Here is a 56,284-nt window from a genome sequence, read left to right as displayed (position 1 = left end):
TAGTGCCGCCTTTAATTTTTCAGGAAACGGCAGATCTAAGCCTAGCTCAATCAGTTCCGGACCTGCAGAAAAAATCTCTGCTGGTGTCCCTTCGCGGACGAGCTCTCCTTGACGCATCACCAGCACCCGATTGGCGTTAGCTGCTTCATCAATATCATGGGTGATCGATAGCACGGTCAAATTGTTTTTCTCTTTGATTTTTTTGATCGTTGCGATCACTTCTTCACGGCCTTCTGGATCTAGCATACTAGTGGCTTCATCAAGAATGATGATATCCGGGCGCAGTGCAACGACACCGGCAATGGCTACCCGTTGTTTTTGACCACCAGAAAGGCGCGCGGGTTCCCGCGTCGCAAACTCGCTCATCCGTACTTGTTCCAGAGCGTCTTTGACACGAACCAGCATTTCTTCTCGCGGGATTCCTTGATTTTCTAAACCGAAAGCCACATCATCTTCCACCGTCGAACCAACGAATTGATTGTCAGGGTTTTGAAAGACCATACCGACCATTTTTCGAATATTCCAGATATTTTCTTCATTCAAAGGCAATTCGCCGACAGAAACACTGCCTTCTTGCGGCAAGATCAAGCCATTGATGGTTTTTGCTAAAGTTGATTTTCCAGAGCCGTTATGGCCGATCAACGCCACCCATTCCCCTTTGTTGATGGAAAAGGATACGTTATTTAACGCGGCACGCTCTTCTTCGCTATAACGCACAGTAATAGCATTCAATTCAATGATTGGCTTCATGATAGACTCCTTCATTTGCGATTAATTCTTTCTAACACTACCAAAAAAGCGCACGTTTTTCAATGATTCGCGCACGATTTGTCTCCAGATCTTTTTTTCACTTGCCATCACCTGTCTTGACAGGTAATCGAAAGTAAAAAAAAAGCACTTTATGATGAGTGCGTACACCTCGAAATACATCGAGGTGTAGGCGCTGAGCTAGACTCGGAAAGTTTCTTCCAACATCATAACACTCTTAGTAAACATCTATAAAGTGATGATAAGTGTGATTTTAAACAAGTTCTAGGATAACCATTGGTGCAGCATCTCCGCGTCTTGGTTCTGTTTTCAAGATACGAGTATATCCACCTTGGCGATCTGTGTAACGAGGAGCGATATCATTGAATAATTTTTGTAATGCTGATTCAATAACTACTTCTTCGTTTTCTTCACGTACACTTGCAACTTCATTACGAACGAATGCTGCTGCTTGACGACGTGCATGCAAATCACCACGTTTACCTAAAGTGATCATTTTTTCTGCAGTTGAACGAACTTCTTTCGCACGAGCTTCAGTCGTAACGATACGTTCGTTAATGAATAAATCAGTTGTCAAATCACGCAACATCGCTTTACGTTGGCTAGATGTGCGTCCTAGTTTACGATAACTCACGTGGTTTCCCTCCTTCACTTTCGAATGTTGTATCGGTCAGACGAACCGAACTAACGTAATCGAAAACGGTTTAATCGTCTTTACGTAGTCCTAAACCTAAATCATGTAATTTCACTTTGACCTCTTCAAGAGATTTACGGCCTAAGTTTCTTACTTTGATCATTTCTGGTTCAGATTTGTTTGTCAATTCTTGTACAGTATTGATTCCTGCACGTTTTAGACAGTTGTATGAACGAACAGATAAGTCTAATTCTTCGATCGTCATTTCCAACATTTTTTCTTTTTGTGTTTCTTCTTTTTCAACCATGATTTCAGCGTTTTTCGCTTCATCAGTTAGGTTAACAAAGATGTCTAAATGTTCAGTCATGATTTTCGCAGACAAACTCATTGCTTCCAATGGTTCGATTGAGCCATCAGTCCATATTTCCATCGTTAATTTGTCGAAATCATCTCGACGACCGACACGTGTGTTTTCTACTTGATAGTTGACACGACGTACTGGTGTATAGATTGAATCGACTGGAAGAACGCCGATTGGCATGTCTTCTTTTTTGTTTTCGTCCGCTTGAACGTAGCCGCGGCCAGGTTTCACTGTTAAGCGAGCATGGAACGTAGCACCTTCAGAAACGGTACAGATATACATATCTTTGTTAAGGATTTCTACATCACTATCAACGATGATATCGCCAGCAGTTACTGTAGCAGGTCCTGAAATATCAATTTCAAGGGTCTTTTCTTCATCCCCGTACATTTTCAATGCAAGACCTTTAATATTCAAGATGATTTGAGCAACGTCTTCCCGAACACCCTTAACAGTTGAGAATTCGTGTAAAACTCCATCGATTTGAATATTGGTGATTGCCGCACCAGGTAAAGAAGATAATAAAATACGACGTAGGGAATTTCCTAGTGTAGTTCCGTAGCCTCTTTCAAGAGGTTCCACGATGAACTTGCCATAATCTTTGTCTTCATCAATCTTTGCGATTCTTGGTTTTTCGAATTCAATCATTCTTATCTATTACCCCTTTCAAAACGAAAAGTGTCTTGTTCAATGACGTATTTGTTACACTCAAAATGAGCAGCACTCATTAAACACGACGGCGTTTTGGAGGGCGGCATCCATTATGAGGGACTGGAGTCACGTCACGGATCGCACTCACTTCCAAACCTGCTGCTTGTAATGAACGAATTGCTGCTTCACGTCCAGAACCAGGTCCTTTAACTGTTACTTCAACAGTTCTTAATCCGTGTTCCATTGCTGCTTTGGTAGCTGTTTCTGCTGCCATTTGAGCGGCAAAAGGAGTAGATTTTTTGCTTCCTTTGAAACCTAATGAACCAGCTGATGACCATGCTAATGCATTACCATGAGTATCAGTGATCATTACGATTGTATTATTGAATGTTGAGTGAATATGTGCAATACCCGCTTCAATATTCTTTTTCACACGGCGTTTACGACTCACTTTTTTTGCTGCCATGAAGTTTTAACCTCCTTCACTTAGGAATTATTTTTTCTTGCCTGCGACTGTTTTAGACGGGCCTTTACGAGTACGTGCATTGTTTTTCGTGTTTTGTCCACGAACTGGCAATCCACGGCGATGACGGATCCCACGGTAAGAACCGATTTCCATCAATCGTTTGATGTTTAAGTTCACTTCACGACGAAGGTCACCTTCAACTTTTAATTTATCAACTTCTGCACGGATAGCATCTGTTTGTTCATTCGTTAAATCACGAACACGAACTTCTTCAGACACGCCAGCGTCAGCTAAAATTTGTTTTGCAGTCGTGTTACCAATACCATAGATATAAGTAAGTGAAACGACCACACGTTTATCACGAGGAATATCTACTCCTGCAATACGAGCCATATTTGTTACACCTCCGATTATCCTTGACGTTGTTTATGTTTTGGATTTGCTGGGCAAATCACCATAACGCGTCCTTTACGACGAATTACTTTACAATGTTCGCACATTGGTTTTACTGATGGTCTTACTTTCATGATAATACCTCCTGTGGTTTTACGGAGTACAATTATTTAAAGCGATAAGTAATGCGGCCACGGTTCAGATCATACGGGGATAATTCCACCGTTACTTTGTCTCCAGGTAAAATACGAATGTAGTGCATCCGGATCTTACCAGAAACGGTCGCTAGAACTTGGTGTCCGTTTTCCAATTCTACTTTAAACATTGCATTCGGCAAAGTTTCGACGACTGTACCTTCGACTTCAATCATATCTTCTTTTGCCACGCACAGTACCTCCTTGTACTTGTGATTTTCACACGATAAAATGGCGGAAACTCGGTTCCCACCTGATATTCTCAAACTATGCTCCTACTTAATAAAAAGTAGAAGTCGGACTGACATATTCTATCATATCCTGTCAAAGATTTCAAGAGAAAGTTTTAAGCTGCAAGTTGGACTCGGGCAATCTATGATTAGTCAATGATCTTTTGAACATCTTCGAATACAGCGTCGATGTCGCGATCCCCATCAATCGATTGCAATAACCCTTTGTCTTTGTAATAAGTCAAAATTGGTTCACTGCTTTTGATATTGACAGCTAGACGATTTTTGACCGTCTCAGGCTTATCATCTTCACGCTGGTAGAAGTCATGACTTCCACAACGATCACATGTTCCTTCCTCTTTGGGAGGATTGAACAATTTATGATAAGTTGCCCCACAATTGCGGCACATGAAGCGGCCGGCTAAACGTTCTACAAGAACTTCTTCAGGAACATGAATATCAATAACGGCATCAAGTTTTTTGTTAAGGTCAGCTAGCATCTCATCTAACGCTTTTGCTTGATCCAAAGTACGAGGAAAACCATCTAATAAGAAACCTTTCTCGGTATCAGGTTCAGCTAAACGTTCTTTAACGATCCCATTTGTAACCTCATCAGGAACTAATGCGCCTTGATCCATGTATGATTTTGCTTTAAGGCCTAGTTCTGTTTCGTTCGCCATCGCAGCCCGAAACATATCGCCTGTTGAAATATGAGGAAGACCGTATTCAGCAACGATACGTTCTGCCTGAGTACCTTTTCCAGCACCAGGTAATCCCATTAAAATGAAGTTCATTCTAATTCCTCCTGTAAGTTTTTGAATAGTGTTGAGGAAATCCTCAACACTTCAATAACTTTAATTGATGAAACCAGTATATTTCCGTTTCAGCATAAGCCCTTCTAACTGCTTGGCAGTATCAAGTGCCACACCGATAATGATCAATAGACTCGTTCCACCTAGTCCGATCGATTGCGGTAAATTCCAAGCCATCTGAGCGATGATTGGAAGTAAAGCAACCAATCCTAAAAAGATCGATCCCACCGTGCTTAATCGCATCAACAAACGCGATACATATTCTTCTGTTCCTTTACCAGGACGCACACTCGGAATGTAACTTCCTTGTTTTTGCAAGTTTTCCGCTAATTTCTCAGGGTTCACTTGAACAAATGCGTAGAAGAAGGTAAACGCAACAATCAAGACAGTGTAGATGATCGCACCCGGTACAGTGTTGTAACTAAAGATCGTTTGCACCACTTCGTACCAAGTTTCTCCTCTATATGAACTACCTAATGCTTGAATGATCGCATTTGGTGTTGTAATAAAAGAACTGGCAAAGATAACTGGGATAACCCCGGCAGCATTTACTTTCAAAGGAAGGTAACTGCTGGTAGGCGCTCCTGCTACCCGTTTTGTATATTGGATCGGAATCTTGCGTTCTGCCTGTTGAACATACGTTACTAAAGTAATGACGATCAACACAGCGATCACAAGCAGCGCCATAAAGATAGCATTTAGCCAGATATCCGATTGATCCACGTTAATGAAGTAATCTTCAATCAATTCTTTGATGCTTGCTGGTAAGCGTGAAATGATCCCCGCAAAGATGATCATTGACACACCGTTTCCGATACCACGCTCGGTGATCTGCTCTCCTAACCAAGTGACTAACATCGTTCCGGCTGTTAAAATCAGTCCGATCACGATATAGGTTGCCATATTAGGATTGTTTACAAACCCGAGTTGAGTGTAATAGTTAAATCCAGCCGTTAATGTCATGGATTGGACAAAGCCTAATACCAACGTCAAGTAACGTGTTGCCTGATTTAATTTCTTACGACCCACTTCACCTTGTTTCGACCATTCAACAAATTTAGGGACGATATCCATCTGCAACAACTGAATGACAATTGAGGCAGTGATGTAAGGCGAAACCCCCATCGAGAAAATCGAAAATTGTTGCATGGCGCCACCACTTACCAAATTCAACATGTTTAAAAATGGTAGATCCGCGATGGTATTTAGGCGACTTGCGTCTACGCCTGGCACAGTAATATGTGTTCCCAGACGAAAGACAAACAAGATTAAGACGGTGAACAATATTCTGGATCTAATATCCTTAACCTTAAAGGCATCCTTCAATAGTCTGATCATTAGATCACCTCGATTGATCCACCAGCAGCAACGATTGCTTCTTCAGCTGCTTTTGAGAATTTAGCTGCTTTCACAGTCAATTTCTTCGTTAATTCTCCGTTAGCTAATACTTTGATTCCAGCTTTTTCGTCTTTGACGATTCCAGCTTCGTGTAAAGCAACAGGTGTTACTTCAGCACCGTCTTCAAAGCGGTTCAAGACATCAAGATTGATGACTGCATATTCTTTGCGGTTCACATTTGTAAAGCCACGTTTTGGTAAACGACGGAACAATGGTGTTTGTCCACCTTCGAATCCTAGACGTACTCCGCCGCCTGAACGAGCTTTTTGACCTTTTTGTCCACGTCCAGCTGTTTTACCGTTACCAGATGAAGTTCCTCGTCCGACACGGTTACGTACTTGGCGTGAGCCTTCTGATGGTTTTAATTCATGAAGTTTCATAGGTTTGGCACCTCCTTAATCAAACTAGATCTGCTGATCCTTAGACCTCTTCAACGTCCACTAAGTGAGAAACAGTGTTAACCATGCCTTTGATTGCATCATTAGCAGGTTTTACAACTGTTGAATTCAACTTTGTAAGACCTAACGCTTTTACAGTATCACGTTGGTTTTGGGGACGTCCGATAATACTGCGTTTTAAAGTAATTTTCAATTCAGCCATTATAGTGTCCTCCTTAACCGATTAATTCTTCTACTGATTTGCCGCGAAGTGCTGCCACTTCTTCAGCGCGTTTTAATTGTTTTAAACCTTCAACTGTTGCGCGAACAACGTTGATTGGTGTGTTAGAACCTAAAGATTTAGATGTGATATCAGCTACCCCAGCTAATTCCAATACGGCACGAACTGGTCCACCAGCAGCTACCCCAGAACCTTCTACAGCAGGTTTCATAAGGATGCGTCCGCCGCCGAATACACCGATAACTTCGTGAGGGATTGTAGAACCAACCATTGGTACTTCCACCAAGTTTTTCTTCGCGTCTTCGATTGCTTTACGGATTGCTTCTGGTACTTCTTGCGCTTTACCAGTACCGAAACCTACGTGTCCGTTTTTGTCACCGACAACAACTAATGCAGCAAAACGTAGACGACGTCCACCTTTAACAACTTTAGTTACACGGTTGATCGCAACAACGCGGTCTTCTAATTCCAAATGTTTTGGATCAATATAAACCATGAATGGTGTTCCTCCTTCTCTTAAAATTCCAGTCCATTTTCGCGAGCTGCTTCAGCTAAAGCTGCTACACGGCCATGGTAAAGGTATCCACCACGGTCAAAGACTACTACTTTAATACCTTTTGCTGCTGCACGTTCTGCGACTAATTTACCGACAGCTTGTGCTTGTTCAGTTTTTGTTGCACCTGAAACTTCTTTGTCTAAGGCAGAGGCACTTGCTAGCGTCACACCCGCTACGTCATCAATTACTTGTGCGTAGATGTTTTTGTTCGAACGGAACACGTTTAAGCGTGGGCACTCAGCAGTACCAGAGATTTTGTTACGTACACGACGATGTCTTTTCTGACGTGTCTTGTTTTTATCTGGTTTTGTAATCACAATTTGTCACCTCTTTTAATTTTGCTAGCCTAAGCTGCTAGTCGTAAAGAATTACGACTATTTACCAGTTTTACCTTCTTTACGGCGTACAAATTCGCCAACATAACGAATTCCTTTGCCTTTGTAAGGTTCTGGAGGACGAACGCCACGGATATTGGCAGCCAATTCGCCAACGACTTCTTTATCTGATCCTTTAACGATCACAGAAGTGTTTGAAGGAACTTCGATTTCGATTCCAGCTGGCGCTTCGATTTCAACTGGATGAGAGTAACCAACGTTCAATACAAGTTTTTTTCCTTGTAATTGAGCACGGTACCCAACCCCGATTAATTCTAACGCTTTTTGGAAACCTTCAGAAACACCAACAACCATGTTGTTGAAGTTTGCACGGGTAGTTCCGTGGATAGTTTTCATTTCTTTACTATCATTTGGACGAGTGAATGTTACTTCGTTTCCTTCGATATTCATTGTGATATCAGAAGAGAAAGTACGTGTTAATTCACCTTTAGGTCCTTTAACTGTAATGTCGTTTCCGTTTTGCTTGATTTCAACACCAGCAGGAAGAACGACGATCTTATTACCGATACGACTCACTTAGAGGCACCTCCTTGTGGAATATTTTAAATTACCATACATAAGCGACTACTTCGCCGCCAACATTTTTTGCTCTAGCTTCTTTGTCAGTGATTACACCGTCAGAAGTTGAGATAATCGCGATTCCTAGACCATTCAATACTTTTGGTACTTCGTCAGCTTTGACATAAGCACGCAAGCCTGGTTTAGAGATACGTTTTAAGTTTGTGATAACACGTTCACCGTTTTTACCGTATTTAAGAAATACGCGGATCACGCCTTGTTTGTCATCTTCAATGTATTCAACATCGCGGACGAAACCTTCACGTTTCAAGATTTCAGCGATATCACGTTTGATTTTTGAAGCAGGTACTTCTAGGCTTTCGTGTTTAACCATGTTTGCGTTACGCACGCGCGTTAGAAAATCTGCAATTGGATCTGTCATGACCATGGGATAATTTACCTCCTTTATGCGAGTATAGTTTACCAGCTAGCTTTCTTCACGCCGGGAATTTGTCCTTTATAGGCAAGTTCGCGGAAGCAAATACGGCAAAGATGAAATTTACGATAAACTGAATGTGGACGTCCGCAACGTTCACAACGAGTATATTCTTGCGTTGAGAATTTAGCAGGGCGTTTGTTTTTAGCAATCATTGATTTTTTAGCCACGTAGTTCGCCTCCTTTTTTTATTTTTGGAATGGCATGCCTAATTGTGTCAACAATTCACGAGATTCTTCATCTGTGTTTGCTGTTGTTACAATCACGATATCCATACCACGTACTTTGTCGATCAAATCATAATCTACTTCAGGGAAAATCAATTGTTCTTTGATACCTAAAGTGTAGTTTCCGCGTCCGTCGAACGCTTTTTTGCTCACACCGTGGAAGTCACGGACACGTGGCAATGACACACTTACTAGTTTATCTAAGAATTCATACATTCTTTCGCCGCGTAGAGTTACTTTCGCACCGATTGGCATTCCTTCACGTAAACGGAATCCTGCGATAGATTTTTTCGCTTTTGTGATCAATGGTTTTTGACCTGAGATCAATTGTAATTCTTCAACAGCTTTGTCTAAGTTTTTAGCATTAGAAACAGCGTCACCGACACCCATGTTGATAACGATTTTATCAACTTTTGGTGCTTCCATGATTGAGCTGTAGTTAAATTTGTCCATTAATGATGGGACAACTTCTTTTGAATATTTTTCTTTAAGGCGGTTCATCTGTTAGCCCCTCCTTCCTTCATCAGATTATTTATCAAGAACTTCTCCGGTTTTCTTAGAAACGCGGACTTTTTTGCCGTCAACTTCTTTGTAACCGACACGCGTAGCTTCACCGTTCGATGGATCAACCACCATCACGTTAGAAACATGAATTGGTGCTTCCATTTCAACGATTCCGCCTTGAGGAGCAGTTTGAGAAGGTTTTTGGTGTTTTTTGACAACATTGACACCTTCAACAACGACTTTGTCATTTTTAGGAAACGCTGCTAGCACAACGCCTTCTTTGTTTTTGTCTTTACCAGTGATAACTTTAACTTTATCGCCTTTTTTAACAAACATGTTTGTTTCGCACCTCCTTTAGATAAGAATCACTATTACAATACTTCTGGTGCTAGGGAAACGATCTTCATAAAGTTGCCTTCACGCAATTCGCGGGCAACTGGGCCAAAGATACGAGTTCCACGAGGGCTCTTATCGTCACGGATAATAACCGCAGCATTTTCATCGAATTTGATGTATGAACCGTCTGTACGACGAGCTCCTGATTTAGTACGAACGATAACGGCTTTAACGACGTCACCTTTTTTGACAACCCCACCTGGCGTTGCTTGTTTAACCGTAGCAACAATCACGTCACCAATATTGGCAGTTTTACGACCAGATCCGCCAAGGACTTTGATCGTTAGAATTTCACGGGCACCTGAGTTGTCCGCCACTCTTAATCGGCTTTCTGCTTGGATCACGATGTGTATCCTCCTTTCAGATTTTGCAATTCACAATCTATATAGGAAAATCTCGTGTGATTAGATAATCACTGCCTTTTCAACAATCTCTACTAGACGGAAACGTTTCGTAGCTGATAATGGACGAGTTTCCATAATTTTCACGATATCGCCAACTTTTGCTTCGTTGTTTTCATCGTGTGCTTTGTATTTCTTAGAATAGTTCAGACGTTTGCCGTAGATAGGGTGGTTTTTCTTTGTTTCAACGACAACAGAGATAGTTTTATCCATTTTGTCTGATACCACGCGACCTTGGTAAACTTTGCGTTGATTTCTTTCTTCAGTCATACGCTAAATGGCCTCCTTCCACTATTACTTAACTTGTTCACGCAATACTGTTTTAATGCGTGCAATCGATTTACGTACTTCTTTGATACGTGCAGTGTTTTCTAATTGACCTGTTGCTAATTGGAATCTAAGATTGAACAATTCTTCTTTCAATTGTTTTTCTTGATCTAGCATTTCGGCAGTGGTTAATTCTCTGATTTCTTTAACCTTCATTCGATTCACCACCCATTTCCTCACGTTTTACGATCTTTGTTTTCACTGGTAATTTGTGAGAAGCAAGACGTAGCGCTTCGCGCGCAACTTCTTCAGGTACACCGGCAATTTCAAACATGATTTTACCACGTTTAACTGGTGATACCCATCCTTCAGGAGCCCCTTTACCAGAACCCATACGTACCCCGATAGCTTTGGCAGTATAAGATTTGTGAGGGAAAATTTTGATCCATACTTTCCCGCCACGTTTCATATAACGAGTCATTGCGATACGGGCAGCTTCGATTTGACGGTTTGTGATCCAGTGTGATTCAACAGCTTGTAAGCCGTATTCACCGAATGCTACTTCTTTTCCGCCTTTCGCTTCGCCACGCATTTTTCCGCGGAACTCACGACGGTGTTTTACACGTTTAGGTACTAACATGTTTATTTCCCTCCTTTCTCAGTGTTCTTTTTAGTTGGAAGAACTTCTCCACGATAAATCCACACTTTAACTCCTAGTTTTCCGTATGTTGTATCTGCTTCTTCCCATGCGTAATCAATGTCCGCACGTAATGTATGAAGTGGAACTGTTCCTTCTGAGTAACCTTCTGAACGAGCGATATCCGCACCATTTAGACGGCCAGAAACTTGTGTTTTGATTCCTTTAGCGCCAGAACGCATTGTGCGTTGGATCGCTTGTTTTTGAGCACGACGGAAAGCAACACGGTTTTCTAATTGACGTGCGATTCCTTCGCCTACTAATTTAGCATCTAAATCTGGTTTTTTGATTTCAACGATGTTGATGTGAACTCGTTTGCCAGTTAGGCTATTTAATTCTTTTCTTAGGTTTTCGACTTCAGATCCGCCTTTACCGATAACCATACCTGGTTTAGCTGTGTGGATTGAAATATTCACGCGGTTTGCTGCACGCTCGATCTCAACTGTAGACACAGCGGCATCAGCAAGTTTAGATGCGATAAATTTACGGATTTTCAAATCTTCATGTAGAAATTCAGCATACTCTTTTTCAGCATACCATTTAGCATCCCAGTCACGGATGATGCCTACACGCATTCCAATTGGATGTACTTTTTGACCCACTGATTGTCCCTCCTTATTTTTCTGATACGACTACAGTAATATGACTTGTACGTTTGTTGATCGGTGAAGCTGAACCTTTCGCACGTGGACGGAAACGTTTCATCGTTGGTCCTTCGTTTACGAATGCTTCAGAAACAATCAAGTTTTCAACATCTAAGTCAAAATTATTTTCTGCATTGGCAATAGCTGACATCAAGACTTTCTCGATGATTCCAGCTGCTTTATTTGGTGTGAACTTTAAGATCGCGATTGCTTCAGCAACGCTTTTCCCTCTGATTAAGTCAATAACTAGACGAGATTTACGAGGAGAAACGCGGACTGTTTTAGCAGTTGCTTTCGCTGATGTGATTTGTTCTGCCATTTTTGGATATCCTCCCCTCAAAATTAGCGTCTTGTTTTCTTATCATCGGCAGCATGTCCGCGATAAGTTCTTGTTGGTGCAAATTCACCTAATTTGTGTCCTACCATGTCTTCTTGGATGTAAACTGGTACATGTTTCCGTCCATCATACACAGCAATTGTAAATCCGATAAAATTAGGGAAAATTGTAGAACGACGTGACCAAGTTTTGATCACTTTTTTCTTTTCAGCGCCTTCTTGTGCTTCGACCTTTTTCATCAAATGGTCATCGACAAAAGGTCCTTTTTTCAAACTACGACCCATGGTGTACCTCCTCTCAAAATGTGCGACACACGGTCAAGTATATTACTTAGTTTTACGACGACGAACGATAAGTTTGTCTGATTTTGCTTTTTTGTTACGTGTTTTGTAGCCAAGTGCTGGTTGTCCCCAAGGAGAAACTGGTGCTTTACGTCCGATTGGTGCTTTACCTTCACCACCACCGTGTGGGTGATCATTAGGGTTCATTACGCTACCACGTACAGTTGGGCGTTTGCGCATCCAACGAGAACGACCGGCTTTACCGATGTTGATCAATTCGTGTTGTTCATTACCAACAGAACCGATTGTTGCACGACATGATGCTAAGATCATCCGTACTTCACCAGAGTTCAAGCGGATCAATACGTATTTGCCTTCTTTACCAAGTACTTGAGCACTTGTTCCAGCTGAACGAATCAATTGTCCACCTTTACCAGGTTTCATTTCGATGTTGTGGATAACAGTACCGACTGGAATGTTTTCTAGTGGTAATGCATTCCCTACTTTAATATCTGCATCTGGACCAGAAACGACAGTCATGCCAACTTCTAATCCTTTAGGTGCTAAGATGTATGCTTTTACTCCATCCTCGTAATGTACTAACGCAATGTTAGCAGAACGGTTTGGATCATATTCAATCGTTTTAACCGTAGCAACGACGTTGTCTTTGTTACGTTTGAAATCGATCAAACGGTATTGACGTTTGTGACCGCCACCTTGATGACGAACCGTGATACGTCCGTTGTTGTTACGACCAGCATTGTTTTTCAAAGGAGCTAACAATGTTTTTTCTGGTGTTGAAGTTGTGATTTCAGCGAAATCAGAACTTGTCATATTACGACGGCCGTTCGTGGTAGGTTTGTACTTTTTAATCGCCACGTCTTTTTCCCTCCCATGTAAAATTTATGCGTGAGTTGCTTATTCAGCAGCTTCGAAAATTTGGATTTCTTTAGAATCTTCAGTTAAAGTCACAACAGCTTTGCGACGTTTTTTTGTATATCCTGCATATTTACCCATGCGTTTGAATTTAGGACGAACGTTGATGATGTTCACGTTTGCCACTTTCACTCCGTCAAAGGCAGCTTCTACAGCTTGTTTTACTAAAGTTTTGTTAGCTTTTGTGTCCACTTCAAAAGTGTATTTCTTGTCATCCATGGCAAGCATTGATTTTTCAGTGATCACTGGGCGTTTAATAACGTCTAGTAAGTTCATTATGCAAGCACCTCCTCGATCTGAGTAAGAGCAGTTTGTGTCACTAACATTTTGTCGTTAGAAACGATGTCTAGCACACTAATGTTATCAGCAGTAACTACAGAAACTTTTGGCAAGTTGCGCGCAGATAAAGCGGCAAAGTCGTTTTCAGATTCTAAAACTACCAATACTTTAGAGTCAATTGTCAAGTTAGCTAAAACTTGTTTGAATTCTTTTGTTTTTGGAGCATCAAAGCTTAATCCTTCTACTGCTACCAAGTTATTTGAAGCAACTTTTTCTGACAATACAGATTTCATTGCTAAGCGACGAACTTTTTTAGGAAGTTTGTAGCTGTATGAACGTGGTGTTGGTCCGAAGACTACGCCACCTCCACGCCATTGTGGTGAACGGATTGAACCTTGACGGGCACGTCCAGTTCCTTTTTGGCGCCATGGTTTACGGCCACCGCCACGAACGGCACTGCGGTTTTTCACAGCGTGTGTTCCTTGTCTTAATGAAGCGCGTTGCATGATGATTGCATCATAGACAACTGATTCATTTGGTTCGATTCCGAAGATTTCTTCGTTCAATGTAATTTCGCCATTTTGGCTTCCATCTTGTTTGAATAATGCTACATTCGGCATTCCTTAGTTCCTCCTTTCTTCCTATCTACTTATTTAGCTTTCACAGCTGATTTGATTGTAATCAATGATTTTTTCGCGCCAGGTACATTACCTTTGATCAAGATAACGTTGCGTTCTGCGTCTACGCGTACGATTTCCAAGTTTTGGATCGTGATGCGATTTCCGCCCATACGTCCAGCAAGACGTTTGTTTTTAAATACACGGTTAGGTGCAACTGGACCCATTGATCCAGGACGACGGTGGTAACGAGAACCGTGAGCCATTGGTCCGCGGCTTTGTCCGTGACGTTTGATAACGCCTTGGAATCCTTTACCTTTCGAAGTGCCGGTTACATCGATGATGTCTCCTGCTTCAAAAATATCAACTTTGATTTCTGATCCTACTTCTAAGCCCTCTAGCTCTACATTCTTGAATTCGCGAATGAAGCGCTTAGGAGCCGTGTTTGCTTTTGCAACATGACCTTTCGCAGGTTTGTTAGACAAAACTTCACGCATATCTTGGTAGCCGACTTGAATTGCTTCGTAGCCGTCATTTTCGATTGTTTTCACTTGTAGCACTACGTTTGGTGTAGCTTCTACTACAGTTACTGGAATCAATTCGCCAGATTCAGTGAAGATTTGAGTCATTCCCACTTTTTTCCCTAAGATTCCTTTGGTCATGATTACACCTCCATCTTAATTATTATAGTTTGATTTCGATATTAACACCGCTTGGCAAGTCTAGCTTCATTAAAGCATCAACAGTTTTTGGTGTTGGATTCACAATGTCGATTAGACGTTTGTGTGTACGCATTTCGAATTGTTCGCGTGAATCTTTGTATTTGTGCGTCGCACGGATGATCGTGTACAAGCTGCGTTCAGTTGGTAATGGAATTGGACCAGATACGCCAGCTCCAGTTCTCTTTGCAGTTTCTACGATTTTATCCGCTGATTGATCTAAAATACGATGTTCATACGCTTTTAAACGGATACGAATTTTTTGTTTTGCCATTGTTTTCCCTCCTTCGCCTATTTTGAAAAGTAGACATAGCTCCACGAAAATTTTCCGTCACGCTCGTCCATGGCAAAGCGTCCGGGCGTGTCGCAACCTCTCGTTTCGTAGCCGGCAGAAAATTTCTTTGCTGCCAGTGTGACTTACGTATTTACGTAAACAGCACCTTTATGATTATATTACGGATAAACATTGATTGCAAGCTTTTTTTATGGAAAAACCGGGATTCTTTTGCATTTCTTTCAGAAAATTTTCTTTTGTTTTCGAAACACAAAAAAAGAAGCGTTGCCCGCTTCTTTTAAGTGCTTCTTCAATTCCTATTTATATAGAAGAAAACCTGCTATTGCGGCGCTTCTTCCTTCATACGGTCTTGGGCGTGGGTATAGGCACCGTGCCACACATGACCCACATAAGGATTGATGACCACGCCTTCTTTGATTGCTGCTGTGACAAAGGCTTTTGCTAAGCGAATACTTTCCATGACGGGTTTGCCTTTTGCAAGACCCGCAGCGATCGCTGCTGAAAAGGTGCAGCCTGCTCCGTGATTAAAATCGGTAGCGATTTTGTCACTTTCCAACAGGAGGAAGGATTCTCCATCATAAACAAGGTCGATGGCTTTTGCTCCTGGCAAGCGATGACCGCCTTTGATCACGACGTATTTAGCACCTAATTGATGGATTTTTTCAGCAGCTTGCTTCATGGCTTCCACACTCGTCAAATCACCCAAACCTGAAAGAATCCCCGCTTCTACTAAATTAGGGGTGACAACATCTGCTAAAGGCAACAAATGCGTGATGATGGCATCGACACTTTTTGGCTGTAAGATTTCTGCAGTCCCTTTGCAAGCAATGACGGGATCGATCACCACATTTTTAACTTGCTGTTTTTGAATCATCTTCGCTGCTTGCACAATATTGTCTTCATTGCCTAACATCCCCGTTTTAAGGGCATCCATCGGATCACCTGCAAAGGCGGAGATCAATTGCTTTTCAACAAGCGCTGGTTCCATTGCCGTTACTTCATGGCTCCAACCCGCTTGTGGATCCATCGTGACGATCGAAGCAATCGTGGCAAAACCAAAGACACCATACTCCTGAAACGTTTTTAAATCTGCTTCGATACCGGCACCTCCGGTTGAATCAGACCCGGCAATTGATATTACTTTTTCCATCTTCCTCATCTCCTTGTGCTTTTTGCTAAGTATAGTCAATCTTCCCCTTGACGAAAAGAGCCATTTGGCTTATTTTTAAACCATCCAATTGAAAAAGGTGGTGCAGGATGGCTTCATCAAGTATCGACAAACAAAAGAAACAACCGATTTACCAGCAGATCGTGACCCATTTTATCGAAGAGATCCAAGCGGGAACCTATGGGCCTGGGGATCGTTTACCACCAGAGCGCAGCCTTGCTCAGACTTTTGACGTCAACCGTTCCACCGTCGTCAAAGCGTTAGATGAATTGAAGAGCTTAGGATGGATCGAACGAAAACAAGGCAGCGGCTCTCGCGTATTGGAAGGTCGTTGGGGGAACCGACAAACACCGCTTTCTTATTTGCGCTCGTCTTTAAGCAGCCCTTACTTGCAGCAAGACCCTTACGTTCAACAGATTCAGCACTTGCGCACCGAGAAGGATGTGCTGGATCTGTACACAGGTGATCTACCTACCGATCTGATTCCCGACTTCACGTTTCCCGCCTTTACATGGGAAGAGATCCGCAAAGAAAGCACCAAAGTATTACCGACTGGTTATGAGCCTTTGCAAGAAATCTTATTGCAGCACCTTGCTGATTCCTTCAATTTGCCTATCAGCGGTCAAAAACTAGTAATTACTGCCGGTTCGACGCAAGGAATCACCTTGCTGATGCAAGTCTTATTGCATGCGGGGGATTGTATTGCGACAGAGGACCCTTCTTTCTTGTTCTCTCTCCCCTTGTTTTCCACGATGAATGTCCAGCTGATTGGGATCAAGCAGGATAGTGAAGGGATGCGGCCTGCGGCATTGGAAAAAGTGTTGAAGGAAAAGAAGATCAAATTCGTCTATCTGAATCCCACCTTCCAAAACCCAACTGGCCACACCATGAGCGAGCATCGGCGCCAAGCGATCATCCGCCTTTGCCAGACCTACCAAGTACCGATCATAGAAGACGATGTTTTTAGCGAGTTGGCTTTTGATGAAGTACCGCCCAAGCTAAAATCCATGGCTCCCGAAACCGTCATTTATTTAGGCTCGCTTTCAAAATTACTTGGGTCATCAATCAAAATCGGCTGGCTTTTGGTGCCAGAAGCGTTAGCCGACCAATTTGCCCAAGCGAAAAAACGGATGGCGATCGATACCACGATTTTCCCGCAAGTCCTTGCCAACATCGCCTTACGCTCCTCTGATTACCACCAGCAGCAGCGGACACTGCTTACAGAAATGGCCCAGCGCCAGCAAGACCTACTCAAACTCTTGCAGGCATTTCAGGAGGACTGGCAATGGCAGCCGACGAAAGGCGGTCTTTACCTGTGGTTGACTTGGCGTCACCGCACATTGACTCGCAAAGATTGGTCGCTCTTTTTGGCGAACGATTGCTTAGTAGCACCTGCGTTTCTTTTCAGTAACGATACGAATGGCTTGCGTTTGAACTATACCCGCTTAGCCAAAGATGATTTACCACGATTTCAAGAACGATTCACAAAAATCACCCAACAGTTAAAGGAGCAAACCTATGAACGAAACCATTGAGCTTTTGCACAATCATCGCACTTACCGACAATTTGACCCTGACTACCGCTTGAGCCAAGAACAAGTAACCGCGATTTTGACTGCCGCTCGTCAAGCACCAAGCTGGATGAATGGGCAAGGCTATTCGATCCTGGTGATCGACGACCCGCAGATCCGCCAACAAATAGTCGAATGGAATCCCGGCAATCCTCATATCGCAGCAAGTTCGCTCTTTCTGCTGTTTCTCGCAGATTTAAACCGAACCAAAAAAGTTGCTGAGAAAAAACAGACCCCCTATCCAATCGATGAGGGCTATCAGCCATTATTGATCGCCACCACTGATGCCAGCATTGCTTTACAATCTGGTGCGATCGCTGCTGAATCGCTGGGCTTAGGTACCGTCATTTCCGGCAGTGTCCGCAAAGACAGCGCCAAAATCGCTGAATTGTTGCACTTACCGGAATATGTCTACCCTGTGGCTGGCTTGAGCATCGGTAAACCAATCGTAGAAATGAAGGTCAAGCCTCGCTTGCCAGAAGAAGCGGTCATTCATTACAACCATTATCACGACTATTCTTATGAGGCGATCGAAGCCTACGATCAAACAATGACTGATTTTGGAGAAGCTCGCGAGACCAAACCATGGTCAGAAAAATTTGCTGGGTTTTACCGCAATCGCCCTGACCAAGGATTTGACGCCTTCTTGAAGAAGCAAAAACTAATAAAATAAAAAGCACCGCTCTCTTTAGCTTCGATGAACCGCAGTGGATTCGTCAACGCTAGAGATGGCGGCTCTTTTTTGGTTCTACGAGTCAAAAAAAAAGAGCAAAAGCGCGTACGCTTTTGCTCTTCGATCAATCAAATTAAGCTTGGATTGAAGTTACAACGCCTGAACCAACAGTACGTCCGCCTTCACGAATTGAGAAACGAGTTCCGTCTTCGATAGCGATTGGGTGGATCAATTCAACGTCGATTGTTACGTTATCACCAGGCATAACCATTTCAGTTCCTTCTGGTAATTCAACAACACCAGTTACGTCAGTTGTACGGAAGTAGAACTGAGGACGGTAGTTAGTGAAGAATGGAGTGTGACGTCCACCTTCTTCTTTTGTTAAAACGTAAACTTCAGCTTTAAATTTTGTATGAGGTGTGATTGTACCAGCTTTAGCTAATACTTGTCCACGTTGGATGTCTTCACGAGCAACCCCACGTAGCAATGCACCAATGTTATCCCCTGCTTCAGCATAGTCTAACAATTTACGGAACATTTCAACACCAGTTACAGTTGTTTTAGCAGTTTCTTCAGCAATACCAACGATTTCAACTTCGTCACCAACGCGAACTTGTCCACGTTCAACACGGCCTGTAGCAACAGTACCACGTCCAGTGATTGAGAATACGTCTTCGACTGGCATCATGAATGGTTTGTCAGTGTCACGTTCTGGAGTTGGAACGTATTCGTCAACTGCAGCCATTAATTCCATGATTTTTTCTTCGTATGAAGCATCGCCTTCAAGAGCTTTCAAAGCAGAACCAGCGATTACAGGAACATCGTCGCCTGGGAAGTCATATTCTGACAATAAGTCACGAACTTCCATTTCAACTAATTCTAGTAATTCTTCGTCATCAACCATATCCATTTTGTTTAAGAAAACAACGATGTATGGTACACCAACGTTACGTGATAACAAGATGTGTTCACGTGTTTGAGGCATAGGACCATCAGCAGCAGATACTACTAAGATCGCGCCGTCCATTTGAGCAGCACCAGTGATCATGTTTTTAACGTAGTCCGCGTGTCCTGGGCAGTCAACGTGAGCATAGTGACGTGCTTCAGTTTCGTACTCAACGTGAGCAGTTGAGATAGTGATTCCGCGTTCGCGTTCTTCTGGAGCGCCATCGATTTGGTCGTAAGCTGAAGCTTGAGCCAAACCTTTTTTAGATAATACAGTTGTGATAGCAGCTGTAAGTGTAGTTTTACCATGGTCAACGTGTCCGATCGTACCAATGTTTACGTGGGGTTTAGAACGGTCAAATTTTTCTTTTGCCATTTTAAAATGTTCCTCCTAAAAATGCAGTTTATTTTTTATATTTGATAGGTAGGGAGCCGCAGCTCCCCATCCCTTATCATCGATAATATTGTACACGAAACTCAGAAAAAAATATAGCTTTTTACTTAATTTCCTATACTTCCATCAATTATTCAGCTTTGCCGCCGTTTTTCTTGATGATTTCTTCTTGAACAGATTTTGGTACATCTTCATAGTGATCAAATGTCATCATGAACGTACCGCGACCTTGTGTTGATGAACGAAGTGTCGTTGCGTAACCAAACATTTCAGCTAATGGCACGATTGCGTTCACGATTTGTGAGTTACCGTGTGCTTCCATTCCTTCTACGCGTCCACGACGAGCAGTTACGTGACCCATAACATCACCTAAGTAATCTTCTGGTACAGTGATAACTACTTTCATCATTGGTTCAAGAATTACTGGATTTGCTTTCTTCGCTGCAGCACGTAAAGCCATAGAAGCTGCAACACGGAAGGCAGTTTCACTTGAATCGACATCATGGTATGAACCATCATAAAGTTTTGCTTTGATGTCTACTAATGGGTAACCGGCTAAGACACCGTTCGCCATTGAGTCTTCAAGTCCTTTTTCAACTGCTGGGATGTATTCACGAGGAACCACACCACCGACAATCGCGTTTTCGAATTCGAAGCCTTTACCTTCTTCGTTTGGTGTAAATTCGACCCATACGTGACCGTATTGACCTTTACCACCAGACTGACGTACAAATTTACCTTCCGCTTGTGTTGCTGCACGGAATGTTTCACGATAAGAAACTTGAGGCGCACCTACGTTTGCTTCAACTTTAAATTCGCGACGCATACGGTCAACTAAGACGTCCAAGTGAAGTTCTCCCATACCAGCGATAACAGTTTCGCCTGTTTCAGCGTTTGTTTCCACACGGAATGATGGATCTTCTTCAGCAAGTTTTTGTAAAGCAACCCCCATTTTATCTTGGTCAGCTTTTGATTTAGGCTCAACAGCGACTTCGATAACTGGTTCTGGGAATTCGATTGATTCAAGGATTACTGGTGATTTTTCATCACATAGTGTATCCCCAGTTGTTGTGTCTTTCAAACCAACAGCAGCGGCGATATCGCCTGAGTATACTGTTTGGATTTCAGCACGTGTGTTGGCGTGCATTTGTAGGATACGACCGATACGTTCGCGTTTGCCTTTTGAAGCATTCAATACGTATGATCCAGAGTTCAAGATACCTGAATACACACGGAAGAATGTCAAACGACCTACGAATGGGTCAGTCATTACTTTAAATGCTAATGAAGCAAATGGTGCTTCATCGTCAGCCGGACGATCAGTTTCTTCGTCTGTTTTAGGATTGATCCCTTTAATCGCAGGAACATCAAGTGGTGAAGGCAAGTAGTCAATGACTGCATCCAACATCAATTGAACCCCTTTGTTTTTAAAAGCAGATCCACAAAGAACAGGGAAAAAGTCAACAGTCAATGTTGCTTGACGAATACCAGCTTTCAATTCTTCTTCAGTGATTTCTTCACCTTCCAAGAATTTCATCATTAGTTCTTCATCAGTATCAGCAACAGCTTCGATTAATTTTTCGCGCCATTCTTCAGCTAATTCTACGTATTCTTCAGGAATTTCAGTCTCTTGGATTTCAGTTCCTAAGTCATTTGTGTAGATTTCAGCTTTCATTTTTACTAAGTCGATAATACCAGTAAAGTCATCTTCCGCACCAATCGGTAATTGGATTGGGTGAGCATTTGCTTGTAAACGATCATGTAAAGTTGATACAGAGTATAAGAAGTCTGCACCAATTTTGTCCATTTTGTTACAGAATACAACACGTGGTACGCGGTAATCTGTCGCTTGACGCCAAACTGTTTCTGTTTGAGGTTCTACACCTGATTGTGAGTCCAACACAGTTACAGCACCATCAAGTACACGCAATGAACGTTGCACTTCGATTGTGAAGTCCACGTGTCCTGGTGTGTCGATGATATTTACGCGGTTTTCTTTCCATTGCGCAGTTGTCGCAGCAGAAGTGATTGTGATCCCACGTTCTTGTTCTTGTTCCATCCAGTCCATTTGAGAAGCACCTTCATGTGTTTCACCAATTTTATGGATTTTACCTGTGTAATAAAGGATACGTTCAGTTGTCGTTGTTTTACCAGCGTCAACGTGGGCCATGATCCCGATATTACGAGTTTTTTCTAGCGAAAATTCTCTTGCCATTCTAGGTTGTTCCCCTCTCATTCTTACTTAACTTAAGCTAAGGTTGTCTCAGTACCTTCCAATAAAAAGCAGTGAGGATCTTACCAACGATAGTGAGCAAATGCGCGGTTGGCTTCCGCCATTTTGTGTGTGTCTTCGCGTTTTTTCACAGAAGCACCAGTGTTGTTTGCTGCATCCATGATTTCTTTTGCAAGACGTTCTTCCATTGTGTGTTCGCCACGCAAACGAGCGTAGTTTACCACCCAACGAAGACCTAGAGTTGTACGACGTTCAGGACGTACTTCTACTGGTACTTGGTAGTTAGAACCACCGACACGGCGAGCTTTAACTTCCAATACAGGCATAATGTTTTTCATTGCTTGTTCGAAAACTTCCAATGGATCATTTCCTGTAGATTCTTTGATAATGCCAAAAGCATTGTAGATAATATTTGCAGCAACACCGCGTTTACCATCAACCATTACACGGTTGATCAAACGAGTTACTAATTTTGAGTTATAAATAGGATCTGGTAAAACATCACGTTTTGCAACAGGACCTTTACGAGGCATCCGTAACTCCTCCTTCCGAGATATCAGTTCTGATTTAAATAAGATTCATTTGATCTGTTTGTCTTAAAGATTAAGCTTTAGGACGTTTTGTACCATATTTAGAACGAGATTGTTTACGATCGTTAACACCGGCAGTATCCAATGCACCACGAACGATATGGTAACGTACCCCTGGTAAGTCTTTTACACGTCCACCACGTAACAAGACCACGCTGTGTTCTTGTAAGTTGTGTCCGATACCTGGAATATAAGCTGTCACTTCAATCAAGTTTGACAAACGAACACGCGCATATTTACGTAGAGCTGAGTTCGGTTTTTTCGGTGTCATAGTTCCCACACGAGTAGCTACCCCACGCTTTTGAGGTGAGTTAACATTCGTTTGAGCTTTCTTGAAACTGTTATATCCTTTGTTCAATGCTGGTGAATTTGATTTTTCAACCTTGGATTTACGAGGTTTACGTACTAATTGATTAATTGTAGGCATCCCTAGTTGTCCTCCTTCCTTGATTCGCTTTATAGTCCCACACATCCAGGTGGTTCTTTTTTTGCGATAAAAAATAATGCATTCTCTGCATTCATATCAACTATGCTTTGATAGACAGTCAGCACGTCTCCAACGAGAGACCTGTAGATAAAGCACCTTTGATAGAATATCATGCTTATTCTTACCTGTCAAGTATCCTCCCAAGCTTTTTTCAAAAGAAATCTGTTACGAAAAAATCCGCAAATTTTGCGCTTCTTCCTATATAATAGAGACAAAGCATTTATTTAAAAAAGGCGGGAAGAAAATGAACCTAAAAGAAATGGTCGGCATTGAAGCGGCTAGTTATGTAAAAGACGGCATGGTCGTTGGCTTGGGCACTGGCTCAACAGCCTACTACATGATTGAAGAACTGGGTCGACGTGTAAAAGAAGAAGGTCTATCGATCACTGGTGTCCCAACTTCTTGGGCATCGAAAAAACAAGCAGAAGGATTAGGTATCCCGATTCGCACCATCGATGAAGTGGACGCTGTGGATCTAACGATCGACGGTGCAGATGAGATCAGCAAGGATTATCATGGCATCAAAGGCGGCGGTGCAGCCCTTTTATTCGAAAAAATCGTGGCGTCTAACTCCAAAAAAGTTTTGTGGATCGTTGATGAATCGAAAATGGTCGAAACACTTGGTGCCTTCCCGTTGCCAGTGGAAGTGATCCCTTATGGCAGCCAACAGCTGTTGCGTCTGTTCGAGAAGAAAAACTACCATCCAAAACTGCGTCTGAATGAAGAAGGCGAACCGTTAAAAACCGATTGCAGCAATTACATCATCGATCTTCATCTAGAAACGATCACCGCTCCTACTGAGTTGGCACAGGAATTAGATGCTACAGTAGGCGTGGTTGAACACGGTCTGTTTTTGGATATGGTCCATACGATCATTGTTGGATTGCCTGAAGGCCCGAGTACCAAGCACGTTAGATAAAGGAAACAAAAAAGGAGAAGCAAAAATGCTTCTCTTTTTTTCGTTATTTTTCTTCAATCGACTTAATTTTTATTATTTTTTGTGCAAATTACCCTATCATTTAAGAAATAATTATGATACATTCAATAAAAAGGGAAAGGTAGGAGGGTTTATGAAAATCATAGGCTATGCTCGTTCAACGATCACCGATAACTCAACAAGTGAACAATTAAACAAGCTCGAAGAATTTGGGTGTCATGAATTTTTCCATGAGACATTTAGCGTGGAAGAAAGTGAAGAAAATCATTCATTGGAGTCAGTGGTGGCACAAATGCAGCCCGGTGACACCTTAGTCGTTACGGAACTGCATCGTTTAGGGAAGACGACCAGACAGCTGACCGATCTCACGGATCTATTAAAACAGCGAGAGCTTCATCTGGTTTCACTGGCAGAACAAATCGATACCCGCGGTCCGATGGGACAGGTTTACTTCAATTTGATGGAAGGACTTGCGATCATGGAACGCTCACTCATCAAAGAGCGCACGCTGGTCGGCTTAAATAAAGCCCGCAAAAAAGGCAAAATTGGCGGTCGTCCAAAGATCGATCCAAAAACGATCAAAAAAATCCGTCAATTGTACTACGAAAAAAAAGAAACGATTCAATATATTTCTGAAAAATGCGGTGTTTCTGTAGGTACATGCTATAAATACATAAAATTATCCGAAGAAGAATGGAACAAGTTACGTTCATAGTTGTCGACTCCCCCTAGAACAGCATGAAACAAAAGCGGTCCTCTTTTTAATGATCCCCTTTTGTTTTTCCTTAAGAATGGCGTTTTCCCCCAGCTTTTCCTCCAAAACCATGGAAATTCTTTGAGAAAGAGTGTACAATAAATACGGAATTGAAAATTTCAGAAAAATATCGAATATCTAAAGGAGAGTTTTACATGCCAAAATTAGTATTTTCTCGTCATGGACTAAGCGAATGGAACAAATTAAACCAGTTTACCGGTTGGGCTGATGTTGATCTAGCGCCAGAAGGTGTCGAAGAAGCAATCGAAGGCGGACGTAAAATCAAAGAAGCAGGCATCGAATTTGACGTTGCTTACACATCTGTTTTAACTCGTGCCATCAAAACTTGTAATTACATTTTAGAATATTCTGATCAACTTTGGGTACCAACGATCAAATCATGGCGCTTAAACGAACGTCATTACGGTAAATTACAAGGTTTAAATAAAAAAGAAACTGCTGAAAAATACGGTGACGAACAAGTACACATCTGGCGTCGTTCTTACGATGTTTTACCTCCATTGATGGAAGCTTCAGATGAAGGTTCTGCTGCAAACGACCGTCGTTATGCAATGCTTGACCCTCGCGACGTACCTGGTGGAGAAAACTTAAAAGTTACTTTAGAACGTGCATTGCCTTTCTGGCAAGATGAAATCGCCCCAGCATTAAAAGACGACAAAACTGTCTTAGTTGCGGCTCACGGAAACTCTCTACGTGCATTAGCAAAACATATCGAAGGTATTTCTGACGAAGATATCATGGATCTTGAGATCCCAACTGGTCAACCACTTGTTTATGAATTGAACGATGATTTGACTGTTGCGAAAAAATACTACTTATAAGCCTCGCTTATCGCTGCCCTTTTTAACCAAAGGGCAGTTTTTTTATTGGCATTTTCTCCCCCCTCTTTTATAATTGAGGGCATACTCGAAAGGAGCTTATTATGAAACTAGTCAAAAATGATACCGTTTTATTTTTAGGTGACAGCATCACAGATTGCGATCGTGATCGCCAAGACCCCCACGATTTAGGACATGGGTTTGCCCGTCTCGTTGCCGATCAGCTGGCAGAGAAATTCCCCACTGCGGGCTTTACCTTTTATAACCGCGGGATCGGCGGCAATAAAGCTGCCGATGTCTTAGCCCGTCTCCAAGAAGATTGCCTCCAATTAGCGCCTGACGTCTTGGTCTTTATGATTGGGATCAACGACACGTGGCACAATGCCGGTGGTCCCGATTTTGGTTCAGAAGCTGCGGCAACGTCCTTTGAGGCAACCTACCGTCAAATTCTGGAACAAGTGACCCAACAGGGGATCACGCGTATTTTCTTGCTGGAACCTTTTGTATTGCCATATCCTGAAGATCGCCAAACCTGGCGGATCGATCTTGATCCGAAAATCCAAATCGTTCGTCGCTTAGCTGCCGTCTTTCATTGTCAACTGCTGCCGCTGGATGGCTTGTTTGCCGAAGCATCCGTCGCTAGCTCCCCACAGGCACTGACAGGCGATGACGGTGTGCACCCCACTCCTGCAGGACACGCCTTGATTGCGAATCAGCTAATGGCCCGTTTGGCTTTTTCTTCTGAAGGGTAAATAAACAGACCGCTCCGCGACAACCAAGTCGCAGGAACGGTCTTTTTAATGATTAAAGATAGGTTGAAGGAGTCAAGGAATCTTGGTAGATTGCGATCACGTCTTCTTCTTGTAGCGGTACATACGCATTTGTTGCAATAGAGCTGAATTGAACTGCTTGAGCCGCCATTTCAGCAAAATGAGTGTCATCGGCGATTCCCACTTCTGGCAAAGTCATCGGAATATCGCAAGAAGCAAAAAAGTCATACAGTTTTTGAATCCCCATTCGGGCAGCTAATTCTGGCACTGCTTCTTGGACACCAAAGACTTCTCTGGCAAAACGCGCAAATTTCGGCACCGTTTCTTCATTCAATACATGAAGCATCCAGCGTGGGGTCAGGATCGCTAAGCCGATGCCATGGGTAATGTCATAAAACGCACTCAACTCATGCTCCATCGCATGACAAGACCATGCACCACCCTTGCCGCTTCCAGTCAAACCATTTAAGGCTAAGGTGCTCGCCCACATCAAATTCGCCCGTGCGTCATAGTCCGAGGGATCCTTTAATGCGATGGGCAGATTTTTAATGACTGCTTTTAGCAATCCTTCTGCTACACCGTCTTGGACATCTGTTCCTTCTGTTTTACTGAAATAATTTTCAATCAGATGGCTCATGATATCCGCTGAACCGGCAGCCGTTTGATAACGACTGACACTAAAGGTCGTTGTTGGATCTAAAAAGGATACTTTCGGTAAAAATTCGGGTCCGTGAACGCCAAGTTTTTGTTTCGTTTCTAGATTAGAGATCACTGCGCCGCGATTCATTTCACTGCCGGTAGCCGCAAGGGTCAAGATCGTTACTAATGGAATCGCTGGTCCTTGATAGCTTCTGGAAAGGACTAAGTCCCAAGGCTCTTGCTCACTGCAAGCCGCCCCAGCAATCACTTTGCTGCAATCAATTACAGAACCGCCGCCAACAGCTAAAATGACGTCGATCTTTTCTGAACGACAAAGAGCGGCTCCTTGACGAACGGTTTCGATTCGTGGATTTGGATCGACACCAGTCAATTCAGTGACTTGATTGCCGTTGGCAGTCAATTGCGCCATGACTGCATCGTACAAGCCGTTTTTCTTGATACTGCCGCCACCATAGACTAGCAAGACGTTTTTTCCAAATGTATTCAGTACTTCTGGCAATTCGTTCAGACGGTCTTTCCCAAAACGAATGTCCGTCGTTACATGAAACGTAAAATTATTCATTGTCTCGTCTCCTTTTTACACCTTTTCTTTTCATTAAACCATTTTCTGGCAAAAGTGCAACGCTTCTTCGTGGCTTTTTGCCAACAAAAAAAGATAACACATTCTCGGTTGCATGCAAACCAATACGATTTGGCTGCTTGCTCTATCAAAAGCAAGCAGCCCTCGCATCGTTCATGCACCGATCCTGTGGTATCTTTTTTACGCGATCGCTGTTTCTAAGCCAACTTTGATCATGTCGTTAAACGTCGTTTGTCTTTCTTCTGGCGTTGTTTCTTCTCCAGTGATGATGTGGTCGCTGACGGTACAGATCGCTAAGGTTTGAACGTGGAATTTCGCCCCTAAATAGTATAAGGCTGCGGCTTCCATCTCAACACCCATCACCCCAAGGTCTGCCAACTGTAACGTTTCCGTCATGTCATCTTTGTAGAAGGTATCTTCAGATAAGATGTTGCCGACGTGGGTCGTAAATCCTGATTCAATCGCTGTATCATAGGCTTTACGCAGCAGTGCAAAGTCAGCGATTGGTGGGAAATGGAAACTTTGGAAGTTTTTTGCCACCATCGAGGAACTTGTTGCTGCCGCTTGGGCAATCACAAGATCACGCACATGGACATCTTTTGAGATGGCACCACACGTACCGACCCGAATCAATTTCTTCACGCCGTAAGAGTTGATCAATTCATGGGCATAGATGCTCGCTGAAGGCATGCCCATGCCGGTTCCTTGGACAGAGACCCGCTCGCCCTTATAAACGCCTGTATAGCCCAACATTCCCCGAACATTGTTGTAACAGATCGGGTCTTCTAAAAATGTTTCAGCAATATATTTCGCCCGCAGTGGATCACCTGGTAACAAGATTTTGTCTGCGATCTCGCCTGCTTTTGCTTCGATATGAACGCTCATTCGTTTTTCTCCTTTGGTCTGCTTTTTATAGTACTGCTAACGTTTCTTTGATCAACGCTTTAAATTCTGCCTTGACCCGTTCCGTCGTTTCCACGACTTCTTCGTGATTCAAGCTCGCTTGCATACCAGCAGCCAAGTTTGTGATGCAAGAAACACCTAAGACTTTCAAGCCACTGTGAACAGCAACGATCACTTCTGGGACAGTCGACATACCGACAGCATCGGCACCGATCGTCCGAGCAAAGCGGATCTCTGCTGGCGTTTCATACGTAGGACCTGAGAAGCCCATATAGACGCCTTCTTTTAAGTGCAATCCTTTTGATGCGCCAACTTTTTGTGCCGCTTCCCGATAAGGCAAATGGTAAGCTTGGCTCATATCTGGGAAACGTGGACCCATTTCTTCTTCGTTTTCACCAATCAGTGGGTTGTCCCCCATAAAGTTGATTTGATCGGTGATCAACATCAAGTCTCCAGGCTGGAAGCTTTCGTTCACACCGCCACAGGCATTGGTCACGACTAAGGAATGAGCTTTCAATGCCGCCATCACACGGACGGGGTAAGTGACCGTCTGCATCGAATGGCCTTCATAATAATGGAATCGTCCTTGCATCGCTAAGACTTTTTTCCCAGCTAATATTCCATAGACCAATTGTCCGGCATGACCGACCACTGTCGAAACAGGAAAATGCGGGATATCGTTATAAGGCAACACGATTGGGTTTTCGATCTCATCGGCTAGTTCACCTAAGCCAGATCCTAAAATCAAGCCAAATTCCACTTCACCGACGCCGCTTCCTTTGATAAATGCCGTTGTTTCTTGTAATTTCTCATGTAACGTTGTCATTTCATCACCTCTAATTTAAATGTTTTAAAAAGCTTGTTCCGTTTTCTGTAGCTGAAACACCAAAGTTTTCAGCGATCGTTGCGGAAATATCCGCATAGTAGCCTTGTGGCAATTGGCCTTGGCCTTGAAATTTCTTGCTGTACGCTAGTAATGGCACATATTCTCTCGTGTGATCCGTTCCCGTAAAGGTTGGGTCATTGCCGTGGTCAGCTGTGATCAACAGCAGATCCTCGTCTCCCATTGCTTCTAAGAGTTCTGGAATACGCAAATCAAAATCTTCAATGGCGTGGGCATACCCTACGACATCGCGACGGTGACCATAAAGCGCATCGAAGTCAACCAAGTTCGTAAAGCTTAGACCCGTAAAGTCTTGTTTCATCACTTTCAGTAATTGATCCACACCGTCCATATTGCTCTTCGTCCGTACAGAATCGGTGATTCCTTGCCCGTTGAAGATATCATTGATTTTCCCAACGGCGATCACGTCTTTTCCAGCTTCTTTCAATGAATCTAACACTGTATGGCCAAATGGATCGAGTGCGTAGTCATGACGATTGCTCGTACGAGTAAAGTTTCCAGGCTCACCGACATAAGGACGCGCGATGATGCGGCCGATCATATACGGCTCATCTTTCGTGATGTCCCGAACGTACTGACAAATACGATACAATTCTTCTAATGGAATGATTTCCTCATGAGCGGCGATCTGCAACACTGGGTCAGCCGAAGTGTAAACGATCAGATCCCCGGTCTTCATTTGATGTTCGCCAAAGTCATCAATGACTGCTGTCCCAGAATACGGCGCATTGCAGACGATTTTGCGTCCAGAGAACGCTTCGATCTGTTGCAATAATTCATCGGGAAACCCATCTGGAAATACGCGGAAAGGCTTTTGGATATTCAAGCCCATAATCTCCCAGTGCCCCGTCATCGTATCTTTCCCAACAGAAACTTCTTCCAATTTGGTTGCATACCCATCATGGTCAGCTACCGCCTTCACGCCTTCTAAAGGACGGATCGTCCCTAGGCCTAATTGTTCCAAGTGAGGGATCGTCAAGCCTGCTTCTTTTGCAATATGGCCTAACGTATCTGAACCGACATCACCAAAAGCTGCCGCATCAGGTGCTTCACCAATTCCGACTGAATCCATCACGATCAAGTGTACACGTTTAAACATTCTATTCCCTACTTTCTTTATTTTATGCTTTTACAAGCGGATCTACTACCTCTATCATACTAAACTTAAGCAAAAATTGCGCTGGGTTGCTTTGGAAATTTCCTGATGCGTTCCTTTCACCCAGAGGATAGAAAAAGGGCAGGACACAGCAACACATTCATGTCCCATAGCCCCACCCTTTCATACTGAAAAAATTATTTAGATTTAATGTAGTTCTTCCCGTTAGCTTTCGGACCAGCGGCTTTTCCAAGGAAAAGAACGAGCACGATGATCGTCAAGGCATAAGGCGCAGCTTGTAAGTAAACCGCTGGAATGGAAGAGATGATTGGCAGTTGGCCACCTACGATACTGATGTTTTGCGCAAAACCGAAGAAAATCGCTGCTCCCATCGCACCAAGTGGATTCCATTTACCAAAGATCATCGCAGCCATCGAGATAAACCCTTGACCGGCGATCGTTGTCACGGCAAAGCGACCCGCGATCGATTGAGCAAACAAGGCACCGCCCATCCCGCCAAGGAAACCAGAGATCAAGACACCTGAGTAGCGCATCACGTAAACATTGATCCCTAAGGTATCCGCTGCTTGTGGATGCTCACCGACAGAACGAAGACGCAACCCAAAGCGTGTTTTGAAAATCACGAACCACGCGATCACTGAGATCAAAATAGCGAAGTACGCCGGTAAGAATGTTTGATTAAAGAAAATCGGGCCAATGATAGGAATATCTTTAAGAATCGGGAAATTGAAATACCCCAATGTTCGTTGGATGTTATCCGTTTGCCCTTTGTTGTAGATCGCTTTGACTAAGAACACGGCCAAAGCTGGTGCCATCAAGTTCATCACCGTACCACTGATGATATGGTCGGCACGGAAGTTGATGGTTGCCACCGCATGCAGCAAGGAGAAAACCACACCGACAAGTCCGCCGACGAGCATCCCTAACCACGGTGTCCACGCACCAAATTGTGACGCAAATTCAATATTGAAAACAATCGAGCTAAAAGCACCCATAACCATGATTCCTTCAAGACCCACGTTAACGATCCCGCTGCGCTCTGAGAACACGCCACCTAGCGCCGTCAAAATCAGAGGAGACGCATAAATCAATGTTTGAGTGACGATCGAAGAAATTAAACTAATATCCATTAGATGGTTCCTCCTTCCTGATCTTGATCGTTTGGTTGGGCTTCAATCTCCTGTACGACCAGCGCTTCTTTTTTGCCGTCAAAGATTTTTGCCAACAAGAAACGAATCACAAAACTGATCGCTACGAAGAAAATAATAATTGCGATATTAACATCAACTAATTCAGATGGAATACCTGCAAACTGCATGCCTTGTCCACCTAATTTCAAAATACTGAACAAGAGGGCTGAAAGCAAGATTCCGATCGATGAGCCGCTTCCTAACAAGGATACAGCCATACCGTCAAACCCGATGCTCAATGATGACCCTTGAACGAAGAAGTTTTCAAACGTTCCTAGTCCTTGAACGACTCCACCTAATCCAGCAAGCGTTCCAGAGATGATCATGGAGATAATGATCGTCCGTTTGCTGCTCATCCCCGCATATTCAGAAGCGCTTGGGTTCAAGCCCACCGCGCGGATTTCATAACCCAGAGTGGTTTTTTTCATCAAGAACCAAACCAAAACTAAGAAGATCAAGGCTAAGAAGATCCCTAAGTTCAAGCGAGAGTTGCTCGTGATGCTTGCTAGAAACGGCGTCTGCATGGAGGCATTTTCCCCCACCATTTTTGTGACCCCTTTTGTCGTGATCATGGATTCGCTCATCACATTATTGACTAAATGGTTCCCCGTATAAAGCAAGATATAGTTCATCATGATCGTCACGATGACTTCACTTGTTCCAAAGAATGCCCGTAGGAAACCAGGAATCGCAGCTGCGATCGCCCCGCATAAAGCCCCTACGATCACGGCTAATGGCAAGACCACCAACCGAGGCGCATCTGGCATCGCTAGTGCGACCCAGATACTGGCAACCCAACCTGCTAGCGCTTGACCAGAAAGACCGATATTGAAGAATCCCGCTGAGTTTGCAACGGCAAATCCAAGAGCGGTAAAGATCAATGGTCCTGCTGTAACAAAAATCTCACCAATGTTGCGGGCATTTAACCCACCTGTTTGTCCGTTGATAAAAACGGTCCGGAACATTTGTGTATACCCTGTGATCGGGCTGTAGCCGAAGGCCGCCATGATGATTCCGCCAAGGACGAATCCCAACAAGACAGCGATGATCGGCACTAATATATTGCGGATCTTTTCTTTGCGGTTATTCAACCGAACCACCTACTTCCTCCATTTGCAGCTCTCGTCTTGCTTCCTCCAAGGAGTACCCTGCCATCAACAAGCCAAGCTCTTTCTCTGATGTTTCTTTCGGATCAACGACCCCAACGATCTCACCAGCATGAATAACAGCAATGCGGTCTGATACATTCAAAATTTCATCTAATTCAAAGCTGACTAATAAAACAGCTTTGAACTTATCCCGTTGTTCAATCAAGCGTTTGTGGATAAATTCGATTGCTCCGACATCCAACCCACGGGTCGGATTGGCAACGATCAATAGATCAGGATCGCGGCTGATTTCTCGTGCGATAATCGCTTTTTGTTGATTCCCGCCGGACAATGCCCGTGCCGGTACGATCTCATTGACTGTTCGTACGTCAAATTCTTGAATCAAGTCACGAGCAAACTCGTTGATCTCTCCATAGTCCAAGACACCTGCATTACTCAAAGGTTTTTTGTAGTAGGTTTGTAAGGCGATGTTTTCTGATAACATCATATCCAAGACAAGCCCGTATTTATGGCGGTCTTCTGGCACATGACCAACGCCGGCTTCGGTGACTTTCCGAGGCTTGAAGTTGGTGATGTCATCGCCATTCAGCAAGACCTTGCCACTTTCGACTTTCCGTAAACCAGTGATGGCTTGTAACAGCTCTGATTGCCCATTGCCATCGATACCGGCAATCCCCAATACTTCACCTGCACGTACTTCTAAGCTTAAGTTTTTGACTGCTTCTAAGCCACGGTTTTCTTTTACAACTAAGTTTTCAACAGAAAGCACGACTTCTTTTGGTGACGCCTCTTTCTTCGGTGTCTTGAAGGACACAGAACGACCAACCATCATATCGGCCAACTGTTGGGAGCTGACGTCTTTGACATTGACAGTGCCGATCCCTTGCCCCCGACGGATAACTGTACAGCGGTCTGCCACCGCTTTGATCTCATCCAGTTTGTGGGTGATCAAGATGATCGATTTCCCTTCACGCACCAATCCGCGCATGATCTCGATCAGTTCTTCGATTTCTTGCGGTGTCAAAACTGCCGTTGGTTCATCAAAAATCAGTACATCTGCGCCGCGGTAAAGAGTCTTCAAGATCTCTACCCGTTGTTCCATCCCGACAGAGATGTCACGCACATAGGCATCTGGATCAACCGATAAACCATATTGTTCAGAAACTTTTTTGATTTCTTTGCGGGCTTTCTTGCGATCTAACACACCGAGATGATGGGGTTCGCTTCCCAAAATGATATTTTCTGTTACAGTAAAGGCGTCTACCAGCATGAAATGCTGATGCACCATACCGATCCCCAATTTGTTTGCTGCGGTCGGACTCGTGATATTCACTTTTTCACCATTCATCCAGATTTCACCAGATGTTGGTTCCAATAATCCTGACAGCATATTCATCAAGGTCGACTTGCCCGCTCCATTTTCACCAAGCAATGCGTGGATTTCTCCCGGCCTTACTTGCAAGTTGACATCGTCATTGGCTTTGAACGTTCCAAACTCTTTGGTGATATGACGCATTTCTACAACATATTTTTCCTCAGCCAAATTACTCACATCCTTACTTTCTAATTCGCTTATACAAACCATTCGTCATGTCAAAAAAATAATTGCTATTGCTTAGGATGATTACTATCCTCATGAAAACCCGTAGCTTTCATCAACATAGTAATCCAACAACGATCATCTTGCCCTAGGCTAGGGCAAGATAACCGAAAAGAACCACTTTATTTTTCAGGTGTTTCTGGTACTTCTACTTTGCCGTCGATCACGTCTTGTTTCGCTGTTTCGATCGCTGCTTTGGCATCATCTGAAAGGAACCCTTCAGTAATGTCTACACCGCCATCTTTCAAGCCGTAAACAATGTGTTCGCCGCCAGGGAAGTTATCTTCTAACGCACGAGTTGAGATATCTTGTACCGCTGCGCCAACACCTTTCAATGTTGAAGCCAATGTGAAGTTATCTTCTTTGCCGTCAGCAGTTGTAAAATTACCTTCGTCTTGTTGATCGCTATCTACACCGATGACCCAAACTTTTTTGTCTTCTAGGTCTGCTTCGTTCAATTGTTCGTTGATTGCTTTTGCTTCTTGGAAGACACCTGCACCAGTACCGCCAGATGCGTGGAAGATTACGTCAATGCCGCTTTGGTACATTGAAGCTGCCAATGCTTTCCCTTTGGCAGGATCACCAAATGATGCTGCATATTGAGGCTCAACTGTGATTTCTTTGCCTAATTTTTCAGCTGCGTCTTGAACGCCTTTCATGAAACCAGCTTCGAAACGGTCGATAACGACGCCTTCTTCACCACCGATGAAGCCGACTTTGTTTGTTTTGGTTGTATAAGCTGCAGCAAAACCAGCTAAGTAAGCTGCTTCGTTATCTTTAAATGTTGCCGAAACAACGTTGTCTTTGCCTTCGATCACATCATCGATGATCCCGAATTGTGTATCAGGGTTTTGGTCAGCTGCTGCTGCGATTGAATCTTTCAATAAGTAACCCACACCGAAAATCGTTTTGAAACCATTTTGAACGGCACCATTTACGTTTGTTGTGTATTCTGATGCTTCATTTGATTGCACGTAGTCATAACCACCAGCACCGCGAGCGATCCCGTGTTCCTCACCCCATGCTTCTAAGCCTTCCCACGCGGATTGGTTGAATGAACGGTCATCCACCCCACCGATATCGGTAACGATTGCGACACTATGCGCTGCATCAGTCGTACCGTCTGCAGAACCGCCACCAGTTGAATCAGTTGAACCTGAATTTCCTCCGCCACAAGCACCAAGTAAAGTCAACCCAGCTACTGCAACAATACCTAAACTAAATAATTTTGCTTTTTTCATTGCTGTAAAGCCCCCTAAAAATATAGTTTTTTTCAACAGCCGCATCGACTGAATGAACATGGTTTATAAATCTTTGTTCGTAAAGTAATAAGGCAATAGGCCTTCTACCGTGGTTTCTTTGATCACACCATCATCGCCGACTAAGGTCACCGGCATATCTGGCGCACAAAATTCCACCATGACCTGGCGGCAAGCACCGCAAGGAGAGATCGGTTCTGGCGTATGACCCGCCACAACCAAATGTTGAAACTCTTTTTCGCCTTCAGAAACGGCTTTGAAAAAAGCCGTTCGTTCTGCGCAATTTGTTAAGCCATATGAGGCATTTTCAATGTTGATCCCTTGATATATCGTCCCATTTTTGGCAACGAGACAAGCACCGACCGGAAACTTAGAGTACGGCACATACGCTTTATCTAAGGCGGAAACGGCGGTGTCGATCCACTCTTTTTTCGCTATTGTCATTGTCTTCCCCGCTCTTGTTTTTAATTTTTGCTACTTTACTTAATGCTAGGCTTAATAGCCAGCACCTGTTGAGCCAGTCACGATGGCAACACTTGCGCTTGTTCCTAAGCGGTTTGCGCCCGCTTCGACCATAGCTGCCGCTTCTGCTTCGTTGTGGATACCACCGGAAGCTTTGACACCCATTTCTGGTCCTACAGTTTCACGCATCAAGCGAACATCTTCAATGACTGCCCCACCAGTTGAAAAGCCAGTTGAGGTTTTCACGAAATCTGCACCGGCTGCTTTGGCTAATTCACAGGCTTTGACGATTTCTTCGTTGTCTAATAACGCTGTTTCAATGATTACTTTGACAAGCGCTTTGTCTTTGGCCGCTTCAACGACTGCTTCGATGTCTACTTGAACTTTTTTGTATTGTTTTGATTTCAAGGCACCTACGTTGATTACCATATCGACTTCATCTGCGCCATTTTTGATCGCATCTGTTGTTTCATAAGCTTTGACTTCAGATGTGTTTGCCCCTAAAGGAAAGCCGATCACGGTACAAACAGCCGTTGGTTCGCCTTGTAATTTTTCTGCCGCTAATGAAACCCACGTTGGATTGATGCAGACAGAATAAAAGTGATAGGTTTTTGCCTCTTCGATGATTCGTAAAACATCTTCCTCCGTTGCGTCTGCTTTCAAAATCGTGTGATCGATCATGCGATTCAATTCCATTTTTATTCGCTCCTTATTCTGTAATAATGTCATGGATCAATGGCGGTTCTGCGCCATCTTCCCCAATTTCAATATTTTGGTCGATCAATGCTTTGACATCCTCGATTGCTTCGGTATTGCTGTAGATCGTCAATAGCGATTCTCCTTCAGTTACGGATTCGCCAACTTTCTTATGCAATTTGATGCCCACTGCATGGTCGATGTCTTCGTCTTTGGTCTTACGACCTGCCCCTAACATCATCGCCGCGATCCCTAGCTCATTGGCAACTAATTTCGTCACCACGCCGCTAGTTTTCGCTGGGACTTCCACTTCATATTTCGCTGTCAAAATCTTGCTCGGGTCATCGATCACTGAAGCGTCTCCGCCTTGGTCTGTGATCATCTGTCTGAATTTTTCTAACGCTTTGCCTGAATGCAAGGCTTCTTCCAACAGTTGGCGTGCTTCTTCCAATGAATCAGCTTTTTTCGCTAAAACAACCATTTGGCTGCCCAGTGCATAGCACATTTCTTCCAAGTCTTTCGGTCCTTTTCCTTGCAGTGTCTCAATAGCTTCCACCACTTCCAAACTGTTCCCGATCGCTTCCCCTAGAGGTTGTGACATATCAGAAATGACTGCCATCGTTTGGCGATTTGCCAATTTTCCGATGCGGACCATCGTTTGGGCTAAGCGTTTGGCATCCTCCAAGTTTTTCATAAAGGCGCCATCGCCTGTGGTTACATCTAACACGATCGCATCGGCACCTGCCGCGATTTTTTTACTCATGATCGAGCTGGCGATCAATGGGATCGAACTAACCGTTGCCGTCACATCTCGTAAGGCATACAGTTTTTTGTCCGCAGGAGCTAAATCTCCTGATTGACCGATCACGGCCACTTTGCTTTCGTTGACTAATCGGATAAAGTCGGCTTCAGAAAGCTCGATTTTAAATCCAGGGATCGCTTCAAGCTTGTCTAACGTCCCTCCGGTATAGCCTAAGCCGCGGCCAGACATTTTCGCAACCGGTACGCCAACACTAGCCACTAATGGCGCTAGGATCAACGTGGTCGTATCACCAACACCACCAGTCGAATGCTTATCGACTTTGATTCCTTCAATTGAGGATAAGTCGATCACTTCACCAGAATTTGCCATTGCTAGCGTTAAGTTCGTGATCTCTTCATCTGTCATATCTACATAAAAAATAGCCATCAACAAGGCACTCATTTGATAATCTGGAATACTTCCTTCAGTATACGCAGTTACAATGTAGTCAATTTCTTCCTTCGTCAATGACTTGCCGTCACGTTTCTTTTCAATTAAATCCACCATTCGCATCGAAATGACCCTCGCTTCCTTTAACATTATACAATAATTTTTCGTAGGGTAAACCACTTTAGTAAAACAGTTTACTAAATATCACAAAACTATGAAAACACTTACAAGAAGAAATATACCGCATTATTTCTCGCTTGTCAATGTCTTCACGCTCTCACGAATAATTAATTTTGTATCAAAAATCTTATTTGGAATTCGCCGTGTCGGAAACTCAATGGCGTCCACTAAAAACTTCGCTGCGGTAAAACCGATTTCAAAGGTCGGCTGCATGACCGTGGTAAGCGGTGGTGTGATATATTCCGATAATTTCAAGGCATCAAAGCCGATCACCGAGTAGTCTTCTGGTACTTTTTTGCCAGCCTCATAAATCGCTTGATAACAGCCGATCGCCATGGCGTCGTTGCCGCAGAAAAACGCTGTGATCTCTTTGTACTTCAATAATTCCTTCGTTGCTTCGTACCCGCCGGTAACCGTTAATTCAGCATTTTCTACATATCGGCCTTTAAAAGGGATCTGATGGTCCTTCAAGGCATGGCGATAGCCATTGAACCGTTCCTCTAATTGATAGTAGCCGGTGATTTCTTTGAGCATCGCAATGTTGCGGTGACCGTTTTTGATCAAATAACTGACGGCTTGGTAGGCACCTTCGTATTCTTTCACGATTAAACGACCATTGTCCCGCTGATTGATCCCGCGATCGACTAAAATAATTGGTCGGTCATCAAAGAACCCGCTCTTCAAGGAATAATCCTCCGGCAGTAAATGCGGCGTCGCTAATAAGATACCATCTACCGAACGATGAGACAGTTCATTCAAATATTGAACCTCTTTTTCTTGGCTGTGGCGCGAATTGCATAACACTAGCATGTAACCTAGTGGATTGAAATAACTTTCCGCCCCTTCAATGACTTTAGAGAAAAAGAAATCCGTCACATCAGGCACGATCATTCCGATCGTTTTTGAATGGCGGTTGATAAGATTCGAAGCAAAAAAATCCGGCTTATAGTGATATTTATTTACGATATCTAAGACCCGCTTCCGGGTTTCTTCACTAAAACGGCTGCCTTTATTGTTTAGGATCTGCGACACGGTCGTGACAGAGACGCCAGCCATTTCAGCAATCTGTTTAATCGTCAATTTCATCTGCTTCTCTCCTCTCTTGCCTAAAGTGTAGCAAATTTTTCTCAAAAAAAATAGCACACTTTCAACAAGTGTACGACTTTCTTTTTCGTTGATCAAAAATAGCCCGATGATATAGACAGCTGATTAACCAACGCTGCAATTGCCCGAAAGGCTGCTGGCAATAGGCTTTTTGAGAAACCAACTGGTCCAGTTGCTGCTAACCAGCGCTTGCCTTGGCGATGCCTTTGATCTGCTGAGAATCAAAGAGCAGCTACGCTTCTTTTACGCTTTGAATGATGTAATAGCCTTTGTCTTTTTTGATGATTTCGGCATTGCCAAAGGTCTCTTGCATTTTCTTTTGAGCACTCGGCGCCCCTTGTTTCTTTTGGATCACGATCGTTAAAGTCCCCCCTGTTTTTAGTAGCGGAAACGCCCCTGTCAAAATCTCATGGACGACTTCTTTTCCTGCCCGAATCGGTGGATTGCTGAGGATCGCCGCATAAGCAGGTTGATTTAATTGGGCATAGATATTGGATTGATGGATATCTACCTGTTCAATGCCGTTACGCTGGGCATTGCCTTTTGCCAAATCCACTGCCCGTTGATTGATATCGATCATCTCGACAGGTCGCTGACTTGCATAAGCCAACGCTAAGCCAACAGGACCATAGCCACACCCAACGTCTAGCAGACTTCCTTCTGGCAGCTCCGCCCACTCAAACGCATCGATCAGCACCCGCGAGCCGTAGTCCACCGTGTCTCGGGAAAACACCCCGCTATCTGTCACAAAATGAAACTTCTTTCCTCTTAATTCAAACGACCACTGTTCAAAATCATGGGCCATATCAGGATTTTCTGTATAGTAATGATTACTCATGATTATGCTCCTTTCTTCTATTCCCTTTTCGCTTGTTTTTTCTACTGGCTTCTACTGGTTTTTTCCTTGTTGCTTCTATTAGAACGAATGAACGTAGTGAAAACACCAGTAAAAAGGCGTGCAAGATTTGTCTGCTGTTTCTTTCTAATCATACCGAAAAACAGCCAGAAGTAAACGCCCAGCAAAAAAAACAACGAAAAAACAGTTTTTTGTTGTTTCTGCAAAGGAAATCATGTCTTTTTTCCAAGTTCTGCGGGTTTCTATGGTAAAATACTTTCGAACAGTGGCCTATCGCTTCTAAGAGAAACCGATGATGCTGCAAAAAAGGAGCCTACTATGCAAGAAACCATGAATTTTTATCAAATTCCTCGTGAGCAATGGCAAGGGTTTTATACGAACGGCATGATGCCTTTCACTCAAGAAGAATTGGATAATATCAAAAGTTTGAACGACCGGATCTCGGTCCAAGATGTGGAAGATGTTTACGTGCCTTTATGCCATCTGATCCATCTTTATATGAAAGAGTTTGAATCATTGACCCTCAGCAAGGGACTCTTTTTACACCGCTATGTTAAAATGCCGCCTTTTATCATCGGCATCGCCGGAAGCGTCGCCGTCGGCAAGAGTACCACCGCACGGCTCGTCCAAAATTTATTGGCCCGTTTGTTTCCCCGCAGAACCGTCCAACTGATCACCACTGACGGCTTTTTGTACCCGAACGAAGTCTTGGAAGAACGCGGCAGCTTGAATCGCAAAGGATTTCCAGAAAGTTATGACATGGAAGCCTTGATCAACTTTTTGAATGCGGTCAAATCAGGAGAACCAGACATCCAGATCCCCGTCTACTCCCATGAAGTCTACAATATTATTCCTGATACGTATGAAACGATCAGTCAACCAGATATCTTGATCGTGGAAGGCATCAATACCCTGCAACTACCTGCCAACCAACAAATCTATATCAGTGACTTTTTTGATTTTTCAATTTTCGTGGATGCCCAACCGGCACTGATTGAAAAATGGTATTTGGAACGATTTGAATCATTACTAGACACTGCCTTTCAAGACCCTAGCAATTATTATTACCAATATGCGATCGGGGATCGCAAGGAAGCGATTAAAATGGCAAAAGAAGTATGGAAAAATGTGAATTTAAAGAATTTACACGAGTATATCTTGCCTACACGCAGCAGAGCCGATATAATTCTTCATAAAACAAAGCACCATTTGATCGATGAAGTGTTCTTGCGCAAGTATTGACCGCTTCATTTTTATAATTATGCTGTTGAAAAGGCCCAGCCTTTTTTCAATAAAAACTAAAAGAATTGAGGTAATTTATTGTGACAAACGTTGACACTTTGCCAAACGTCGAAAAAATTATCGTACTTGATTACGGTAGTCAGTATAACCAGCTGATTACACGCCGTATTCGTGAGTTCGGTGTTTTCTCAGAATTATTGAGCCACCGCATTACCGCTGAAGAAGTAAAAGCGATGAATCCAAAAGGGATCATCTTATCTGGCGGACCAAACAGCGTCTACGACGAGAACTCTTTCGGCATCGACGAGAAAATTTTTGATTTAGGCATCCCAGTTTTAGGGATCTGTTACGGCATGCAGTTGATTACTTATAAATTAGGCGGAACAGTTGAACCTGCCAAAAACCGTGAATACGGCAAAGCAGAATTGGAAGTCACTTCTGATGCAGCGGCCCTTTTCCAAAACACGCCCGCAACCCAAACCGTGTGGATGAGCCACGGGGACTTGGTCACTCAAGCACCTGCAGGCTTTGATGTCGTGGCGACGAGCAAAGATTGCCCGATTGCTTCTATCCAAGATGCAGAACGCAAAATGTACGGTATCCAATTCCACGCAGAAGTTCGCCATTCAGAATACGGCAACGACTTACTGCGTCACTTTGCCATTGACGTTTGTCAATGTACAGGTGATTGGACAATGGATAACTTCATCGATATGGAAATCGCAAAAATCCGCGAACAAGTGGGCGACAAAAAAGTCTTGCTTGGTCTTTCCGGCGGGGTCGATTCTTCTGTCGTTGGTGTTCTTTTACAAAAAGCGATTGGCGATCAACTGACTTGTATTTTTGTTGACCACGGCCTCTTGCGTAAAGGCGAAGCCGAGCAAGTAATGGAAAGCTTAGGTGGCAAATTCGGCTTGAACATCATCAAAGTTGATGCCAAAGAACGTTTCCTATCAAAACTTGCTGGGGTTTCTGATCCTGAAGAAAAACGCAAGATCATCGGGAATGAATTCGTGTATGTCTTCGATGATGAAGCAACCAAACTAGCTGGCGATGAAGGCGTTTCTTTCCTTGCCCAAGGAACCCTTTATACCGACGTCATCGAATCAGGAACCGAAACTGCTCAAACCATCAAATCACACCACAATGTGGGTGGGTTACCTGAAGACATGCAATTCAAATTGATCGAACCATTGAACACCTTGTTCAAAGACGAAGTCCGTGAATTAGGGACTCAACTTGGCATGCCAGACAGCATCGTATGGCGCCAACCATTCCCTGGACCAGGTCTAGGTATTCGTGTCCTTGGCGAATTGACAGAAGAAAAACTAACGATCGTCCGCGACTCGGACGCAATCTTGCGGGAAGAAATCGCAAATGCCGGCTTAGACCGCGACATTTGGCAATACTTCACCGTCTTACCAGGCATCCGCTCCGTCGGTGTCATGGGTGATGGCCGGACCTACGATTATACCGTCGGCATTCGTGCAGTCACTTCAATCGATGGCATGACCGCTGACTTTGCCCGCATCCCATGGGAAGTCCTACAAAAAATCAGCGTCCGCATCGTCAACGAAGTCGCACACGTCAATCGAATCGTGTATGATATTACGAGCAAACCACCTGCTACTGTGGAGTGGGAATAAAGTAGCAACCTCACTTGGTTGCGAAATATTGATTTAACAGTTTTTTAGTTCACTTGGAATGGATAACAATGACCTGTTTTACCTAGGTTCACCACCAAAATCCCGTCAGATTTCTCTGACGGGATTTTTGATTTAGGCTTAATCTGACAACCCTTTTGGGAAAATACGATAAGAAATTGTTGATTCTCGTTAACTACGTTAATCCCAATAGTGGGACTAACGCTCATATTGGAAATCAGATACGATAAAATAAGCTTAAATGCTTTTATTGCCTAAGTTTCTATAGAAGGTTTTTATTAAAAAATAAAAAACACTAAAAAGGGTGGACATGAACTATGAAGAAGAAAGCTGTCGTTTATTGTGTTACGGGGTCACATATTCAATTAGCTGCAGTATCCATTGCGTCAATAGTAAATACTTATGAAGGGAATGAACCTTTAGATATATTAGTAGTTGTAAATGAACTAGGGAACGAAGAAATACTGAAATTGAAAAGTATTTCTAGATTATATGGAGAAAAAAATGTAATTATTACTATTTGGTATCCACCTAAAATAATAAACGAAATAAAGAATTATAGTAATTCGCGTTTTCCTGAAGTCACTCTGTGGAGATTATTTCTACCTTCATATTTTAGCAATTATGATTACATTCTCTATTTAGATAATGACACTATTGTATACGATGACGTATCCAATTTCTTTGATTTGATCCCTGATCAAAAATCAATTGCTGCAGTTAGAGACTTCTACTTCTCAGTTATAAGTGATACAGAGGACAGCTTTAAATATTTTGGCGTAAAAACTATGAAGAATTACTTCAATTCTGGAGTTATTTTATTTAATGTAGTTGTGTTCAATGAACAGATACGACCAGAAGCCATAGTACGTATGATAAATAAGAATGAATACTTGTATTTAGATCAAACCATTTTAAACATTCTTTGTGAGAGAAGTGTTGAGTTGTTGCCTTATGAATACAATTACCAAAAAGATGATCATTGGTTATTTGATTGGGCAAAAAATGTGAATCCACTCAAATTTTTGAAAATTGAAAAAGCTAGAAAAAATATAAAGATTCGACATTTCGTTGAATTTGAAAAAAATTCGATGCCCTGGGAGCATCTTTCCATACAAGATAGATGGGAAAAAGATTTTTGGAATTATCTGTATGAAATCAAGTCAACAAGTTTAAGGAGTGGAAAACAATGAAAAAAAATTTTTCAAGAATTCGTTCGTTATTTTTAATTGCATTAATTTACTCTATAGGAACAATTTCTGTAGATGCAAAGTCAGCCGACATAGCGAAGACGCCTATTGTTGATTATTACTATCCTGGAATATTGTATGGTACAGCTACTTGTGTTAACGAATACGGTACCATCATTTACGACTCAAACTCACTAGGAGAAACCTACCAAGAGGCTGTCAATGAAGCTGCGCAATCATGGAATCAGTCGATTGGGAGATCGGTAATTGTCGAAAAATCAAGTGTAAATGCAGCAGATAACCAAGTTGATTTAGTTTTGCAATCAACGGATGGCGATTCCTATGCAGATATGGGGTACTCCGGATTTGGTTGGGGGAATAGTACGAACAGAATATTTTTGAATAAAGCTGCTTTAAATGACGCATCATCTGGAAAAGGAACCTCCGGCTACGTACAGCTGGTTTCAACTATCCGACATGAAATGGGGCATACTTTAGGTCTCCAACATGACAATGGATCAGTGATGGCTGATTTATATGATGCCCAGGTTAGCAACAATCAAGAGATGCTGGATGCAGCGCAAAAAACGGCGGACTCAATTTCTAAGGGGATACTTCCTGCTGTCCCATTATTCAACAAATATGCGATACTAAATATCCTTAATAATAGGGATAAAATCTATTATTTGAATAATCATCGTTCTAATCAAATTGCCTCAATCTTTTTAGATTCTCCTGCTGGAAAAATTTCTGGCGTTACTTTCATCGATCAAACAGTTGAAATAACAGGTAACTATAATTTGTATAAACTGTCTCTGTCCCCAAGAGATCCGTATGTAGGAACAATTTCTAGTAATAATCTTATGAATAGAACTGTTTCAGTTACTGAAGATATTGTTTCTATTTATGGTCAACACTATTATCTTTTTGAAATTGATGGAGAAGAGTATATTGTTAATCGCCGCGCCTTCGGATAAATTCGCTACCAATTCTTACTTGAAAAGTTGCCACTGCAATCTTGGAAAAGTGTGCTTGCAATCTTAGATACATTCTTTAGTGGCAAACATACGCCTTTTAAGTAAGAAGAAAATTAGCAAACGTTTCATGCTAATGCGCAAGTTTTCAGCATTTTCTGTGAGGATTTTTTTGACAAAACCTCGGCCCTTGAAAAGTAGTTAAAGGAATTAATAGTCAAAGAAAAGTCTATGTTTAGCCTTTCATCGTATCATTTTCTAGCTGACAAAAAACAGCTAGAGATTGATCCCTAGCTGCTGATGATGAGACAGATAGCATTGAAACACCTTACTCGACTACAATCACTTTATTTCCACCGTCTTGCTCCGCAAAGTTCACCGTAAATAGATTCGTCGAAGCATCATAACTGATTCCATCGCTTTGAGAAACGATTTTTTGGTAGTCTTTTGGCAATTTTAAGGTCATGGTCGTCGTTGTTTGAGTTGGATCAGAAAAGGCATAGATGGTTTTGCCTTCTCTACTTGTTCTAATCAATGAAAGAGGTTTGTTAGTAGTAATATCGGCGACACTACCTCCATCATTCTGCCAAAAATTGATACCTAAATAGTCAGTTTGATCAAGTTTTACTGCTTGAACTTCCGAGGTATTGGCTAAAATCTCCAGCGGTTCTTCTTGGGCATAGGCAGTCAGTTCTGTTTCATTGATACCTGGCAACATGACATACGCATAATGATCCTCCATGGGATTTTTGCCATGATTGATCAAGAATTTTCGATATTCTCCGGTATAAACCGCATTACTTGGAAAGGCCTCATTGATTTCTGTATAGCTGCCTGTTCGTGTTTCACTTACCACGTTTACTGTCGTTTCTTCTGGAAAATAGTAACCGATATTGGCCTGGGAATGATCGGAGTCTAACAACAACCACTGCTTGCTACTTGTTTCATTTAACTGATCAATACTTCCTTGATCAGAAAGGATTTGATAAGTATACGCATCGTTTAGTAAGCGATTATCCACGACCGTCTCAATAGAAGCTGTCGTATCACCAGTGATTCCCGCACCTAAAGCGACAATCTGCCCATCAATGATAAACCACGATTTTTTTGCCCGCACGTTCATAGGTAAAACATTCCCGTTATTTTTTGTACCCGTTTTGTTTAATGCCATTCCCACCGCAGCTGCACCATCATAAGCCACACCGCCTACCCACTTTTCTGGAGACGTTACCGTTGTAAAAGCTGAATTTTCATCCGCTAATTGTATGGTGTCCACGGTTGTTCCTGGCAAGCGATATGGATCGACGGTCGGCCAATAGCTAGAATTGAATTGAACTTGATCATCATTATAGAGGTAGAGCATCCCGTCTGCTGTATGCCACCCACGCTTGTTTTCCTTGTTGCCAGCTTCAAAGGAAGAAATGCGACTGGAATATAGTCCTAAACCCACCATATAATCAGTTGTTCGTTGAACAAAGCGATCCATTGAAGCGTACAGTTTTGTTCCCGTAAAAGGTAATGCATCCCCTGTAATCGATGGGTCTGCCAAGAGATTCATTGTCATTTGTAAATCATTGAAGTCTCTTGCATTCGTCAAATAATAGTCTGGATTTTCTTTGAGCCAATACTTGGCAGCTTCACGGAATTTTTGCTGGTATTGGGTTGGTGCGAATTGGGATACGATCAACAAATTATAGACTGTTGATGAGCCATAGCCGGCTTTGGTTTTGGCTGGAGCTCTTGAAATCGAACGACCATTGACCAACGGCAGCATTTCTCCTTGATAGATCAACGGCAAGAATGCTTGATCAACATTTTTAACAAACGTTTGTACGAGATCAGCGTCCATCTCAAAACTTGATCCTTGCGTGATAGCTAGAATTTGTCCCACACCCTTGATCAGTACATTTCCATAAGAACCAGTATAAGGGATCGTATTATGCTGAATAAAGGAACCATCTTTATAAAAACCATCGCCTTTTGTGACTAACTGAAATACTTCTTCGATACTTGCTGAAGCTTGGGTGATTTTCCCAGCGTCCCTTTGCAAAATGCCCAAGCCTAATACAGTAAGCGCGAGATCTGTACGATTAGCACCAGAAGTCACAAAATTTGGAATAAAAGCAAGCTCAGTAAAACTGCCTTGTGTCTTCGTATACAATTGCTTGAAGGGATCTGGTACATAACTGCTGATAATGGCAGTGTATTGCTGTAATTTCTCGGACGGTAACTCAGCGCCTAAAATCATTAAAGTACTGATCAGTTTTTGCGGGACACCGATTTGCCAATCCCACCAGTTTCCATGGTACTTTTTCCCATCATACCCTTTTCGAGTGACCATGAAATCTATCCCATCAATAATCGTCGTCGCCACTGCATCATCTTGATACAAAGAACTACCTTTCGTGCCATAGGCTAAAGCCATTTTCTGTAATTTTGTAAATTGAGTCGTTACATCCGCTGAAGCAGTATTCCCTTGTTCGAGGGGCCATAGGCTCGTTCGATCAGATGCTTTATTTATGGTTTGATACAACGCCTCAGCTTCTGAGGTGACCATCTGCACGTAATCAGCCATAGTCGGATTATTTGGATCATAGTGATCGGAAACCAGTTGATTTTGCCATTTTTCTTGCAGCTTCATAAATTCTGCTGTATGATCTTCCACGGGCAAGCTGCCGATAGGACCGCTGCGCATCGATAATACCTTCAGCTTAGATAAATTGCCAAACAAACGGATACCCACATACCCGGACCAGTCCCCATCAATTGCCGTACCATTGGGATAGTTTACCTTTTGATTCTCATAAAATAGCTGATCATTTAAAAAGGCACGAAAACTCGAGCCCTCATACTGAAGCAAGAGTTTATATTTTTGTCCCGCAATCAAAGTAGGTCCAGAAATAGCTGTCAGCCATTTTCCACCTGGTTGACCAAGTTGCCACTGCCCATCACGATTATAAGCAAACGATTGCCACTGATCTGTCTTTTGTTCATCTGCGCGAAAGACCACCCCAATGTTCGCTTGGTCTTCATATAAGAAAGTAGTTTCAAAATCCCCTGAAGACCGCTTGGGAGCATCTTTGTTGAGCGTTACTGATTCCAGATTGGTGCCTTGCTTCGTATTACTGATCATTAAACCAGTAGCATTTTGTGCTACTTCGGCTTTCCCGACTAAATCTTGCCAAGACCCTTTCTGGTTAGAAAAATCCGAGTGATAGATCGATTCTGCTTCCGGTAATTCGGGTATTTGTTCCTCGGCATTTCCAGAAAGACGAGAGGCGCCAACTACCGAATACAGCAACAAGAAACACCCCATGATCAACAGATATTTTTTCCCTTTTTCCATCCTTTACTCCTCCTATTTCCCCGCGCAAAAGATAGCGCTATCATTTCGTGGGATAGGAAAAGAGTGAAGAAATTCATTTCCGCACTCTTTTCCATTGATTTCAGCTATTCTTAAAAGAAAACAGGTTGACTACCCTAACTGCTTATACGATTTACAAAACAATCACAGCAGCTGCCCATTTCCTTTTACACCATGATTCTTTCCTAACCCAAAATACCAAACGCACTCAAAACGATCGACAAGATCAAGATGATCCAAATCACTCGAGTGGAATTTAGTTTCTTTTGGCCTAACATCCAGTAGGTCAGCAAGACGAGCAAGATAGGTACAAGGGATGGCAAGATGGCATCCAACGTGTCTTGGATCACTAATTCGACGCCGTCTTTTTTATAGACAAAAGGAACGGTCGCTTTAACGACAGAGGGAATCAAAGCACCAATCACTGTGACCCCTAAAACGGTTGCGGCATTAGTGAAGGCAGATAATTTGTCTTTCAAGGTCGTCACTAATTTGACCCCTTGTTTGTAACCTAAGGGAAGCAACGCTGCCCGACCGAAAAGTAACGCGATGTTGGCGATGATCCAGATGACACAACCAACGACGGAACCATTTTGCGCCAATGTGCCAGCAACAGAGCCAAAGATCGTTCCCCAAATCACGTGGAACAAGGAGTCACCGACACCGGCCAAGGAACCCATCAAGGCCGTTTTCAAGGCGATAATCGTTTCTTTGGCTTTGTGTCCGTCTTGTTCTTCGATAGCGACATCGATCCCCATGATCAAGTTCCCAAAGATCGCATTGGTATTGAAAAATTGATTGTGGGTCCGCAGCATATCTTGCAGCTGGGTTTCATCATGGCCATAGAATTTTTTCAAGACGGGTAGGATGCCGTAAAGGTAGCCCGAACTCATCATTCGCTCATAGTTCCAGTTTAATTGGCTTGCCAAAATATAACGCCAGCTAATGGTATTCAACTCTTTTTTTGTCAGTTTTTGATCACTCATCGCCATCATATCCTCCTTCAAAATCTCCGGCAGCTGCCGTTGCAACCGTGCCTTTTTCGCTATCACGTTTAAAGACTAACATTGCTGCTACAAGTCCGATGATGGAAACGCCGAGCATTGGTACTTGCAGATACGCAGCTAAAAAGAAGCCTAATAACAAATAAGGAATGTAGTGCTTTGTTGGCAAGTAGCGCAATAAGATCGCTACCCCGACGACTGGCAAGACGCCACCAGCGGTTTTTAGTCCGGTCATCAGCCATTCTGGCGTGTTATCGGTAATCGTCGTAACGACTGCATCTCCAGCTAAAAGCATCAATAAAATCGGAATCGCCCGTGACAATCCCCATAAGAAAGAACCCGATAAAACTAACCGTGGGATTCGTTTGACTTGCATGTTGTCGATGGCTCTATCGATCCGGTGTAGTAGAAATACGTTACAAAAACGAGCCACGACATCCAGTTGCAGCATCAGCAAGGACACTGGAACTGCTAAGCCGATGCCATATTCCGCGCCGTTTCCTGAGATCACGGCAAACGCTGTTCCCAGTACTGCGCCGGTAAAATAATCCGGGACGGATGCACCACCAAATGCGGCGATCCCCAAACGCATCAACTGTAAGGTCCCACCGACCATCAAACCGGTCTTTAAGTCCCCCATGATCATTCCAGAAATCATTCCGGCGATCGCTGGTTGGGTCAACGTATTGGAAATAAGTGAATCATTAATAGCAATAAAAGCATAAACAGTAATAAGAATGATTTGATACGCTGCTAAATGCATGAATTTTCCTCCTAATTGTATGAACGAGTCTTAACTGGCTGGTTATCGATCGTTGTGTCGCCTCAGATAAATCGTGAAAAACACTCGTTTTTTGACAAATCTTCCGCTACATATTCTCCTCGATCGAAGCGCTGCCTGATTTACCCTCGTAATTTCTTCATAAAGTCGATCGATGGTTCATTGGGTACAAGCTGTGCCGTGACGGTGATTCCTTTTGCGGCGATCGCTTCAAAGATCGGCTCTTCTTCTGGCAGCACTTGAATGCTTTTGGTCACTTCCCGTGCGCCTTCTTTGTAGCTCATGTTGCCGACGTTGATCGCTTTGATCGGTCCATCTGCTTCAATATAACGCAAAACATCTTGGGGATTTTTGAAAAGTAAAAACAACCGTTGCTTGCCGTAACGACCAGCGCGAATATTCTTGGCTGCAGTTGCCACTGGAAGGACGGAAAGTCGCATCGAAGTTGGCGCTGCCATTCGTAAAGAAGATTTTTGTAATGGGTCTGCGGCGGCTTCATCATTGGCCACGATGATCCGTTGCGTGTTTAAACTGGTGGACCAGATACCGGCGACTTGTCCGTGGATCAAGCGCTCATCGATCCGACTATTGACGATATTTTCTTGCCCAGCATACGCACTGTAATCCCCTAATTCCTCTTGCTTTTCTTCTAAAATTTCTTGTTCTGCCTGGTTCATCCCTGCTTTGACATCAACGATGTTTTCTTTGGCTAAGCAAAGCAGCTCGTTGATCGTCGCTCGTTGATTGACGACTGCCTCGATCACTACGGACAATGTCATTCCAGCGAAAATCGCCACTTCGTCATCCTCTAAATAATTCTTGACTGCAACGTTGCACGGGGTTCCTCCTAATAGATCCGCAATAATCAATGTTGAACCGTTAAGGGCTTTCATTTTCTCGTTCAATTCTTTTTCAAACTGCAGATTGTCACTATCTGGTCGTAATGAAACGGTGTGAACGTTTGCTTGTTGGCCTACGATCATCTCCAGACTGCTTTTGACCCCTTCTGCCATGCCTCCATGACTGATCAATACAATGTTTTCCACTAATTTCCCTCCTACTCCGTAGGTCGCCCTACTTAACATGTTATGTTCCTTGTAAGCATACTATACCACATGGCAAGCCATCCGTAAACCTAATATCTTAACATATTGAATTTTATTTTTTAGGCCTGTACAGACTGGAAAACAACGAATTTTCTACAATAATTAAGTGGCAGGAAAGGATTTAACATGTTATGCTTGATGTATTCATATGGAATGGAGGGAAACCACTGTGTTGCCAAAGTATGAGCAGATCAAGCAAGATCTTTTACAAGAAATCAAAGACCATAAATTCATTCCCGGTGATAAGTTTTATTCAGAGGCGGATATCAAGCGGATGTATTCTGTTAGTTCGATCACGGCAGTCAAAGCGTTGAATGAATTGACGAGTGCTGGCTATCTGTATCGCATCCAAGGCAAAGGAACCTTTGTTTCAAAAGCAAAAGTATCTCAGAGTGTGAAGTTTTCCGACATTGAGCTGCATTCACTAGACCAAGAAAAGGTCAAGGTTCTTGCGGTGGAAGAAGGAAATGACCCTGAGATTTTGAAAGAATTAGGCTTGGCTGCCAGTGCTTCCTACTACCGAATCAAACGGGTCCGCTATTTTGGCGATGTTCCTTTCTTGGTTCACATCACTCATTTGCCGAAGAAGCTGATGAAAGAACCGATCGCCAAAAACCTCAACCGATATGCCAGTGTTTATGAGCGGGTCCGAAAAGACTTTGCGATCGACCTTTTCTCATTGGCTTCTGTTGAAACCAACGAAATCGTCTTTCCTGATGACGCTGAATTGTTGAACTTATTGCTACTGAGCTTCCGAGAGCCTGCGGTCAAACAAGTCAAGCACTCCTATTTAGCAGATGGAAGTGTCGCTGAATACATCGTCAGCTACAAGCATTGGAAATATTTCAAAACAAAAATAGAAGTAGAGCCCGCGTAAATTTGGGTCTCTACTTCTATTTTTTTATTCTACGACAGGTTGATCACAGAAAACGAGTTCCTTGATCTCCACGCCATCGGTTTCAAATACCACGACTTCGTTGCTGCCTTTTTTCAAAAATTCTTTCGGACAGTATAAGGAATGCACGGGGCCACGTTGCCAATAGCGACCTAGATTGATGCCGTTGACGATAACGACGCCTTTGCCATACCCACGGCAATCGATGAACGTATCTCCTACCTCTGTCAGCGTGAAGGTCGTTTGATAAAAGGAGGGGTGTGTCGGATTTTTTCCTGCTTGATAATCGATGGCTTGTAGCTGCTCTGCGGAAAGCGTCAATGGGTAATGACGATAGCCTTGGTGGAAATGAATATCTTGCATGATGCCTCCACGGATGCCTTTGGCTTGTGTAGGCCCATTCAATTTAAACCCGTAATTCACGCGCCCTAAGTTTTCCACTAAGACATCTAGCTCGATGGTCTCTTTATCTGGTGCCCCTTGGATCAACAGCTCCTCACCTAGCGTCTCTTGGTATTGGATCGCCTGTAATTGGCCGTCGGTAAAAATATGCAGCCGATCGCTAGCTTCTACCACTTTTAATTTGTTTTCTCGATGATAGTTTTTTAACTGAACCGAATAGAGCAAATAGCCGTAGCCTGTGCTGGCAGCTTCCATTGTTAGAGGATACATGCTTTCTTGCGGTGCCATCAGCTGGTCTTTGATGGCCAGTAACGAGACACTGTTTTCGATGGGAAAGGTTCCTAATGCCGCTAATTGCTTGGTCCGTGGTTTGGCTTGCCACACTTCGGGACAGGCTTCTTTTATGGCTTTTTGTACCTGATAGTATTTGTCGGTAGGTTCTCCTGCTTCTGTCAGTAAAGCATCGTAATCATAGCTGGACACTTGTGGTAGATCCAGCGCCCCCCGAGCGGAACAGCCATTGTAAAAGCCAAAGTTCGTGCCTCCATGGAACATGTAAAGATTCAAGGAACCGACTGCTAACATCTCTTTGACTTCATTGGCTAAGTCTTGACCGTCTCGCTTGATGATCGGCTCCCCCCAGCGGTTGAACCAGCCATCCCAATATTCCATGCACATGATGGGCCAGTTTTTGCCATGTTTTGCCATAAACTCTTTCATCACAGCCGCATTTTCCTTGGAACGACTGCCGAAATTGCCTGTGACAAAGACGTCGTCTTCAATCAATGTCCCAGCGTCCAGTACTTCTTCCCATGCCCCATCTGAGGTAAACAAGGGTACATCGATGCCGTATTCTTCCATCAACTCCTTGGTCTGGCGCAAATACGCTTTTTCCATTCCATAAGAGCCGTACTCATTTTCCACCTGCATCATGATCACTGGTCCCCCATGAGTGATCTGCAACGGCACAAGTTTTGGCAGCAAGATCTGGAAATAGTTGCGCACCTTTGCCATGAAGCGTGGGTCGGTTGAGCGCAACCGCATCGGTTCGTTTAACAGCCAAGCCGGCAACCCGCCAAATTCCCATTCAGCACAAATGTAGACGGAAGGCCGTAAAATGACCATCAAGCCTAGCGCTTGGGCTTGCTTTACAAAAGCACAGATGTCTTTCATTCCCTGAAAGTCGTAGACTCCTTCACGAGGTTCGTGGAGATTCCAAGGAATGTAGGTCTCAACTGTGTTGGCTCCCAGTGCTTTTAGATTGTAGAGGCTATCTGTCCATTGCGCCGGTGTCATGCGGAAATAGTGGATCGCTCCGCTGATCAATTTGATTGGTTTTCCATCTAACAAAAAATCTTCTTTTATCTCAAACGTTCGCATGTCGTCTTCCCCTTTACCAGTATCTTTGCCAATCAGGCAATGCCAATCGGATCAATCCTTCTAAATAGAAATAATCCCCCCAAAGATTGGGTTCATCGATGCCTTTGCCTTCCGCATGAGCATACACACCATGCAGCAATAAGCCTTCATTTTCTGGTACTTGGCTCGCTGCATACTGCTCGCCTAATTGGTAAAGCATTCCTTTAGCGATTTTTTGGGCATCGGGATATGCACCCATTTCCTCTGCTTCCAACAAGCCACAAGCCGCAATCGCTAAAGCAGAGCTGTCTTTTTCAGCAGGATGTTGGTCGTTAAAATCAAAGTCCCAATACGGCACCAAATCTGCTGGCAAATGAGCCAAAAACACCTCCACGATCTGCGGATAATTTTCTGGAAAAGGCTGGCTATGCAGGTAGCTTTCATTCAAAGGAAGCCCTAAAATCGCCCAGCTCTGTCCTCTTGCCCAAATCGATTGGTCGCTGTTTCCTTGATGCGTCGCACCGTGACTTGGCTGCCCCGTCTCAGGATCGAAATAATACGTATGAAAGGTGGTAGCGTCATTCTTGATGACGGTCTTTCGGACTGTCTGATAATGCTTACTCGCGGCCTCTGCGTAACGAGGCTCTCCCGACAATTGAGTTGCTGCAAATAAAAGCGGCAAGTTCAGTAGCGAATCAATAATCAAGCGGTATTCTTGTGGGTCGCCATAAGTGCCCCATGCTTGAATAAATTCCCCCTTTTCTTGAAACCGTGCCAGCAAAACATCCGCTGCTTGAATGACTTCTTGCTTGCAGTGTTCATCGCCAGTGATCTTGTAGCCCGCACCGGCAGATAAGCTATATAAAAAACCAATATCATGATGATCTAATACAAAATGGTCGTCTAAACGCGTTTGAAAACTGTCGATATTTTCCATAGCTCGAGTCAAAAAGTTCTTTTCTTTGGTCCACTCATAGGCGAGCCACAACATCCCGGTCCAAAAGCCATTGGTCCAATCATCGTTGCCTTTCAGCCGATATTTGCCATTGGTGGCACAGGCTGAAGGAAACTGTGTGCCAAAGCGCTGACTATTTTTTTCGATCTGTTGGATGCACGCGGTGATTTTATCCGCTAACCACACATCGGTCACTTTTTCTCCTAACAGGATCAAGCGTTGTTTGTTCTCTTGCAGACGCATGTTTACCCTCTCCTTAACTTGTTAACATATTAACTGAAATTATTATAACGTAAACGAACAAAAAAAGCGACCATCCTTCATTGATTCCTAAAAAAAGAGCATGACAGCTGCCCACAAATGCAGACCTGTCATGCTCTTGTCCTCTTTTTTTTAACAGTTCCAACCAAATACTTCGATTTGTGTAAGAGCTGGAAATGGGGAATCATCCTCTGCTTTTTGCAGCTCTTTATAGGTCAGCTTAGTCGTTTCTTTTTTCGGAAAACGAACTTCTTGAAATGACGCCGTATTTGTCGTTTCCACCACCAGCTCTTCTCCATCAGCAAAGACCAAGGTCCCTTTGGTCCAATAGCTATCATGGGGATAATCTGCCCGTAATAGAAAACGAACCCGATCGATCAAGACGGGACGACCAAAATCAATGGTCAATGCAGCATCGGCTTGCTGATTGATGCCCCAAGAAGCAAACGGATACGAACCGTGGGATCGGTTGCCATATTTTCCATCGATCGCATTCTTGGCAAAAAAGACGGAATCATCTCGCGTCTCCACATTCGCTGAAGCATGAGGATACGCCCCTGTCGCTGACTTTTGATCATGGGCATTGAAGGATAAATTTTGATAATTCGTGATCTCAAACGCATGGGCTTTACGCACCATAAGGTGATGGCGCTGCGAGGCAAAGGCCGTTTCCACCGAGGACTTTCGATGAGATTCCGTCCAAGGGATCTGATATTCCCAAGTGGATTGGGAAAGATAGATCAGTGATGGTGCTAAGGTTTCATCAAGCTGAAGGACATAATACGGATTTTCCCCCGTCACCTCAACGACGATCTTATCCCCTTCCTCATAGGGATAGTTTTTA

Annotated in this window: 66 protein-coding genes (2 of these 66 cut by a window edge); 11 read left to right on the top strand and 55 right to left on the bottom strand. The window is 43.3% G+C overall.

Going from position 1 to position 56,284, the window contains the following annotated elements; genetic code table 11:
- The 31 genes from IGI86_RS01410 to thiD all read right to left on the bottom strand — a co-directional run.
- Positions 1-750: the 5' portion of an energy-coupling factor ABC transporter ATP-binding protein gene (locus IGI86_RS01410; RefSeq protein WP_005227109.1), read on the bottom strand. 87 nt of this gene lie to the left of the window's left edge; 750 of the gene's 837 nt are visible here — the first part of the coding sequence; its start codon is at positions 748-750; the stop codon falls past the left edge of the window.
- Between the two features lie 271 nt (positions 751-1,021).
- A complete protein-coding gene (gene rplQ / locus IGI86_RS01405) occupies positions 1,022-1,402 on the bottom strand; it encodes a 50S ribosomal protein L17 (protein WP_003128038.1) in 381 nt (126 codons plus the stop codon).
- 70 nt (positions 1,403-1,472) lie between these two features.
- A complete protein-coding gene (locus tag IGI86_RS01400) occupies positions 1,473-2,411 on the bottom strand; it encodes a DNA-directed RNA polymerase subunit alpha (protein ID WP_008376367.1) in 939 nt (312 codons plus the stop codon).
- 79 nt (positions 2,412-2,490) lie between these two features.
- On the bottom strand, positions 2,491-2,880 hold the full coding sequence (gene rpsK / locus IGI86_RS01395) for a 30S ribosomal protein S11 (RefSeq protein WP_005227104.1): 390 nt from the start codon (positions 2,878-2,880) through the stop codon (positions 2,491-2,493).
- A gap of 27 nt (positions 2,881-2,907) precedes the next feature.
- On the bottom strand, positions 2,908-3,273 hold the full coding sequence (gene rpsM / locus IGI86_RS01390; protein WP_005227102.1) for a 30S ribosomal protein S13: 366 nt from the start codon (positions 3,271-3,273) through the stop codon (positions 2,908-2,910).
- A gap of 17 nt (positions 3,274-3,290) precedes the next feature.
- Entirely contained in the window at positions 3,291-3,407 is a 117-nt protein-coding gene (gene rpmJ / locus IGI86_RS01385) for a 50S ribosomal protein L36 (RefSeq protein ID WP_002288710.1), read from the bottom strand.
- A 32-nt stretch (positions 3,408-3,439) separates the two neighbouring features.
- Positions 3,440-3,658, bottom strand: coding sequence for a translation initiation factor IF-1 (gene infA, locus IGI86_RS01380; RefSeq protein ID WP_002288695.1), 219 nt, complete (start codon positions 3,656-3,658; stop codon positions 3,440-3,442).
- A 188-nt stretch (positions 3,659-3,846) separates the two neighbouring features.
- Complete coding sequence (locus IGI86_RS01375; RefSeq protein ID WP_005227100.1) at positions 3,847-4,491, bottom strand: adenylate kinase; 645 nt, start codon at positions 4,489-4,491, stop codon at positions 3,847-3,849.
- 60 nt (positions 4,492-4,551) lie between these two features.
- The gene (gene secY / locus IGI86_RS01370; protein WP_005227099.1) at positions 4,552-5,847 is read right to left on the bottom strand and encodes a preprotein translocase subunit SecY; all 1,296 of its coding nucleotides are present in this window, start codon (positions 5,845-5,847) and stop codon (positions 4,552-4,554) included.
- A complete protein-coding gene (gene rplO, locus IGI86_RS01365; protein ID WP_003128016.1) occupies positions 5,847-6,287 on the bottom strand; it encodes a 50S ribosomal protein L15 in 441 nt (146 codons plus the stop codon). The genes secY and rplO overlap by 1 nt, the downstream gene beginning before the upstream one ends.
- Positions 6,288-6,327: 40 nt before the next feature.
- A complete protein-coding gene (gene rpmD / locus IGI86_RS01360; RefSeq protein ID WP_003128015.1) occupies positions 6,328-6,507 on the bottom strand; it encodes a 50S ribosomal protein L30 in 180 nt (59 codons plus the stop codon).
- A gap of 13 nt (positions 6,508-6,520) precedes the next feature.
- Positions 6,521-7,021, bottom strand: a complete 501-nt coding sequence (rpsE, locus tag IGI86_RS01355) for a 30S ribosomal protein S5 (RefSeq protein ID WP_003128014.1) — start codon at positions 7,019-7,021, stop codon at positions 6,521-6,523.
- A 20-nt stretch (positions 7,022-7,041) separates the two neighbouring features.
- Positions 7,042-7,398, bottom strand: a complete 357-nt coding sequence (rplR, locus tag IGI86_RS01350) for a 50S ribosomal protein L18 (RefSeq protein ID WP_005227097.1) — start codon at positions 7,396-7,398, stop codon at positions 7,042-7,044.
- Positions 7,399-7,455: 57 nt separating this feature from the next.
- Positions 7,456-7,992, bottom strand: a complete 537-nt coding sequence (gene rplF / locus IGI86_RS01345; RefSeq protein ID WP_005227095.1) for a 50S ribosomal protein L6 — start codon at positions 7,990-7,992, stop codon at positions 7,456-7,458.
- A 31-nt stretch (positions 7,993-8,023) separates the two neighbouring features.
- Entirely contained in the window at positions 8,024-8,422 is a 399-nt protein-coding gene (gene rpsH, locus IGI86_RS01340; RefSeq protein WP_005227093.1) for a 30S ribosomal protein S8, read from the bottom strand.
- A gap of 32 nt (positions 8,423-8,454) precedes the next feature.
- Entirely contained in the window at positions 8,455-8,640 is a 186-nt protein-coding gene (locus tag IGI86_RS01335; protein WP_003128010.1) for a type Z 30S ribosomal protein S14, read from the bottom strand.
- An 18-nt stretch (positions 8,641-8,658) separates the two neighbouring features.
- Complete coding sequence (rplE, locus tag IGI86_RS01330; protein ID WP_005227088.1) at positions 8,659-9,198, bottom strand: 50S ribosomal protein L5; 540 nt, start codon at positions 9,196-9,198, stop codon at positions 8,659-8,661.
- A 27-nt stretch (positions 9,199-9,225) separates the two neighbouring features.
- On the bottom strand, positions 9,226-9,537 hold the full coding sequence (rplX, locus tag IGI86_RS01325) for a 50S ribosomal protein L24 (RefSeq protein WP_005232526.1): 312 nt from the start codon (positions 9,535-9,537) through the stop codon (positions 9,226-9,228).
- Between the two features lie 35 nt (positions 9,538-9,572).
- Positions 9,573-9,941 carry a 50S ribosomal protein L14 gene (gene rplN, locus IGI86_RS01320; protein ID WP_003128006.1) on the bottom strand — a complete coding sequence of 123 codons (369 nt, stop codon included), beginning with the start codon at positions 9,939-9,941 and terminating at the stop codon, positions 9,573-9,575.
- A gap of 60 nt (positions 9,942-10,001) precedes the next feature.
- Positions 10,002-10,268, bottom strand: coding sequence for a 30S ribosomal protein S17 (gene rpsQ, locus IGI86_RS01315; protein WP_005232528.1), 267 nt, complete (start codon positions 10,266-10,268; stop codon positions 10,002-10,004).
- Positions 10,269-10,292: 24 nt separating this feature from the next.
- On the bottom strand, positions 10,293-10,481 hold the full coding sequence (rpmC, locus tag IGI86_RS01310; protein ID WP_005232529.1) for a 50S ribosomal protein L29: 189 nt from the start codon (positions 10,479-10,481) through the stop codon (positions 10,293-10,295).
- Positions 10,471-10,905 (bottom strand): 50S ribosomal protein L16, encoded by a 435-nt coding sequence (gene rplP, locus IGI86_RS01305; protein ID WP_005226918.1) that lies wholly within the window; start codon positions 10,903-10,905, stop codon positions 10,471-10,473. Before rplP ends, rpmC begins: the two co-directional genes overlap by 11 nt.
- 2 nt (positions 10,906-10,907) lie before the next feature.
- Entirely contained in the window at positions 10,908-11,564 is a 657-nt protein-coding gene (rpsC, locus tag IGI86_RS01300) for a 30S ribosomal protein S3 (protein ID WP_005226916.1), read from the bottom strand.
- Positions 11,565-11,577: 13 nt separating this feature from the next.
- On the bottom strand, positions 11,578-11,925 hold the full coding sequence (gene rplV, locus IGI86_RS01295; protein ID WP_003127973.1) for a 50S ribosomal protein L22: 348 nt from the start codon (positions 11,923-11,925) through the stop codon (positions 11,578-11,580).
- A gap of 23 nt (positions 11,926-11,948) precedes the next feature.
- The gene (rpsS, locus tag IGI86_RS01290) at positions 11,949-12,227 is read right to left on the bottom strand and encodes a 30S ribosomal protein S19 (RefSeq protein WP_005226914.1); all 279 of its coding nucleotides are present in this window, start codon (positions 12,225-12,227) and stop codon (positions 11,949-11,951) included.
- 42 nt (positions 12,228-12,269) lie between these two features.
- Positions 12,270-13,103, bottom strand: a complete 834-nt coding sequence (gene rplB / locus IGI86_RS01285; RefSeq protein WP_005226912.1) for a 50S ribosomal protein L2 — start codon at positions 13,101-13,103, stop codon at positions 12,270-12,272.
- A gap of 39 nt (positions 13,104-13,142) precedes the next feature.
- On the bottom strand, positions 13,143-13,436 hold the full coding sequence (locus tag IGI86_RS01280; RefSeq protein WP_005226911.1) for a 50S ribosomal protein L23: 294 nt from the start codon (positions 13,434-13,436) through the stop codon (positions 13,143-13,145).
- Entirely contained in the window at positions 13,436-14,059 is a 624-nt protein-coding gene (rplD, locus tag IGI86_RS01275) for a 50S ribosomal protein L4 (protein ID WP_005226910.1), read from the bottom strand. Before rplD ends, IGI86_RS01280 begins: the two co-directional genes overlap by 1 nt.
- Positions 14,060-14,088: 29 nt before the next feature.
- Positions 14,089-14,718, bottom strand: coding sequence for a 50S ribosomal protein L3 (rplC, locus tag IGI86_RS01270; RefSeq protein ID WP_003127967.1), 630 nt, complete (start codon positions 14,716-14,718; stop codon positions 14,089-14,091).
- 22 nt (positions 14,719-14,740) lie between these two features.
- On the bottom strand, positions 14,741-15,049 hold the full coding sequence (gene rpsJ, locus IGI86_RS01265) for a 30S ribosomal protein S10 (protein WP_003127966.1): 309 nt from the start codon (positions 15,047-15,049) through the stop codon (positions 14,741-14,743).
- A gap of 340 nt (positions 15,050-15,389) precedes the next feature.
- Positions 15,390-16,220 (bottom strand): bifunctional hydroxymethylpyrimidine kinase/phosphomethylpyrimidine kinase, encoded by an 831-nt coding sequence (gene thiD, locus IGI86_RS01260; RefSeq protein ID WP_430617667.1) that lies wholly within the window; start codon positions 16,218-16,220, stop codon positions 15,390-15,392.
- Between the two features lie 107 nt (positions 16,221-16,327).
- On the opposite strand from thiD, the gene IGI86_RS01255 reads away from it, so the two are divergent.
- Both IGI86_RS01255 and IGI86_RS01250 read left to right on the top strand, forming a co-directional pair.
- Positions 16,328-17,773 (top strand): PLP-dependent aminotransferase family protein, encoded by a 1,446-nt coding sequence (locus tag IGI86_RS01255; protein ID WP_430617666.1) that lies wholly within the window; start codon positions 16,328-16,330, stop codon positions 17,771-17,773.
- Positions 17,757-18,482: a nitroreductase family protein gene (locus tag IGI86_RS01250; protein ID WP_430617665.1), complete on the top strand. Its 726-nt coding sequence runs from the start codon at positions 17,757-17,759 to the stop codon at positions 18,480-18,482. The genes IGI86_RS01255 and IGI86_RS01250 overlap by 17 nt, the downstream gene beginning before the upstream one ends.
- Before the next feature lie 133 nt (positions 18,483-18,615).
- Here the strand turns inward: IGI86_RS01250 and tuf are convergent, their stop codons facing one another.
- From tuf to rpsL, 4 genes are all read right to left on the bottom strand, one after another.
- On the bottom strand, positions 18,616-19,803 hold the full coding sequence (tuf, locus tag IGI86_RS01245; RefSeq protein ID WP_005226902.1) for an elongation factor Tu: 1,188 nt from the start codon (positions 19,801-19,803) through the stop codon (positions 18,616-18,618).
- 148 nt (positions 19,804-19,951) lie between these two features.
- Positions 19,952-22,036 (bottom strand): elongation factor G, encoded by a 2,085-nt coding sequence (gene fusA / locus IGI86_RS01240; RefSeq protein ID WP_005226900.1) that lies wholly within the window; start codon positions 22,034-22,036, stop codon positions 19,952-19,954.
- A gap of 80 nt (positions 22,037-22,116) precedes the next feature.
- On the bottom strand, positions 22,117-22,587 hold the full coding sequence (gene rpsG, locus IGI86_RS01235; protein ID WP_003127957.1) for a 30S ribosomal protein S7: 471 nt from the start codon (positions 22,585-22,587) through the stop codon (positions 22,117-22,119).
- A gap of 70 nt (positions 22,588-22,657) precedes the next feature.
- A complete protein-coding gene (gene rpsL, locus IGI86_RS01230) occupies positions 22,658-23,071 on the bottom strand; it encodes a 30S ribosomal protein S12 (protein WP_003127956.1) in 414 nt (137 codons plus the stop codon).
- 304 nt (positions 23,072-23,375) lie between these two features.
- Here rpsL and rpiA point away from each other — a divergent pair, with 304 nt between their 5' ends.
- From rpiA to IGI86_RS01210, 4 genes are all read left to right on the top strand, one after another.
- Positions 23,376-24,050 (top strand): ribose-5-phosphate isomerase RpiA, encoded by a 675-nt coding sequence (gene rpiA / locus IGI86_RS01225; RefSeq protein ID WP_005226875.1) that lies wholly within the window; start codon positions 23,376-23,378, stop codon positions 24,048-24,050.
- A gap of 151 nt (positions 24,051-24,201) precedes the next feature.
- The gene (locus tag IGI86_RS01220) at positions 24,202-24,783 is read left to right on the top strand and encodes a recombinase family protein (protein ID WP_005226873.1); all 582 of its coding nucleotides are present in this window, start codon (positions 24,202-24,204) and stop codon (positions 24,781-24,783) included.
- Between the two features lie 194 nt (positions 24,784-24,977).
- A complete protein-coding gene (gene gpmA, locus IGI86_RS01215; RefSeq protein WP_005226871.1) occupies positions 24,978-25,664 on the top strand; it encodes a 2,3-diphosphoglycerate-dependent phosphoglycerate mutase in 687 nt (228 codons plus the stop codon).
- Positions 25,665-25,765: 101 nt separating this feature from the next.
- Positions 25,766-26,413, top strand: coding sequence for an SGNH/GDSL hydrolase family protein (locus IGI86_RS01210; protein WP_430617664.1), 648 nt, complete (start codon positions 25,766-25,768; stop codon positions 26,411-26,413).
- 52 nt (positions 26,414-26,465) lie between these two features.
- Here the strand turns inward: IGI86_RS01210 and IGI86_RS01205 are convergent, their stop codons facing one another.
- The 13 genes from IGI86_RS01205 to IGI86_RS01145 form a co-directional block, all read right to left on the bottom strand.
- On the bottom strand, positions 26,466-27,653 hold the full coding sequence (locus IGI86_RS01205; RefSeq protein ID WP_430617663.1) for an iron-containing alcohol dehydrogenase: 1,188 nt from the start codon (positions 27,651-27,653) through the stop codon (positions 26,466-26,468).
- 198 nt (positions 27,654-27,851) lie between these two features.
- Entirely contained in the window at positions 27,852-28,556 is a 705-nt protein-coding gene (gene deoD, locus IGI86_RS01200; RefSeq protein WP_005226852.1) for a purine-nucleoside phosphorylase, read from the bottom strand.
- A 25-nt stretch (positions 28,557-28,581) separates the two neighbouring features.
- On the bottom strand, positions 28,582-29,400 hold the full coding sequence (locus tag IGI86_RS01195) for a purine-nucleoside phosphorylase (RefSeq protein WP_413134980.1): 819 nt from the start codon (positions 29,398-29,400) through the stop codon (positions 28,582-28,584).
- A 10-nt stretch (positions 29,401-29,410) separates the two neighbouring features.
- Entirely contained in the window at positions 29,411-30,577 is a 1,167-nt protein-coding gene (gene deoB, locus IGI86_RS01190; protein ID WP_008376404.1) for a phosphopentomutase, read from the bottom strand.
- Between the two features lie 194 nt (positions 30,578-30,771).
- Positions 30,772-31,725, bottom strand: coding sequence for an ABC transporter permease (locus IGI86_RS01185; RefSeq protein ID WP_005232556.1), 954 nt, complete (start codon positions 31,723-31,725; stop codon positions 30,772-30,774).
- Positions 31,725-32,876 (bottom strand): ABC transporter permease, encoded by a 1,152-nt coding sequence (locus tag IGI86_RS01180; protein ID WP_005226844.1) that lies wholly within the window; start codon positions 32,874-32,876, stop codon positions 31,725-31,727. Before IGI86_RS01180 ends, IGI86_RS01185 begins: the two co-directional genes overlap by 1 nt.
- Positions 32,869-34,479, bottom strand: a complete 1,611-nt coding sequence (locus tag IGI86_RS01175; RefSeq protein WP_005232559.1) for an ABC transporter ATP-binding protein — start codon at positions 34,477-34,479, stop codon at positions 32,869-32,871. The genes IGI86_RS01180 and IGI86_RS01175 overlap by 8 nt, the downstream gene beginning before the upstream one ends.
- A 137-nt stretch (positions 34,480-34,616) precedes the next feature.
- Positions 34,617-35,735, bottom strand: coding sequence for a BMP family lipoprotein (locus IGI86_RS01170; protein WP_087664786.1), 1,119 nt, complete (start codon positions 35,733-35,735; stop codon positions 34,617-34,619).
- A gap of 63 nt (positions 35,736-35,798) precedes the next feature.
- Positions 35,799-36,197 (bottom strand): cytidine deaminase, encoded by a 399-nt coding sequence (locus tag IGI86_RS01165; protein ID WP_005226837.1) that lies wholly within the window; start codon positions 36,195-36,197, stop codon positions 35,799-35,801.
- Positions 36,198-36,248: 51 nt separating this feature from the next.
- Complete coding sequence (deoC, locus tag IGI86_RS01160; protein WP_061053626.1) at positions 36,249-36,911, bottom strand: deoxyribose-phosphate aldolase; 663 nt, start codon at positions 36,909-36,911, stop codon at positions 36,249-36,251.
- Positions 36,912-36,924: 13 nt separating this feature from the next.
- Positions 36,925-38,226, bottom strand: coding sequence for a pyrimidine-nucleoside phosphorylase (locus tag IGI86_RS01155; protein ID WP_034878152.1), 1,302 nt, complete (start codon positions 38,224-38,226; stop codon positions 36,925-36,927).
- A 123-nt stretch (positions 38,227-38,349) separates the two neighbouring features.
- Positions 38,350-39,369, bottom strand: a complete 1,020-nt coding sequence (locus tag IGI86_RS01150; protein ID WP_005226832.1) for a LacI family DNA-binding transcriptional regulator — start codon at positions 39,367-39,369, stop codon at positions 38,350-38,352.
- Between the two features lie 250 nt (positions 39,370-39,619).
- The gene (locus IGI86_RS01145) at positions 39,620-40,225 is read right to left on the bottom strand and encodes a class I SAM-dependent methyltransferase (protein ID WP_005232571.1); all 606 of its coding nucleotides are present in this window, start codon (positions 40,223-40,225) and stop codon (positions 39,620-39,622) included.
- Positions 40,226-40,561: 336 nt separating this feature from the next.
- On the opposite strand from IGI86_RS01145, the gene coaA reads away from it, so the two are divergent.
- From coaA to IGI86_RS01125, 4 genes are all read left to right on the top strand, one after another.
- The gene (gene coaA / locus IGI86_RS01140; protein ID WP_005226828.1) at positions 40,562-41,485 is read left to right on the top strand and encodes a type I pantothenate kinase; all 924 of its coding nucleotides are present in this window, start codon (positions 40,562-40,564) and stop codon (positions 41,483-41,485) included.
- An 80-nt stretch (positions 41,486-41,565) separates the two neighbouring features.
- Positions 41,566-43,131 carry a glutamine-hydrolyzing GMP synthase gene (gene guaA, locus IGI86_RS01135; protein WP_061053624.1) on the top strand — a complete coding sequence of 522 codons (1,566 nt, stop codon included), beginning with the start codon at positions 41,566-41,568 and terminating at the stop codon, positions 43,129-43,131.
- A gap of 335 nt (positions 43,132-43,466) precedes the next feature.
- Positions 43,467-44,342: a glycosyltransferase gene (locus IGI86_RS01130; protein WP_016611513.1), complete on the top strand. Its 876-nt coding sequence runs from the start codon at positions 43,467-43,469 to the stop codon at positions 44,340-44,342.
- A complete protein-coding gene (locus tag IGI86_RS01125) occupies positions 44,339-45,316 on the top strand; it encodes a matrixin family metalloprotease (protein ID WP_005232595.1) in 978 nt (325 codons plus the stop codon). The genes IGI86_RS01130 and IGI86_RS01125 overlap by 4 nt, the downstream gene beginning before the upstream one ends.
- Before the next feature lie 325 nt (positions 45,317-45,641).
- On the opposite strand, the gene IGI86_RS01120 is transcribed toward IGI86_RS01125, so the two are convergent.
- The 4 genes from IGI86_RS01120 to IGI86_RS01105 form a co-directional block, all read right to left on the bottom strand.
- A complete protein-coding gene (locus tag IGI86_RS01120) occupies positions 45,642-48,659 on the bottom strand; it encodes a polysaccharide lyase 8 family protein (protein ID WP_086332895.1) in 3,018 nt (1,005 codons plus the stop codon).
- Positions 48,660-48,862: 203 nt separating this feature from the next.
- Complete coding sequence (locus IGI86_RS01115) at positions 48,863-49,672, bottom strand: PTS system mannose/fructose/sorbose family transporter subunit IID (RefSeq protein WP_005226799.1); 810 nt, start codon at positions 49,670-49,672, stop codon at positions 48,863-48,865.
- A complete protein-coding gene (locus IGI86_RS01110) occupies positions 49,656-50,444 on the bottom strand; it encodes a PTS mannose/fructose/sorbose/N-acetylgalactosamine transporter subunit IIC (protein ID WP_005226797.1) in 789 nt (262 codons plus the stop codon). The genes IGI86_RS01115 and IGI86_RS01110 overlap by 17 nt, the downstream gene beginning before the upstream one ends.
- 140 nt (positions 50,445-50,584) lie before the next feature.
- Positions 50,585-51,547: a PTS mannose/fructose/sorbose transporter subunit IIAB gene (locus tag IGI86_RS01105; RefSeq protein WP_010748603.1), complete on the bottom strand. Its 963-nt coding sequence runs from the start codon at positions 51,545-51,547 to the stop codon at positions 50,585-50,587.
- 190 nt (positions 51,548-51,737) lie between these two features.
- Between IGI86_RS01105 and IGI86_RS01100 the strand changes: the two genes are divergently transcribed.
- The gene (locus IGI86_RS01100; protein WP_087626767.1) at positions 51,738-52,445 is read left to right on the top strand and encodes a GntR family transcriptional regulator; all 708 of its coding nucleotides are present in this window, start codon (positions 51,738-51,740) and stop codon (positions 52,443-52,445) included.
- Between the two features lie 24 nt (positions 52,446-52,469).
- On the opposite strand, the gene IGI86_RS01095 is transcribed toward IGI86_RS01100, so the two are convergent.
- The 3 genes from IGI86_RS01095 to IGI86_RS01085 all read right to left on the bottom strand — a co-directional run.
- Complete coding sequence (locus IGI86_RS01095; RefSeq protein ID WP_413132121.1) at positions 52,470-54,245, bottom strand: glycoside hydrolase family 35 protein; 1,776 nt, start codon at positions 54,243-54,245, stop codon at positions 52,470-52,472.
- Positions 54,246-54,258: 13 nt separating this feature from the next.
- On the bottom strand, positions 54,259-55,422 hold the full coding sequence (locus tag IGI86_RS01090; RefSeq protein WP_216682173.1) for a glycoside hydrolase family 88 protein: 1,164 nt from the start codon (positions 55,420-55,422) through the stop codon (positions 54,259-54,261).
- A 150-nt stretch (positions 55,423-55,572) separates the two neighbouring features.
- Positions 55,573-56,284, bottom strand: the 3' portion of a protein-coding gene (locus IGI86_RS01085) for a DUF7402 domain-containing protein (RefSeq protein ID WP_142965099.1). The gene runs 116 nt beyond the window's last position; the window shows 712 of its 828 coding nt (coding positions 117-828); its start codon lies beyond the right edge, outside the window; its stop codon occupies positions 55,573-55,575.

The sequence above is a fragment of the Enterococcus sp. AZ188 genome, from assembly GCF_050544075.1.
GTDB lineage: Bacteria > Bacillota > Bacilli > Lactobacillales > Enterococcaceae > Enterococcus_D > Enterococcus_D entomosocium.
This window is presented reverse-complemented; position numbering and strand designations above follow the sequence as displayed.

Excerpts from the sequence above, each read along its gene's own strand:
- IGI86_RS01400 (WP_008376367.1), bottom strand. The coding sequence starts at position 2,411 with ATGATTGAATTCGAAAAACCAAGAATCGCAAAGATTGATGAAGACAAA.
- rpsK (WP_005227104.1), bottom strand. The coding sequence starts at position 2,880 with ATGGCAGCAAAAAAAGTGAGTCGTAAACGCCGTGTGAAAAAGAATATT.
- rpsM (WP_005227102.1), bottom strand. The coding sequence starts at position 3,273 with ATGGCTCGTATTGCAGGAGTAGATATTCCTCGTGATAAACGTGTGGTC.
- rpmJ (WP_002288710.1), bottom strand. The coding sequence starts at position 3,407 with ATGAAAGTAAGACCATCAGTAAAACCAATGTGCGAACATTGTAAAGTA.
- IGI86_RS01375 (WP_005227100.1), bottom strand. The coding sequence starts at position 4,491 with ATGAACTTCATTTTAATGGGATTACCTGGTGCTGGAAAAGGTACTCAG.
- secY (WP_005227099.1), bottom strand. The coding sequence starts at position 5,847 with ATGATCAGACTATTGAAGGATGCCTTTAAGGTTAAGGATATTAGATCC.
- rplO (WP_003128016.1), bottom strand. The coding sequence starts at position 6,287 with ATGAAACTTCATGAATTAAAACCATCAGAAGGCTCACGCCAAGTACGT.
- rpmD (WP_003128015.1), bottom strand. The coding sequence starts at position 6,507 with ATGGCTGAATTGAAAATTACTTTAAAACGCAGTATTATCGGACGTCCC.
- rpsE (WP_003128014.1), bottom strand. The coding sequence starts at position 7,021 with ATGGTTTATATTGATCCAAAACATTTGGAATTAGAAGACCGCGTTGTT.
- rpsH (WP_005227093.1), bottom strand. The coding sequence starts at position 8,422 with ATGGTCATGACAGATCCAATTGCAGATTTTCTAACGCGCGTGCGTAAC.
- rplE (WP_005227088.1), bottom strand. The coding sequence starts at position 9,198 with ATGAACCGCCTTAAAGAAAAATATTCAAAAGAAGTTGTCCCATCATTA.
- rplX (WP_005232526.1), bottom strand. The coding sequence starts at position 9,537 with ATGTTTGTTAAAAAAGGCGATAAAGTTAAAGTTATCACTGGTAAAGAC.
- rpsQ (WP_005232528.1), bottom strand. The coding sequence starts at position 10,268 with ATGACTGAAGAAAGAAATCAACGCAAAGTTTACCAAGGTCGCGTGGTA.
- rpmC (WP_005232529.1), bottom strand. The coding sequence starts at position 10,481 with ATGAAGGTTAAAGAAATCAGAGAATTAACCACTGCCGAAATGCTAGAT.
- rplP (WP_005226918.1), bottom strand. The coding sequence starts at position 10,905 with ATGTTAGTACCTAAACGTGTAAAACACCGTCGTGAGTTCCGCGGAAAA.
- rplV (WP_003127973.1), bottom strand. The coding sequence starts at position 11,925 with ATGGCAGAACAAATCACATCAGCGAAAGCAACTGCTAAAACAGTCCGC.
- rpsS (WP_005226914.1), bottom strand. The coding sequence starts at position 12,227 with ATGGGTCGTAGTTTGAAAAAAGGACCTTTTGTCGATGACCATTTGATG.
- IGI86_RS01280 (WP_005226911.1), bottom strand. The coding sequence starts at position 13,436 with ATGAACTTACTAGACGTTATTAAACGCCCAGTGATCACTGAAAAATCA.
- rplD (WP_005226910.1), bottom strand. The coding sequence starts at position 14,059 with ATGCCGAATGTAGCATTATTCAAACAAGATGGAAGCCAAAATGGCGAA.
- rplC (WP_003127967.1), bottom strand. The coding sequence starts at position 14,718 with ATGACCAAAGGAATCTTAGGGAAAAAAGTGGGAATGACTCAAATCTTC.
- rpsJ (WP_003127966.1), bottom strand. The coding sequence starts at position 15,049 with ATGGCAAAACAAAAAATTCGTATCCGTTTAAAAGCGTATGAACATCGT.
- thiD (WP_430617667.1), bottom strand. The coding sequence starts at position 16,220 with ATGGAAAAAGTAATATCAATTGCCGGGTCTGATTCAACCGGAGGTGCC.
- IGI86_RS01255 (WP_430617666.1), top strand. The coding sequence starts at position 16,328 with ATGGCTTCATCAAGTATCGACAAACAAAAGAAACAACCGATTTACCAG.
- IGI86_RS01250 (WP_430617665.1), top strand. The coding sequence starts at position 17,757 with ATGAACGAAACCATTGAGCTTTTGCACAATCATCGCACTTACCGACAA.
- tuf (WP_005226902.1), bottom strand. The coding sequence starts at position 19,803 with ATGGCAAAAGAAAAATTTGACCGTTCTAAACCCCACGTAAACATTGGT.
- fusA (WP_005226900.1), bottom strand. The coding sequence starts at position 22,036 with ATGGCAAGAGAATTTTCGCTAGAAAAAACTCGTAATATCGGGATCATG.
- rpsG (WP_003127957.1), bottom strand. The coding sequence starts at position 22,587 with ATGCCTCGTAAAGGTCCTGTTGCAAAACGTGATGTTTTACCAGATCCT.
- rpsL (WP_003127956.1), bottom strand. The coding sequence starts at position 23,071 with ATGCCTACAATTAATCAATTAGTACGTAAACCTCGTAAATCCAAGGTT.
- rpiA (WP_005226875.1), top strand. The coding sequence starts at position 23,376 with ATGAACCTAAAAGAAATGGTCGGCATTGAAGCGGCTAGTTATGTAAAA.
- IGI86_RS01220 (WP_005226873.1), top strand. The coding sequence starts at position 24,202 with ATGAAAATCATAGGCTATGCTCGTTCAACGATCACCGATAACTCAACA.
- gpmA (WP_005226871.1), top strand. The coding sequence starts at position 24,978 with ATGCCAAAATTAGTATTTTCTCGTCATGGACTAAGCGAATGGAACAAA.
- IGI86_RS01210 (WP_430617664.1), top strand. The coding sequence starts at position 25,766 with ATGAAACTAGTCAAAAATGATACCGTTTTATTTTTAGGTGACAGCATC.
- IGI86_RS01205 (WP_430617663.1), bottom strand. The coding sequence starts at position 27,653 with ATGAATAATTTTACGTTTCATGTAACGACGGACATTCGTTTTGGGAAA.
- deoD (WP_005226852.1), bottom strand. The coding sequence starts at position 28,556 with ATGAGCGTTCATATCGAAGCAAAAGCAGGCGAGATCGCAGACAAAATC.
- IGI86_RS01195 (WP_413134980.1), bottom strand. The coding sequence starts at position 29,400 with ATGACAACGTTACATGAGAAATTACAAGAAACAACGGCATTTATCAAA.
- deoB (WP_008376404.1), bottom strand. The coding sequence starts at position 30,577 with ATGTTTAAACGTGTACACTTGATCGTGATGGATTCAGTCGGAATTGGT.
- IGI86_RS01185 (WP_005232556.1), bottom strand. The coding sequence starts at position 31,725 with ATGGATATTAGTTTAATTTCTTCGATCGTCACTCAAACATTGATTTAT.
- IGI86_RS01175 (WP_005232559.1), bottom strand. The coding sequence starts at position 34,479 with ATGGTTTGTATAAGCGAATTAGAAAGTAAGGATGTGAGTAATTTGGCT.
- IGI86_RS01170 (WP_087664786.1), bottom strand. The coding sequence starts at position 35,735 with ATGAAAAAAGCAAAATTATTTAGTTTAGGTATTGTTGCAGTAGCTGGG.
- IGI86_RS01165 (WP_005226837.1), bottom strand. The coding sequence starts at position 36,197 with ATGACAATAGCGAAAAAAGAGTGGATCGACACCGCCGTTTCCGCCTTA.
- deoC (WP_061053626.1), bottom strand. The coding sequence starts at position 36,911 with ATGGAATTGAATCGCATGATCGATCACACGATTTTGAAAGCAGACGCA.
- IGI86_RS01155 (WP_034878152.1), bottom strand. The coding sequence starts at position 38,226 with ATGCGAATGGTGGATTTAATTGAAAAGAAACGTGACGGCAAGTCATTG.
- IGI86_RS01150 (WP_005226832.1), bottom strand. The coding sequence starts at position 39,369 with ATGAAATTGACGATTAAACAGATTGCTGAAATGGCTGGCGTCTCTGTC.
- IGI86_RS01145 (WP_005232571.1), bottom strand. The coding sequence starts at position 40,225 with ATGAGTAATCATTACTATACAGAAAATCCTGATATGGCCCATGATTTT.
- coaA (WP_005226828.1), top strand. The coding sequence starts at position 40,562 with ATGCAAGAAACCATGAATTTTTATCAAATTCCTCGTGAGCAATGGCAA.
- IGI86_RS01130 (WP_016611513.1), top strand. The coding sequence starts at position 43,467 with ATGAAGAAGAAAGCTGTCGTTTATTGTGTTACGGGGTCACATATTCAA.
- IGI86_RS01125 (WP_005232595.1), top strand. The coding sequence starts at position 44,339 with ATGAAAAAAAATTTTTCAAGAATTCGTTCGTTATTTTTAATTGCATTA.
- IGI86_RS01120 (WP_086332895.1), bottom strand. The coding sequence starts at position 48,659 with ATGGAAAAAGGGAAAAAATATCTGTTGATCATGGGGTGTTTCTTGTTG.
- IGI86_RS01115 (WP_005226799.1), bottom strand. The coding sequence starts at position 49,672 with ATGATGGCGATGAGTGATCAAAAACTGACAAAAAAAGAGTTGAATACC.
- IGI86_RS01110 (WP_005226797.1), bottom strand. The coding sequence starts at position 50,444 with ATGCATTTAGCAGCGTATCAAATCATTCTTATTACTGTTTATGCTTTT.
- IGI86_RS01105 (WP_010748603.1), bottom strand. The coding sequence starts at position 51,547 with ATGTTAAGTAGGGCGACCTACGGAGTAGGAGGGAAATTAGTGGAAAAC.
- IGI86_RS01095 (WP_413132121.1), bottom strand. The coding sequence starts at position 54,245 with ATGCGAACGTTTGAGATAAAAGAAGATTTTTTGTTAGATGGAAAACCA.
- IGI86_RS01090 (WP_216682173.1), bottom strand. The coding sequence starts at position 55,422 with ATGCGTCTGCAAGAGAACAAACAACGCTTGATCCTGTTAGGAGAAAAA.